The sequence below is a fragment of the Candidatus Cloacimonadaceae bacterium genome, from assembly GCA_030693415.1.
Lineage (GTDB): Bacteria > Cloacimonadota > Cloacimonadia > Cloacimonadales > Cloacimonadaceae > JAUYAR01.
In genome coordinates, this window is record JAUYAR010000052.1 from 1 (window position 1) to 50204 (window position 50204).

General features: G+C 50.5%; 44 protein-coding genes. 18 read left to right on the top strand and 26 right to left on the bottom strand.

All coding sequences use genetic code 11. From position 1 onward, the window contains the following. Positions 1 to 286: 286 nt before the first annotated feature. From Q8M98_03230 to Q8M98_03245, 4 genes are read right to left on the bottom strand one after another with little or no spacing between them, the layout of a single operon-like run. Positions 287 to 727: a hypothetical protein gene (locus Q8M98_03230; protein MDP3113768.1), complete on the bottom strand. Its 441-nt coding sequence runs from the start codon at positions 725 to 727 to the stop codon at positions 287 to 289. Beyond that, complete coding sequence (gene rlmD, locus Q8M98_03235; protein ID MDP3113769.1) at positions 727 to 2082, bottom strand: 23S rRNA (uracil(1939)-C(5))-methyltransferase RlmD; 1356 nt, start codon at positions 2080 to 2082, stop codon at positions 727 to 729. Before rlmD ends, Q8M98_03230 begins: the two co-directional genes overlap by 1 nt. Further along, a complete protein-coding gene (htpX, locus tag Q8M98_03240) occupies positions 2079 to 2951 on the bottom strand; it encodes a protease HtpX (protein MDP3113770.1) in 873 nt (290 codons plus the stop codon). The genes rlmD and htpX overlap by 4 nt, the downstream gene beginning before the upstream one ends. 11 nt (positions 2952 to 2962) lie before the next feature. Next, positions 2963 to 5749, bottom strand: coding sequence for a chitobiase/beta-hexosaminidase C-terminal domain-containing protein (locus Q8M98_03245; GenBank protein MDP3113771.1), 2787 nt, complete (start codon positions 5747 to 5749; stop codon positions 2963 to 2965). Positions 5750 to 5973: 224 nt separating this feature from the next. Between Q8M98_03245 and Q8M98_03250 the strand changes: the two genes are divergently transcribed. The 5 genes from Q8M98_03250 (at position 5974) to rsmD (ending at position 9522) form a co-directional block, all read left to right on the top strand. Continuing rightward, entirely contained in the window at positions 5974 to 7455 is a 1482-nt protein-coding gene (locus Q8M98_03250) for a TlpA disulfide reductase family protein (protein ID MDP3113772.1), read from the top strand. Positions 7456 to 7467: 12 nt separating this feature from the next. Then, positions 7468 to 8121: a helix-hairpin-helix domain-containing protein gene (locus Q8M98_03255; GenBank protein MDP3113773.1), complete on the top strand. Its 654-nt coding sequence runs from the start codon at positions 7468 to 7470 to the stop codon at positions 8119 to 8121. Between the two features lie 88 nt (positions 8122 to 8209). Next, positions 8210 to 8782 carry a hypothetical protein gene (locus Q8M98_03260; GenBank protein MDP3113774.1) on the top strand — a complete coding sequence of 191 codons (573 nt, stop codon included), beginning with the start codon at positions 8210 to 8212 and terminating at the stop codon, positions 8780 to 8782. Further along, positions 8782 to 8949 carry a hypothetical protein gene (locus Q8M98_03265; protein MDP3113775.1) on the top strand — a complete coding sequence of 56 codons (168 nt, stop codon included), beginning with the start codon at positions 8782 to 8784 and terminating at the stop codon, positions 8947 to 8949. Before Q8M98_03260 ends, Q8M98_03265 begins: the two co-directional genes overlap by 1 nt. Positions 8950 to 8964: 15 nt before the next feature. Further along, on the top strand, positions 8965 to 9522 hold the full coding sequence (rsmD, locus tag Q8M98_03270; protein ID MDP3113776.1) for a 16S rRNA (guanine(966)-N(2))-methyltransferase RsmD: 558 nt from the start codon (positions 8965 to 8967) through the stop codon (positions 9520 to 9522). A 53-nt stretch (positions 9523 to 9575) separates the two neighbouring features. Here rsmD and Q8M98_03275 read toward each other — a convergent pair whose 3' ends face one another. Both Q8M98_03275 and Q8M98_03280 read right to left on the bottom strand, forming a co-directional pair. Continuing rightward, the gene (locus Q8M98_03275) at positions 9576 to 10832 is read right to left on the bottom strand and encodes a T9SS type A sorting domain-containing protein (GenBank protein ID MDP3113777.1); all 1257 of its coding nucleotides are present in this window, start codon (positions 10830 to 10832) and stop codon (positions 9576 to 9578) included. A 148-nt stretch (positions 10833 to 10980) separates the two neighbouring features. After that, on the bottom strand, positions 10981 to 12486 hold the full coding sequence (locus Q8M98_03280) for a T9SS type A sorting domain-containing protein (protein MDP3113778.1): 1506 nt from the start codon (positions 12484 to 12486) through the stop codon (positions 10981 to 10983). 1001 nt (positions 12487 to 13487) lie between these two features. Between Q8M98_03280 and Q8M98_03285 the strand changes: the two genes are divergently transcribed. Beyond that, a complete protein-coding gene (locus tag Q8M98_03285) occupies positions 13488 to 14366 on the top strand; it encodes a pyridoxamine kinase (protein MDP3113779.1) in 879 nt (292 codons plus the stop codon). Between the two features lie 75 nt (positions 14367 to 14441). On the opposite strand, the gene Q8M98_03290 is transcribed toward Q8M98_03285, so the two are convergent. The 10 genes from Q8M98_03290 to Q8M98_03335 are packed head-to-tail and all read right to left on the bottom strand — an operon-like array spanning position 14442 to position 26280. After that, positions 14442 to 15542: an iron-containing alcohol dehydrogenase gene (locus Q8M98_03290; protein MDP3113780.1), complete on the bottom strand. Its 1101-nt coding sequence runs from the start codon at positions 15540 to 15542 to the stop codon at positions 14442 to 14444. A gap of 4 nt (positions 15543 to 15546) precedes the next feature. Then, positions 15547 to 16788, bottom strand: a complete 1242-nt coding sequence (locus Q8M98_03295; protein ID MDP3113781.1) for an amidase — start codon at positions 16786 to 16788, stop codon at positions 15547 to 15549. Next, a complete protein-coding gene (locus Q8M98_03300) occupies positions 16789 to 17979 on the bottom strand; it encodes a CaiB/BaiF CoA-transferase family protein (protein MDP3113782.1) in 1191 nt (396 codons plus the stop codon). It abuts the gene before it with no gap. Next, positions 17972 to 20323 (bottom strand): xanthine dehydrogenase family protein molybdopterin-binding subunit, encoded by a 2352-nt coding sequence (locus Q8M98_03305; GenBank protein ID MDP3113783.1) that lies wholly within the window; start codon positions 20321 to 20323, stop codon positions 17972 to 17974. Before Q8M98_03305 ends, Q8M98_03300 begins: the two co-directional genes overlap by 8 nt. Then, complete coding sequence (locus Q8M98_03310; protein ID MDP3113784.1) at positions 20324 to 20785, bottom strand: (2Fe-2S)-binding protein; 462 nt, start codon at positions 20783 to 20785, stop codon at positions 20324 to 20326. It lies immediately after the preceding gene. A 2-nt stretch (positions 20786 to 20787) separates the two neighbouring features. Further along, positions 20788 to 21681, bottom strand: a complete 894-nt coding sequence (locus Q8M98_03315; GenBank protein MDP3113785.1) for an FAD binding domain-containing protein — start codon at positions 21679 to 21681, stop codon at positions 20788 to 20790. 1 nt (position 21682) lies between these two features. Further along, positions 21683 to 22495, bottom strand: a complete 813-nt coding sequence (locus tag Q8M98_03320) for a cyclase family protein (GenBank protein ID MDP3113786.1) — start codon at positions 22493 to 22495, stop codon at positions 21683 to 21685. Then, positions 22492 to 23892 carry a DUF1116 domain-containing protein gene (locus tag Q8M98_03325; GenBank protein ID MDP3113787.1) on the bottom strand — a complete coding sequence of 467 codons (1401 nt, stop codon included), beginning with the start codon at positions 23890 to 23892 and terminating at the stop codon, positions 22492 to 22494. Before Q8M98_03325 ends, Q8M98_03320 begins: the two co-directional genes overlap by 4 nt. Next, entirely contained in the window at positions 23889 to 25427 is a 1539-nt protein-coding gene (fdrA, locus tag Q8M98_03330; protein MDP3113788.1) for an acyl-CoA synthetase FdrA, read from the bottom strand. The genes Q8M98_03325 and fdrA overlap by 4 nt, the downstream gene beginning before the upstream one ends. 10 nt (positions 25428 to 25437) lie before the next feature. Continuing rightward, on the bottom strand, positions 25438 to 26280 hold the full coding sequence (locus tag Q8M98_03335) for a DUF2877 domain-containing protein (protein ID MDP3113789.1): 843 nt from the start codon (positions 26278 to 26280) through the stop codon (positions 25438 to 25440). A gap of 132 nt (positions 26281 to 26412) precedes the next feature. Here Q8M98_03335 and mtnA point away from each other — a divergent pair, with 132 nt between their 5' ends. From mtnA to Q8M98_03365, 6 genes are all read left to right on the top strand, one after another. Then, positions 26413 to 27447 (top strand): S-methyl-5-thioribose-1-phosphate isomerase, encoded by a 1035-nt coding sequence (gene mtnA, locus Q8M98_03340; GenBank protein MDP3113790.1) that lies wholly within the window; start codon positions 26413 to 26415, stop codon positions 27445 to 27447. Positions 27448 to 27450: 3 nt separating this feature from the next. Then, entirely contained in the window at positions 27451 to 28776 is a 1326-nt protein-coding gene (locus Q8M98_03345) for an amidohydrolase family protein (protein MDP3113791.1), read from the top strand. Beyond that, a complete protein-coding gene (smpB, locus tag Q8M98_03350; GenBank protein ID MDP3113792.1) occupies positions 28773 to 29207 on the top strand; it encodes an SsrA-binding protein SmpB in 435 nt (144 codons plus the stop codon). The genes Q8M98_03345 and smpB overlap by 4 nt, the downstream gene beginning before the upstream one ends. A gap of 526 nt (positions 29208 to 29733) precedes the next feature. Next, positions 29734 to 31233: an FAD binding domain-containing protein gene (locus Q8M98_03355; GenBank protein MDP3113793.1), complete on the top strand. Its 1500-nt coding sequence runs from the start codon at positions 29734 to 29736 to the stop codon at positions 31231 to 31233. Continuing rightward, entirely contained in the window at positions 31230 to 33509 is a 2280-nt protein-coding gene (locus Q8M98_03360) for a molybdopterin-dependent oxidoreductase (protein ID MDP3113794.1), read from the top strand. Before Q8M98_03355 ends, Q8M98_03360 begins: the two co-directional genes overlap by 4 nt. Then, on the top strand, positions 33506 to 34420 hold the full coding sequence (locus Q8M98_03365) for a Ppx/GppA phosphatase family protein (GenBank protein MDP3113795.1): 915 nt from the start codon (positions 33506 to 33508) through the stop codon (positions 34418 to 34420). The genes Q8M98_03360 and Q8M98_03365 overlap by 4 nt, the downstream gene beginning before the upstream one ends. A gap of 12 nt (positions 34421 to 34432) precedes the next feature. Here the strand turns inward: Q8M98_03365 and Q8M98_03370 are convergent, their stop codons facing one another. The 10 genes from Q8M98_03370 to Q8M98_03415 all read right to left on the bottom strand — a co-directional run bounded on the left by Q8M98_03370 (position 34433) and on the right by Q8M98_03415 (position 45382). Beyond that, positions 34433 to 34951, bottom strand: a complete 519-nt coding sequence (locus Q8M98_03370; protein ID MDP3113796.1) for a chromate transporter — start codon at positions 34949 to 34951, stop codon at positions 34433 to 34435. After that, entirely contained in the window at positions 34948 to 35487 is a 540-nt protein-coding gene (locus Q8M98_03375) for a chromate transporter (GenBank protein ID MDP3113797.1), read from the bottom strand. Before Q8M98_03375 ends, Q8M98_03370 begins: the two co-directional genes overlap by 4 nt. Positions 35488 to 35489: 2 nt before the next feature. Then, entirely contained in the window at positions 35490 to 36557 is a 1068-nt protein-coding gene (gene ispG, locus Q8M98_03380; GenBank protein MDP3113798.1) for a flavodoxin-dependent (E)-4-hydroxy-3-methylbut-2-enyl-diphosphate synthase, read from the bottom strand. Positions 36558 to 36950: 393 nt separating this feature from the next. After that, positions 36951 to 38105 carry an MFS transporter gene (locus tag Q8M98_03385; protein MDP3113799.1) on the bottom strand — a complete coding sequence of 385 codons (1155 nt, stop codon included), beginning with the start codon at positions 38103 to 38105 and terminating at the stop codon, positions 36951 to 36953. A 53-nt stretch (positions 38106 to 38158) separates the two neighbouring features. Continuing rightward, complete coding sequence (gene purE / locus Q8M98_03390) at positions 38159 to 38815, bottom strand: 5-(carboxyamino)imidazole ribonucleotide mutase (GenBank protein ID MDP3113800.1); 657 nt, start codon at positions 38813 to 38815, stop codon at positions 38159 to 38161. Further along, on the bottom strand, positions 38812 to 39954 hold the full coding sequence (locus tag Q8M98_03395; GenBank protein MDP3113801.1) for a 5-(carboxyamino)imidazole ribonucleotide synthase: 1143 nt from the start codon (positions 39952 to 39954) through the stop codon (positions 38812 to 38814). The genes purE and Q8M98_03395 overlap by 4 nt, the downstream gene beginning before the upstream one ends. A gap of 179 nt (positions 39955 to 40133) precedes the next feature. Continuing rightward, complete coding sequence (locus tag Q8M98_03400) at positions 40134 to 40889, bottom strand: carbon-nitrogen hydrolase family protein (GenBank protein MDP3113802.1); 756 nt, start codon at positions 40887 to 40889, stop codon at positions 40134 to 40136. A 265-nt stretch (positions 40890 to 41154) separates the two neighbouring features. After that, a complete protein-coding gene (locus Q8M98_03405; GenBank protein MDP3113803.1) occupies positions 41155 to 42282 on the bottom strand; it encodes a Fic family protein in 1128 nt (375 codons plus the stop codon). A gap of 10 nt (positions 42283 to 42292) precedes the next feature. Then, the gene (locus tag Q8M98_03410; protein MDP3113804.1) at positions 42293 to 43834 is read right to left on the bottom strand and encodes a YifB family Mg chelatase-like AAA ATPase; all 1542 of its coding nucleotides are present in this window, start codon (positions 43832 to 43834) and stop codon (positions 42293 to 42295) included. A 342-nt stretch (positions 43835 to 44176) separates the two neighbouring features. After that, positions 44177 to 45382 (bottom strand): ribonuclease H-like domain-containing protein, encoded by a 1206-nt coding sequence (locus Q8M98_03415; protein MDP3113805.1) that lies wholly within the window; start codon positions 45380 to 45382, stop codon positions 44177 to 44179. Positions 45383 to 45534: 152 nt separating this feature from the next. Between Q8M98_03415 and Q8M98_03420 the strand changes: the two genes are divergently transcribed. The 6 genes from Q8M98_03420 to Q8M98_03445 are packed head-to-tail and all read left to right on the top strand — an operon-like array spanning position 45535 to position 49864. Continuing rightward, complete coding sequence (locus Q8M98_03420; GenBank protein MDP3113806.1) at positions 45535 to 45834, top strand: metal-sensitive transcriptional regulator; 300 nt, start codon at positions 45535 to 45537, stop codon at positions 45832 to 45834. 17 nt (positions 45835 to 45851) lie between these two features. After that, positions 45852 to 46319, top strand: a complete 468-nt coding sequence (locus Q8M98_03425; protein MDP3113807.1) for a FixH family protein — start codon at positions 45852 to 45854, stop codon at positions 46317 to 46319. A gap of 13 nt (positions 46320 to 46332) precedes the next feature. Next, a complete protein-coding gene (locus Q8M98_03430; GenBank protein MDP3113808.1) occupies positions 46333 to 47361 on the top strand; it encodes a hypothetical protein in 1029 nt (342 codons plus the stop codon). Positions 47362 to 47372: 11 nt separating this feature from the next. Next, entirely contained in the window at positions 47373 to 47981 is a 609-nt protein-coding gene (locus Q8M98_03435; GenBank protein MDP3113809.1) for a hypothetical protein, read from the top strand. Positions 47982 to 47993: 12 nt separating this feature from the next. Next, entirely contained in the window at positions 47994 to 49190 is a 1197-nt protein-coding gene (locus Q8M98_03440; GenBank protein ID MDP3113810.1) for an ABC transporter permease, read from the top strand. Then, positions 49187 to 49864 carry an ABC transporter ATP-binding protein gene (locus tag Q8M98_03445; GenBank protein MDP3113811.1) on the top strand — a complete coding sequence of 226 codons (678 nt, stop codon included), beginning with the start codon at positions 49187 to 49189 and terminating at the stop codon, positions 49862 to 49864. The genes Q8M98_03440 and Q8M98_03445 overlap by 4 nt, the downstream gene beginning before the upstream one ends. Positions 49865 to 50204 lie beyond the last annotated feature (340 nt).

A 50204-nucleotide genomic window follows, 5' to 3' on the forward strand; every position in this document is an offset into this window, starting at 1 on the left:
TATCCTACGGACTGGTCATTCGCTTCCAGTTGCTCTCCACCCCACCTCACGGTGACGCAGTTACCTTCGGCTACAGAGTTTTAACGGTGCTCTGAACAGGACTTTCACCTGTCTGATATGTATCGCTCACAGGCGCACGAACGCCGACGTCCTCGTCGGCGACACGAAGGGACTCTATCCCGTTTACGACAGTAGCGATGATACTCTCACATCCGACAAAGAAATTGACTTTTCGTGCAAAATCCCTTTACGGCTATGGGAGATAATGGTGCGCAAACTCCAAGTCTTAGAAATAGCTCTGATTTCCATAGAGCCGCCATTTATTTCCGTCGTAATAGAAATAGGAGGCATCGCCGCTAATGTTTGGTTCATCCAGAATGAGTGTATCGGAGGCGGATTGAAAGCGCATTAGCATGGTCGCGGTGGCGCGCTCTCCATTCACAGAAATGAGAATGTTTTCCATATTGAGCATGGAATAAAGTGCCATGCGGTCGAGCCAGAGTTCACGTAGCTGATAGTCCCGCATGCCTTTGTGCAAATAGTCCGGATGGGCATGACGCATGATTCCGGTAATGTTGCCGAAATTGAAACTGACCGAGATGTCATAGAGGATATCCCGGATCTCGGAAATGGCGGTGTCGTCGGGATCGTTCCAACCGCAAGAACCTATCATAAGTGCTATGATCAGCAATATAATAAGCCGGATGAGCAGAACCCGTGAGGGCATTATTTATTCCTGGTCAGCAGTGCCAGGCACTCAATGTGCCAGGTTTGGGGAAACATGTCGAAGGGTTGGATGAATTCGACGCGGTAGGCGTCTTTGGCGATGAAGAGTTTCATGTCCCGCGCCATGGTCATGGGCGAGCAGCTTAAATATATGATCCTGGGGATCTTGGCGCTTAAAACAGCTTCAATGACCGAAGCTTCCAAACCCCCGCGAGGTGGATCGAAAACGATGGTGCTGAATCTGCCTTGTTCCTTGTCCGCCAATAGTTTCGGAAGCTGATCCTCCACCCGCGCGCGGATGAAGGAAAGATTGGTCAATCCGCTCAGATCGGCATTGAATTCTCCATCCATGCAAGCGAACTCGTTTTCCTCGATACAGACTACTGTTTCAGCATGCTGGGCAAGGGGAATACCGATCGCGCCAATGCCGCTAAAGGCATCTATCACTCTATCCCGCTTGGAGATAAGCCCCGCGATCTGGTTCACGATCAGGTCCGCTGAATAGGGATTGACCTGCCAAAAACTGCGATAGTGAACTCTGAAGCGGCTGCCGCCAAGCTCGTCGATCATTGAAGGTTCGCCCCAAAGGAGCTTTTCCTCGGTGCCGAGAATAATGTTTCCGCGCTCGCGGTTGATGTTTTGCACGATGCCGCAAAGCGTTGGAAATTCTGCGGTTAGCTGTTTCACTAATAATCCTGAAAAAGGCAGTTTGGCGCTGAGGGTGACGAGCACGAGCAGTATCTGGCTGCCGTCTTTGTTCATCCGGAGACCGAGATGCCTCAGGTTACCTTTGTGGCGCAATTCGTCATAGTCATCAATTCCGGAATTGAGGCAGATATCGGTCACGCGTTTGGCGATGGCGTCAAAGACCGGCGGGTGTATCTGGCATTCATTGTGGGAAACGATGTGGTGGGAGAATCTGGCAAAAATGCCGTATTCCATGCCTCCGGCACTTTTGCCGACGGGCATGAAGACCTTGTTGCGATAGTGCTTTTCCTTTGGAGAAGGGATGATGTCGGCGATTTTGTCCGCAGCGATGAAGGGCTCAAAGACTTCGCGGAGCAGCGAGTTTTTCCACTTCAATTGATGGGTATAATCCGCCATCAGCCAATCGCAGCCTCCGCAGGCAGGGTCTTTGGTGAAGGCATCACAGGGTGGGGGAAGATATCCTTCTCCACGTGAGATATAGCGCAACACTCTGGCAAAGACGATCTCCTTACGCTCATGGCTGACGTTGGCGTCAATGACATCTCCGGGAAGGGTTTGGGAGACAAAAACGGCTTTGGAATTGGCAAATCCGATGCCATAACCGTTCATCGTCATTCTTTCGATCTTGAGCTGATAGATCTGTTTCATATCATCTTCCTAAGCCGCTCAATGCGGTCTTTCATGGCTGGGTGTGTGGCATAGAGCGATGCCTTGCGAGTATTGTTGATCTTTGCCGTGGCATAGGCGTCCGTCTTCTTTTCCGGAACGTGGAGACGTCCGATCTTTTCCAGCGCGTTGATCATGTTTGCGGCACCGGTGAGCCTTGCTGCTCCACCGTCCGCGCGGTATTCGCGAAAGCGTGAATAACTGCAGATGGGGATGTATGCAAGCAGGAAAAGCACGTTTTGCAAAAGCATTACCACAATGAAATAGCCGAAAAAGCCAAGTCCGCCTCTGCCGTTTTTGTCGCGCATGGCGACATCCAGCGCGAAGGCAAGAACTCTTGCCAAAAACATCACGAAGGTATTGACCAAGCCCATCAGCAGAGTCATCGTAACCATGTCTCCCTGTGTGATATGCGTCATTTCGTGTCCGGCTACGGCGGCGATCTCCTCTTCGGAAAGATTGTCTAAAAGACCACTGGAAAAGGCGATCAGGGAGCTGTTTCGCGTGGCACCGGTGGCGAAGGCGTTTGCATCCTGTGATGGATAGATCCCCACTTCCGGCATTTTGATCTTCTCAAAGGCTGCCATCTTTTCGATCGTATCATAGAGAAAGCGGGCTTTCCCACTCGCCTCTTCGGGTTTGACGAGCTTGACCTTGTATGCCAGCTTGACGGCGAACTTGCTCGTCCACAAGGAGATAAAGGATCCGGCAAAGCCGAAAATGGCACAGATGGCAAGCAGTCCCCACAATTGATCCATGGGGATATTGATCAGGGACAGAATGACGGAGATCACCATCATCACCAAAAGGTTCGTAATGATGAAGATCCCGAAGCGTTTTAAACCGGTCATTAATACTCCAATTATTTCAGCATCAACATCTTGCGTGTGCTGCCATAGCTTCCGCTCTGCATACGGTAGTAGTAGATCCCGCTGCTTACAGGCTTGCCGTTGTTGTCATTTCCGTTCCAGACCGCACTATGGACACCGGCGTTTTTGCTTTCGTCGAGAAGGTTCTTGACCAATTGACCCTTTTGATTATAGATATCAATGTGCACGATTCCCGCTTCCTTGAGGGAGAAGGAGATGCTCGTGCTGGGATTGAAGGGATTGGGATGGTTTCCGATCAACGCAGTTAACAGATTTGGTGTTCCGGGGTCGTCATTGGAGGATCCGGTAATCACGCTGGCGGTTTGGGATGGTGGAGACGCGTATTCTCCGAAATAGATTGCTTTCACGAAGAAGGTGTAAGTTCCTGGGGGCGGGACATCTACGAGATTAGTGAGGTTGGGATCATTTTCCGTAGCGATAAGTTGGTTGTTGCGAAAGATCTGGAATCCGCTCAAGCCCCAAGGCAGACCGCCTGTGAAACCCCATGTGAGCAGAACATGCGTTCCGGCAAAGACTTCCGCAGTGAGAAATGAAGGTGCCAGGAATTCTGCCAGGAAGAAGTCATTCGCATTTCGGGGTGTGAGATAGTTTCCGTCCGTGCGGGAATTGGGGATTCCGGTGAGCCGGACGGGGACGTTTGGCATCTGCGTTCCGATGTAGTTCACGTCATAGAAAGTGGTGCGAAGATTGATCGTCTGGCTGCCGTCGAGATTGGCGATCGGATAGACGGTGCCGTTGGCAAAGTTCTCTCCGGTATCGGGGAAAAGCACTCCGTCGAAGGTTACCAGCTCGGATTCATAGTCCTCGAAATTATTGATAAAGCTCTGGAAAGTGATCACTTGGGGGACGACTACGTTGCCGGTGGAGCTGGGTGCGCCGGGATTGATCGTGGGAACTAATTGCAGCATTCCTCCATAGACGGATAGGGTGCCCACAAGGTTGCTAAAGGCGTCGCCGACAAAGTAGGGACTGGCGATCACGCCATTCAGATCGTCGATCAGGATTCCGGCACTGCCGTCCTGGATGAATTTCTGGTTACGATATGCTTGGGCAAAAGTCACCACCGCTTCACCGGTTAGGCGATAGATCGTTGTCCCTGTGGGAGATAGACGCAAAGCGGCGATGGTGGATACATTTACCGGGAAGGTATAGGTAGCCGAGCTAATGGAGGAAGGAGGGAATCCGGTGAGAAATGCAATCGCTTTCAATGTGGTGGTGGCGGAGATATTGATCGGGGTTGAATACAACGCCGATGAGGTGGTCGGGTTGCTGCCGTCCAAGGTATAATAAATCGCCGCGCCGGTAGTTGTCGTGCTGATGGAAACAGTTATGGGAGAATAGTATGAGCCGGCGGGGACGCTGAAGGTGGGAGCTGCGACGTTGCCTGTAGTGGTTTCAAAATCGGAAAGCCACCGTGGTGTGAAATATGCTCCGTCCGTGCGGGAAGTGGGAATGCCGGTGATGTGCCTCGGCGATGTGGGCAGAGGGGTTCCGATATAATCCACGTCATAGAAGGTAGTGCGGATGTTATAGTCCGAATCCTGATCATAGCTGGGATAGACGATGCCGTTGGCAAAATTGCCCGTGGGGGTGGTGAAGGATACTTCCGTCACCTTGATCAGCCTGGATTCATAGGTTTCAAAGCTGCTGATAAGCTGTTCATAACTGACGGTGAGAGGGGTCACGGTATTATTCGTCGAGCTTGCCGCGGGGGCATTCAAAGTGGGCACAAATTGCAGCATTCCACCAAACTCGCTGAGCTTTCCGGTGAACCCGGTAATCCCGTCATAGACGTTGTATATTGTGGTGATTATCCCGTTTACGTCATCGATGAGCAATCCCGCGCCGGTATCCTGCACATATTTCTGGTTGCGGAAAGTCTGTTTGAAGGTCAAAATCACTTGGCTAACAATTACATAGACGGTGACTCCATCCACAGGCATGGTTCTGAGCTGAGCGAGCGAATTGACCGTCACCGGGAAGCTGTAGGTGCCCGTGGCGATGTTTGAATTGTTGTGCCCGGGGGCGGTGGCGATGGCTTTCACCGTGGTGGTTTGCGAGATCGTGAAAGGAGCGGTGTAGGGTGTGGAAGCCGGTGTGGGCGTCGTGCCATTAGTGGTATAGAAGATGCTTGAGCCCGCTGTGGAACAGGATATCGAGACCGAAACCGGCGCCGCGAAAAATCCGGGCAGGGGCGCAAAAATGGGTGTCGCGGTCGTGGGTGTTCCGCCTCCGAAGGCAGTCCATTGGAGGTTGTCGATAGTGAGCTGCCGGTTCACGGCTCCACCGGTGATATGCCTGATCTCAATCACAACGTTGCCGGAGACATTGATGCCATTCACTGCAAAGGTATGAACCGTCGGATCTCCACCGGTAGGTTCGCCAAATTCCTGCGAGTTGGCGATGAATACGTTGTTCACATAGAGCGCTACCTGACGCACTCCAGAGGAAGTATATGCCTTGCGCATCTGCACGCTGAAATCACCGATTCCGTTTGGAATCGGATCGGAGATGGTCCTGCTGGGGGCGTCGGAGCGGCGTAAAAGCATGCCGTTGCCCTCAATCTGGTTGACGTTCGTTCCGGCGGTGGAACCGGTAACATGCCAGTAATTCCAGGTCACACCGTTGTCTCCGACGAAGTTTCCGTCGATATATGCGGTGCCGGTATAGGTAAAATTGGTAAAGGTCTCCAGACCTTGGGCGTTCAGGATCCCGATCAATGCGATCAGGATCAGGGCGAATAGTACTAGCTTTTTCATCTTCAACTCCTTGAAGGGGTATTTATTTATCTCATTTATTCTTTGCTCACTATCTATACAATAAGCGAAAGGACAGATTTGAGGAATGTGGATTATCGGCAAGGAAAATCTTTTTCAGGGATCAAAAATCCGTTTCACAAGCCTTGCCCGCAGTTCTTGCTTGACAGATTTTGCCACTCCTGATGATTTACCATAGAATGAAAATGGAGATTAGGAACATAACAATGAATAAACTGTTTGTTAGTATCCTGCTGAGCGCGATAATGCTAAGTGTGGCTTTTGCACAAAGCCCCGCGGCGGAATTTAAACAAAAGATGATGGCTGCCGATACCGAAGCCAAAGCGCTGGCTTTGATCCATGAATATCTGCCCAAGCTGAGCGATCTGGAAGACTTGCGTGCTTTGCAAAACTACTGGATGCGTCTGGATGCCAATGCCTGCCGTGCTTTTTTTGCACGGAAGCATCGTGAAGAACCAGAATCCCCCGCCTATAATTATCTCTATTTGCGCAACCATGAGGAAAACTCCGTGCAGCTTTCCGGTTCGCGCTCCTTGATCGCCCAAGCGCCTGAGTTTTATTGGGCATACCGGCTTTTCTATTCCACCTATGCCCAAATTATGATCAATGAAGATGAAAAAGCCGCCTTGACAGAAGATCTGAATCGGCATCGTTCCACCGATCTTGCACTTATGCAGGACGGACTGGGACGTTTTCCGGCAGACGACTATGCGCTGCTCGCCCTGTTTCACTACTTCAATCACGCCAAGGATCATAGCCGGGCGGAATCCTATCTCATTCAGTTGCGGGACATCGGCGCCCTCGAAACGAATTTTAACCTCATGCTCCAATTTATCAAGGAATCCAAGCGCATCCGTGCCTTCGAAATCCTCTTTCCGCGCATGCTTTCCTCCGCGGTCGCGAACCGCAAGATTCCCGCGGCGGACAGCATCCGGGTCTATAACAACTACCTGATGTTCGTCTATCAATCCGCCAGCCTCTGGGATGAGCTGGAAAGCTGGCTGAACGCCAACCCGGAGTATCTAAACAGCGATTCCACCATCCTGATCCGCATCGAACTGGCGATCGTCCGCAAACAATATGATGCCGCAATGAATCTGATCGATCTGGCGTTGGCAACAAATAGCGTCACCGTGGACGACCTCGTCGATCACGAACGCTATGCACCCTTGAGAGAACGCCCCAATTGGGATATCTATGTCAAAACGGCGCGCGCCAACGAGGACATAGCCAAAGCCCAACGCCGCGTGGAAACCATTGCCAAAAGGATATCCAAGCCCTCGCCGGATTGGGAACTGCCCGACGAAAAGGGAAACATCGTCAAACTGAACGATCTCAAAGGCACGCCGATACTGCTCTATTTTTGGGCTACCTGGTGTACGCCATGCCGCACGGACATGCCTCTGATCGAGAGTTGGATGAAGACTTTTACCATGGATAGAATCAAGGTCTTTGCCGTCAATACCTGGGAAAACGATTCCCCAAAAGCAGTAGCCTACATGAAAGAAAATCGGCTCAGCATGCCCTTGCTCTTTGGTAATAACGATCTGATGACCGCTTTCAACATTTCAGGCATCCCTTATATCTGCGCTATCGACAAGGATGGAAAGATCGCCTTCGAGGAAAGAGGGTTCGGTGATTTCATGCCGGAAAAGCTCACGGTTTGGATGGAAGAACTTCTGAAATAAGGAGATATCGCAATGCGCAACCCGATCAACAATCTCCTCACGCCTCAAGAGCAGAAAGTGCTGCTCTATCTGGCATGCTTTTTCATGCTGGGAGGGGCTTTGAACCTGATGGGATGGACTCCTTTGGCGGCTTCGAAACGCCCCGTCTCGACCTCCGAGATCAAGGAAACCGTCAAGACCGACGCCGAGATCAAAATCGACATTCGCACTGCCACGAAAGAGGAATTGATCCTACTGCCCGGCATCGGTGAAAAACGCGCCGCGGACATCATCGCCCGCCGCAAGGAAAAGCCTTTTCAAAATGTGAGCGAGATCATGGATATCAAAGGCATCGGGCAGGGCACCTACGAAAAGATGAAACCGATGCTGATTATCTTCGGCGATAGCGAGATCGTCGCCCCCGTTGCCAAAAGCCCATCCACAAAGGAAAACGGCGGCACAAAAAAGTCAACACTCAGCAAAGCGGACGATGACTCCATCGTCAATATCAACTCCGGTGGCATATCCGAACTCACCAAACTCAGCGGCATCGGCGAAGTCAAAGCAAGAGCGATCATTGATTACCGCAAGGAAAACGGCGCCTTCGGCAGCATCGAGGACCTCGTCAAGGTCAAAGGCATCGGCGCTAAGACGCTGGAAAAGATCCGTCACCGCCTTGCGATTTGATGTTTTGAAACGGATTATACGTTTTTAATTGACATAAAATGGCATTGTGTCAGCATGGTTTCATTAAATAAGGTTATTGGGAGAAATGATGAAAAATACAGGACGCAGTTGGGTGCCGACCGTCACGCTGGCAAAGCTCTTCGAGGAACAAAACCAGTTCTTCGACGCTATTGCCGCCTATGAATTGATCAGCCAAAACGATGCCTCGCCCGCAGTGCGGGAGCGCATCGAAGCTCTGCACATCCGCATATTAAACGATCCCAGCAACCGTTATGATCCCCGCATTGAAAAGCTCTTTACGCCTGAGGAGCTGGCATATCTCAAAATCTTGAACCACAACGGTTTTGAGAATATGGCACAAGCCGCGCAAAAGATCAGTGAAGGCGCCCTCGATGCCGATATCTTTTTCGATGATGATGAGGATTTTGGCTTCGAAGAACCCGAACAGCGCGACCTGCTCACCCAGATGCTGATGGAGATCGAACAGCAAGCCCAGATGAACATCTTAGACACCGCCACCGAATATTCCGAATACACCGTTCGGGATCTCATGATCGCCCTTTTGGGCAAATTCGATCCCAAACAAAAGCTCAACGACATCAAATTTAGCGAACTTATCTCAATCTTTGTGGAGATGCAGAGCTTCAAACCCAGAGATTGATGAACAACAAGGACTTGAGCAAATACAACAAGCTTTGCGCGCGCTGCCGCAAGAAGTGTAAGCAGGAAAAACGCATCATCGTGATCTCCTGTCCGCGTTTCGTTGCCGAGCCCGTGCAACTGATGGTCAAGCTGAAGTTTCCCCCCGGCAGACCCAAAAAGCTCTGATTTTCCGGAGCCCCGATGCGCATCATCACCGGCAATTTCAAGGGCAGAAATCTCTTTATGGTACCGGGTGCGACTACGCGTCCCACCTCCGCTTTCAACCGTGAAATGATCTTTTCCGTGCACCAGGATTATCAAGGCGCGCGCGTGCTCGATCTCTTTGCCGGAACGGGTTCGTTGGGTTTGGAAGCTCTTTCCCGCGGAGCTGCTTGGGTGGACTTTGTGGAGTTTTCCTCAAACGCGATCTCAGTTCTGCTCAAAAACATCAAATTGCTCGGTTGTGCCGATCAATGCCACGTTTTTCGCAAACGCGCGGAAGTCTTTTTGACCGATCCGCGCGAGCGCTATGACATCATTTTCCTCGATCCCCCCTACGATAAAAGCCTGCTCAACCCCATCCTGAAAACCATTTTTGCCCACGATCTGTTGCTCATTGGCGGCATCGTCATTGCGGAACATAGCCCCAAGGAGCCCGTCGCGGAAGAGCTTAGCTCCTTTGTCTATAAGGATAAATGCACCAAAACCTCCAGTTTCAGCTTTCTGAGCAGAGCTGAAAACGAGTCAACGGCAAGATAGATATTGGCGTTTCGGAAGCAGGGAGCCCAAGCTCCAGATTCCACGACCCCAAATCAATGCAGCAGGATCAATCTCTTTGTGAGCGTGGTTTTCCCGGCGTGGACGCGGTAGAAGTAGATTCCCGAAGGACAGGTTTTCCCCGCTGAATCCCTGGTATCCCATTGCAGCAGATGGACTTTGGCTTGATTGTCACTATGCAGGCTGCGCACTTTCTGCCCCCTCAGATTGAATATATCCACCCGTGCCGGCATCGGTTTTACCAACCTTAACTCTATGCTACACATACCATATACTGGATTTGGGTGATGGTTTACACTCAGCGGGTCTGGCAGCAGGTTCTCATTACTGTTTCCCGAAGTATAGGGAATGAGGTAGAAGGTTGTTTTGGGCATGAAACCAATATGTTGATTGGGGTTGGCGGCAGGATTGTTCATGGGATTCAGATTTAGGTGGTCGCTAAAGAGTTTTCGGGAGCGCAGGGGATCGGCAGCCTGTGCCTGAAATGGCTCCACCCCTGTCTGATAGGAACTTGGGATGGGGCGAAACACCACCAGTCCGAGGTTGTGGATTCCATTGTAATAAATGGCGGAAGACAGTGGGATATTGATTTCGTTTGATCCAATGGGAAAATCCACCAAGCCGTTAAATACCGGAATCAGGATACCGCTCTCGATCAATCCAGCGGCAAGATCGTCCTGAACCACGTGTGCCAGATAGACATGGATCAATTGGTTTAGGAAACTCTGCAGGGGAAAATTGTTGTAGAACGAGATTGAAGTGATCCATCCGGAAGTGTGGTTCATCTCTTCTGCGGTGAAAACGCACTCATAGAGGGTGGATCGCCAGTAAAAATCTATCGGGATGCGGGAAAGCTGATCCCCGGCTCCGATAGTGATGGGAATAGCATCTCCGATGATTACCGTTTGGGGGTCTCCAATCGGCATGGGATTGCCCTGTTCATCGATGATAGCCAGGTAGCCTTGAATCACATACACACCCGGATCAAGCGGATGGTTGTGCGTCATATTAAAGATGAAACTGGCTCCGGGGTCAAGTGTAAACGGAATCACCACTGGTAATACCATTTCGTGGACAGCCTCTCCATTGATGCTGTAATAGCTCATCTCGGAATCCGGGAATTCATAGCTAAAGGTCTGATCTCCGATGTTTTCCACGATCAGCCGCATCTGGATTATGTAGCCGCTCACGGAATCAATCACCAGCTCGCCGACAAGCTGCGCCTGCGCGCTCAGTGGGATCGCCCCAAAAAGCAGCGCAACAATCACAAGAGACAACGCAAGATATTTCATGATCAGCTCCTTATTATTCTGTTTATAATAAAGCAATTTTTGTTCCGTATCGGCATTCCACCTCATAGTATCTGTTCTTGGCGTGCCTTACAAAAAAGCCTCGCCATGATGACGAGGCTTCTTCATTTATCCCATAGTCATTATGATACTATTTCAGCAAGATGATTTTCCTTGTAGCAGAATGCTGCCCGGTAATCATCTTCACAAGGTAAACCCCGGATGTACACAAGCGGTTATCCTCATCCATGCCATTCCATCTCACCCGGTAATTGCCGGCGTTCATCGTACCGGATATCAACGTGCTGATGCGCTGACCCCGGATATTGTATATCTCGATTTTAACGTCTCCCGCTTTGTCCAAACCGTAGGCGATGGTTGTAACAGGATTAAACGGATTGGGATAGATACTTTGGATGCTGGTAATGAGCGGTATTTCAGGAGTGACCGGTACGTCAATGCCGCCGGTCAAAGTGGCGCTCACAGGTCCGTGATAATTGAACTCTCCGTTCATATCCATGTTTTGCAACCAATAATACCAGGTACCGAGCTGAACTTCTCGATCCGTAAATCGATAGCTTTGCTCCTGAGATGTGTTCGTTGCCGCAATTAAAGGACTGACCATCTCAGCGCTTTCCAGATTGCTAATGGTGTTGCGATAGATATAGAAACCCAAAACTTCTGTTTCTGATTGTGTTATCCAATCTAACTGAACAAAGTTCTGTTGAGTGGCAAGCGCAGTAAAGGATGACAATTCGACGGGACATGTGTCAGGCACATTTATCCAGTATAATGCAAGAGCAATTGGAGGAATTGTCCATGGATAAAATTCTGGAGGAGGCTGTGTTAGATTAGCTGGAAGGACTATGATATCCCACGCTTCGAAGTAGCCAGCACTCCACAAATTAGAATCGTATATTGAGCCCCAGTTAGAAGACCACCAATTAGCAATATCAAGCAAACTCACATCACCTTCGTTTCCAATGCTCGGAGGCCAGATTCCCACGTGTACGGTTCTTGGGCATTCTATATCTGTTAAATTGATATCACCACCACCTCCAGGAATAATCTCGAAAACAAGACCATCGGGATTATAGAAAGCTGTGCTAGTGGTAAATACACTTCTATCCAAAGCCAAAGCATCAACCCCATTAGTTAACCCAGGTGGTAAAGTAGATTCCTCAAAAGTGAATGCTTCATTTTGCCATCCACCACCGCTAAAGTTTACAGCTGTGATAAACGTGGGATTATTAATCGAACCTTGGTAGCAAATTATTTGATCACCGGCAAGCAAAGTTGATGTTCCGAATATTCCTAAAACCCTAATCCAGTCACTTACAATTGGGGCATAAATGACGAATGGTAAATATGCAGGATAGAATTCCGGCACAGTCAATTTAATGTGCCCTTCATCAGATGAGTTTGCTGGCAAGAAAGTACCGTTACTCCTAACTCCACAGTCAGTAAAATATAGTTCCGTTCCTGGTTCCAGAGCTACTCGACATTTGAAATAGAAGGGGTCACATATTGCTTCTCCCTCGTACCCGATTTTGAGAATCTTAATGTCCCCCGGCAATAATACAGTTTGTGCGTATAGCGTTGTTAGGCTCGTAAGTGCAGCGAGAATAACCACAAAGGCCACAATGGTAGTTTTCATCTTTCCTCCTTATAAAACTTTTCATTGATGACATTGCCCTTTTTATTTAGAACCATACAGGCTGTCGAGTATTATTTTATATAATTCACATCTTTATTGGAGTGGTTGTTGAAATTCATCCACAAAACTACGCGGCAGTTATTGTATTCCTGCATAGATAGTGGTCTTGAGTGCCATTAATCAGCGATAAACCCTCCCGCGATTTTGGATTTATCCTTTCCTGTTCCAACTATGTCCCAATCATGGACTGTCAGGTATCTTTCTGAATGAGGTAGTTTTCAGGCTAACTCATTGCAGGATAAGTCATAGCATGTTTCTCCGCAGCATCGGCATGCTGCGCTACTCCTTAGCATTACGGAGTCAATACGGACTTAGTCCGTAATGAGTCCGTATTGATTCCGTAATGCGAAGGGGGAAGAACCGGAATTTTTGGGTGCGAGTGAACGGGTGAACCAGTCATACCAGCGTGTCATTCCAGCGAAGGCTGGAACTGGAATCCAGTCTTGACTTAAAACTCAGCCTGACAAGGTTTTAGTGCAGCAATCAGATGTCAACGGCGGAGTTTTGGTTCAAAGCGAAGTTTCAGCTAAATTGAGGCGTGAATATGGAATTACCGACGTCCCCGTCGGTTCGTGCGCGGCAGCTTGAAAATTAAGGGTGTGAAGCTTACACGCCAGCTTTTCCAGATCCGTAAATCTGGTTATAACTCAATATAAGCCCTTTATCATCAGCGGGGTACGCCATATCTTACGTAGGGCTATTATTAAGTCTCAACTGAAAAGGAAAGCGTAAAACTGCAGGCGAAAAGCCATAGCAGAAAGCGAAAGCTTAAGACTGAAATGAACCAAATGTCAACTAGTGTCAACTATATTAGGACTTGAGGTTGAATCTCATTGGAGAAAATACTTGACCTGAGGAGAATGCCTGAGAAAGAGTGATCGGATCAAGGCGCAGGCTTTGAAACGCAAATACTCTTTACATACCAGTAAAAAAGGGATCGTATGACACACTCGGACTCAAGACCGGACAAACGCATCCTCGCGGTGCACGATCTTTCGGGATTCGGACACACTTCGCTGATGGCGATCATGCCGATCATGTATCGCATGGGGCTGCAAACAGCGGTTTTACCCAGCGCGCTGCTTTCTGCAAATACGGATTTTCCGGGATTCCGGATGGTGGATTTCGGTGATAGCATGATGGATTTCATCGGGCACTGGAAAAAACTCGGTTTGCGCTTTGACGCCATCTACACAGGCTTTTTGGGCAATCCGGCTCAGGCGGAGATGTTGGTTTCCGCATTTGGTGATCTTGTGGCAAAGGATGGGATCATCCTCGTCGATCCGGTCTTGGGAGATGCGGGAAAGCTTTATTCCTGCTATGATGAATCCATGATCGACGCGATGAAAATGCTCGTAAAGTATGCCGATATCATCAGTCCAAACGTCTTTGAAGCGGCGATGCTTGTGGGAGCCGATCCCAATGCTTCAATAGATTCCGAGGCTTGCGGTTGCTGGGCAAAGCAGCTTTGTATGGACAGAACAAAGCATTGCATCATCACCAGCGTGCCTTCCGCGGATCCGCGCTACACCCACGTCGGACATTATGACCGGGAGATGGATGTCTATTGTGAATACAGTTGTGAATACGTGCCGGTCTGGTTTCCGGGGACTGGAGATTGCTTTTCGGCATTTCTGATAGCGGGGATAATGAACGGGTTCCCGATCGGGATTTCGATCCAGGCGACGATGGTTTTGCTCAGGGATGCGATCCGGCTCAGCATACCTTTGGTGAAGGATCCCAGAACTGGAATCGCGCTTCAGCGGGTAATGGATCTGGATATTATGGGATATTTTACCGGAGTTTCATCTGGTAGATAAGATGTGTCGCCCCCGCGAGACTCACTTGTTCACTTGCTCACCTATTCACCCGTTCATCAGTGAAGTGTCTGCTATTCATAGCGTATCCCGTAGAGTTTTGCGATAAAGCGTTTTGACCTGATCGGCATCCACGACAAAGGGGTTGCTTGCCATGTTGCGGCTTGCCATCACTTCGGTGGTGCAGCACTCGATCTCCTCTTCCGTCAATGGGATATAGGTATCGGGGAGAAGCTTTTCCAGCCAGGCAAAGAAATCGGCTTTGCTCATGCCAAGATGAGCGAACATTGCGTTCAGTTCCGTCTCGACCGCGGGAAAATAGAGCTCCATCATGTCTTTCATCACGATGCCGTTGGCAAGCCCGTGCGGAACGCCAAATAGCGAGGTCAGCGGATAACCGATGGAGTGCTGAAGCGTGGTTCCGGCATGGGCGATGGTCATTCCGCCATAGAGCGATGCGCGCATCAGTTCCTCGCGCACTTTCAGGTTCCCGGGTTCGTTTAAGGCGATGGGAAGGTTTAGGATGATTGATTTGACGCCGCTTTGGATCAAGGGATAGAGTAAAGGATTGCGCTTTACCGAATAGATGCCTTCCAATAGGTGGCTTAGGGCGTCGATGCCGGTATTGAGAGTCACATTTTGCGGCAAAGAGAGAGTGTATCTGGGAACGCAGATCGCCAGACTGGGGAAAACCAGTTCGCTGCCGAAACCAGCTTTCTTTTGTTTGGCGTTATCGGTCAAAACTGAATACTGGGTTGTTTCGGTGCCCGTTCCGGAGGTGGTGGGAATGGCGATGATCGGATAGGCTTTTTTGAAACGACTCACGTCATAGACATCATCAATGCCCAGATCGTTTGCCGCTGCCAAAGAGATCGCTTTGGCAGCGTCGATTGGGCTGCCTCCTCCGATGCCGATGAGAAAATCGCAGTCCTCCTGCAGGAATCGCTTTTTGCCGGAGATAACTTGTTCAAGGACGGGATTTTCCGTGATCTCGTCAAAGTGAGACCATTTGGAGCCGAGATCGTCTAACAGAGCACATGTTTCGTCCAGAGCGCCGCATTGTTTTGCGCCGGCTTTTCCGGTGACGATCAAGGCTTTGCGTCCCAATGGCTGGATGTGATCTCTGCTCTGTTCCAGAGCATCGGCTCCGAAAAATATCCTTGTGGGAAGGTAAAACATGTTTTTATCCTGTAAATAGTTTATTTGTAATGTGTTTGGCAGCGTTGAGCAGATAGTGATCCTTCAAGAATTCTGCGGAAATCTGGATACCAAATGGAAGCCCGTGAGCGCTTTTTCCATGGGGTATAGTGATTGACGGCAAACCGCAAAAAGTGAAGGGCAGACTCATCAAGGGACTGCCGGTGGATTCGAGTCCGCGGGGCGCGGCGGAGGTCGTTGAGGGGCTGATCCACAGTTTGATGCCGGTGTCGCGCATCGTTTCACTCACCTGTTGTCTGATGCGCTTTTGCTCTGTTCTCGCTTGATCGGCTCTATAATCCGGAATCGCCTTTCCTTTGTGGAACAGGTCTTTTGACGGTTGAGAATACAATGATCCATAGCTTGAGTAAAGCTGCTCGTGATTGAGGTAAAACTCTCTTGCGATCAGATCCTGATGCAACTTGTTGATGCTTTCAATGTCTTCAAACACCGTGGTTTCGATTTCTCTGCATCCGCTTGAGACAAGCTTATTCCTTGATTCTTGGAATGCGGCGCGGGCTTCCTCGTTCGCTTGCCCCAGAAAGTATTCGGAAGGAATACCGAGGGTCGGTTCATCGGTTTCCTCATCTTTCCAACCCGGCAACAGGGCTTTCATGATCCGGATCATGGCATCGATGCTTAAGGAAAAAAAGCCGGGATGATCGGCGGACTGGGAGAAAGGGAGGACTCCGTCCAACGGGAAGATGCCATAGCTTGGTTTGAACCCCACGATCCCGCAATATGCCGCAGGACGGATCACGGAAGCGATAGTTTGGGTACCGATGGAAAAATCGCAAAAACCTGCCGCCACCGCAGCAGCCGAACCGCTGGATGAACCACCGGGGCTATGGTTGGGATCAATGGGGTTGCGCGTCTCTCCGGGTTGAAAATAGGCAAACTCCGTGCTGACCGTCTTTCCCACGATGAGTACTCCGAGAGCTTTGAGCATGGTGACCAAGGATGATTCTTCGCCAATAAATGCCTCTTCCGGAAGCTGTGAACCGGCACGGGTGGGCATGCCTTCCACGTTGTAGATATCCTTGATGCCGGCTAACAATCCATAGAGCAGTGGTTTCTGAGCGGGATAGCGGTCGATCAGTTGTTGTGCTTGTTTTTTCAAGCGTTCGCGGCGCCCCGTTTCAGGCAGGAAAGCATTGATGAGAGAATCGCGCTGCTCCAAGAGCCTGCAGATTTCTTCAACGCGCTGCAGCAGGATATCAGGAGGCATTCAGATCACGCCCTCGCTGCGTAGATGATTGATTTCGTCAACGCTCATAAGAAGCAACTCACTGAGCACTTGATGGTTATGTTCGCCGATCTCGGGTATCTTCTCTCGTGTGGGGGATTCCGGGATGCTGTCCATCTTGATCGGATTACCGGCGATTTTGATCTTTCCGGCGATGCCGTCCTCCACCTCGACGAGCATGTTGCGGGCTCTGATTTGATCGTCCTGCATGATCTGATCAATCTTGTTGATCGGAGCAGAGGGTATCTGATGCGTTTCAAACAGGCAGAGCCACTCGCCGGCGGGTTTGCTTTCAAACATCGGTTCCAGGATTTGGTTCAGCGTCTCCAGATTCTCAGCGCGGGCTTTGTTTGTAGCAAAAAGCTCGTGCGTGATCAGCTCTTCATGTTCGATTGCCTGGCAGAAAGCCTTCCACAGGCTGTCGTTGCCGATGGCGATCACGAAATATTCGTCCCTTGCCTGATATGCCTGGAAGGGAGCAATGGTGGGATGCCGGTTGCCGATCGGTTGCGGGTTCTTTCCCTCAGCCTGAAAGCGAACCAATGCGTTTTCGAGGATCGCAATCTGGCAATCGAGCATGGCGATGTCGATTTTTTGTCCCAAACCGGTCTTCTCTCTCTGGAAAAGAGCCGCGTTGATGCCGATGGCGGTGAAAAGAGATGCCGTGATATCCCCAAGGGACATGCCCACCCGCGTGGGCGCCATGCCCTGCCACCCGGTGATGCTCATGATCCCGCCCATGGCTTGGGCGAGGATATCGTATGCCGGTTTTTCAGAATAGGGACCGCTATGGCCGAATCCCGAGGACGCGGCATAGATCAGACGCGGATTGATGGTTTTGAGAGTTTCGTATCCGAGTCCGAGGCGTTCCATCGTTCCGGGGCGGAAGTTTTCCACTAACACGTCGCAGTGTTTTGCCAATTCCTTTAGAATCTCTTTACCTTTTGGCGTTTTTAGGTTGAGTGAAACGCTCTTCTTGCCGCGGTTGATGCTGATGAAATAGAGGCTTCTCCCATTTATAAATGGTCCATAGCCACGTGAATCGTCACCCCCTGCGGGATTTTCCACCTTGATGATCTCAGCTCCGAGATCGCTCAGGATCAATGTGCAGTAAGGTCCTGCCAGCACTCTGGTCAGATCGAGGACGCGGATTCCGGATAGGGGTTTATCCATCTGTTTTTCCGCCTTTGTCGAGGATCGCCAGGGCAACCTTTTCGGCAGTGATCGGCATCTGTCTGATCCTGATGCCGAGCGCGTCAAAGACAGCGTTGGCGATCATCGGAGCCGCCGGCAGCATGGTATGTTCGCCGATTCCGCGGGCGCCGAAAGGTCCGTCCGGTTGAGGCACTTCCACGATGATGGGTATGATCTCGTCCGGCACGTCCATCGAAGTGGGAATCTTGTAATCGGTGAAATTGGGATTGAGCAGCCTGCCGTGCTTGTCATAGCGCATGTCTTCATAGAGCACGGTCGCCAAGCCCTGCAGTAAGCCGCCGGTGATCTGTCCTTTGATTAGATCGGGGTTAATCGCCTTTCCGGCATCGATTGCCTCCGCTACCTTGAGGACTTTCATCTTGCCGGTCTCTTTGTCGATTTCGAGGATGAGTGCTCCGGCGCCGACGGTGTAATGCACGTTTGGATGCCCCCCCTGACTGGTTTCCGGATCTCCCGCGGCGGATGAATATTCCGGCATGAACATCCCGCGTCCGTTGATCGGCCCGCCTTTGTAAGTGCCGTCTTTAGTTGCTATTCCTTCCACTATGAAGGAGCGCAAAGGTAGGTTGAAGCTCTTGTCGGTATTGCATTTGACCGCTTCGTCCTCAAGAAAAAGCTCATCGATGGGCAGGTTGAAAACGCGGTGTACGAGGGCAAAAATCTGCTCGCGCGCATCGATGGCGGCTTTCTTGACCGCGTTGCCGCTGCTCCACGTGATGTGCGATGCAACCGTCTGCCATTCATAGGGGTTGCGATCCGTGTCGGGAGTCTCCACCCTGATCTTGTCAGGCGGCACGCTCAAAATCTCAGCGGCGATCTGTGCCATCACTGTTTGGTAGCCCTGACCGATATCCATGCCCGAGATGATGAGATTGATGCTGGCATCCTCGTTGAACTTCAAAAACGCGGAGGAAGAAGCGTTGGGCGGCATCGCCGGAGCTTTCCAGAAAAGGGAAAAGCCCTTTCCCAAAGCCTTGGTCGGGTCTTTGGAAACCAGCTTTTTATCCCAATCGATCGCCTTTTTGACCTTGTCGATCGCTTCCAAAAGACCGTTGGGATTCATCTTTACGCCATAGGCTGTCGTATCTCCTTCGAGGATGGCGTTGTGGCGGCGGAAAGCGATCTCGTCCATGCCGATCTTGTTGGCGACTGTCGTGATCAGGGATTCCAGACCGAAGAGCATCTCCGAATAGCCAAAACCGCGATATGCTCCTCCCGGAGGCAGATTTGTGTAAACGCATACGGAATCTATCGATACATTCGGGATGCGGTAAGGTCCGATGGCGGAAAGACCAACGGCGTTCACTACGTTCGCGCCGTATTCCACATAAGCTCCCGCGTCCCAATAAATCTTGTGATCGAGGGCGGTGATGGTGCCATCATTTTTGACCCCGATCTTGAGCTTTGCCACGACTCCGAGACGCTGATATGTATTCACAAATTCTTGTTCCCGTGTCCAACGCAGTTTCACGGCATAGCCTTTGAGCTTGGTTGCCAGCGCCGCGGGAATGATTTCCATGGTGACTCCCGCCTTGCCGCCAAAACCTCCTCCCACGTGCGGAGCGATCACTCTCACGTCCTTGTGGGTGAGTCCTAAGGGTGCCAACGCTTCGGCAAAAAGATGTCTCTGCGTGTGCGGGGATTGGGATGAACTCCAAACCGTCAGTCTGCCGGAGAGGTCATATTTGCCGATCGCCACGTGGGTCTCGATGGCGCAGTGGGCATAGCGCGGAACCTCATAAGTCTCCTCAAGTATCACGTCCGCATCCGCGAACCCCTTTTCCAGATCGCCTTTGCGGGTCTTGCGCCAGTGGGCGATATTGGTTTTTTCTTTGGGGAAAAACCACGGAACGTGAGGATAATCCGCCAAGTCCGGATGCAATAGAACAGCGCCGTCCTTGAGAGCGTCCATTTGATCCAGCACGACGGGTAGGGCTTCATATTCGATCTCTATCAATAGTGCCGCTCTTTTGGCGATCTGCGGAGTGCGGGCAACCACTGCGGCAACTTGTTCTCCGACGAAGCGAACCCGATCCTGGGCAAAGACATAGCGGTCTTTCATATAAAGCCCGAACTTGAAAGGAAAGTCCTTGCCGGTGAAGACCTTGACCACGCCTTCGAGTTTTTCCGCCCGGGATGTGTCTATGGATTTGATGAGCGCGTGTGCCTTGGTGCTGGATATTATCTCCGCGTAGAGTAGGTTGGCGCCAAAATCGATGTCATCGCCAAAGATGGCGGCTCCGGAGACCTTTTCCTTCCCGTCGATGCGGGGAACCGATTTGCCGATGTATTTGTAGTCCATCTATTTCTCCTTCTTGGTAGCTGCGAGAATGGCATCGAAAATGGGAGTGTAACCCGTGCAGCGACAAAGATTTCCGGATAAAGCTTCCTTGATTTCGTCCAGCGAAGGATGAGGATTTGCCTTGAGCAATTCGGTGGCGCTGATGATCACCCCCGGAGCGCAATATCCGCATTGGAAGGAACTGAATTCGATGAAGGCTTCCTGCAATTTGTTCATTCCATCCTGCGAGATACCTTCCAAAGTAGTGATCTCCACGCCGTCGCATTCGATTGCCAGGATGAGGCAGGAGCGAACGCTCTTGCCACTAAGCAGCACGGCGCAGGAGCCGCAATCTCCGCGGTCGCACCCGCATTTGGGACTTTTCATGCCCAGTTTATCCCGCAGAACTTCCAATAATGTCTCGTTCGTTTCCACGTCCAAGCGGCGTTTTTCTTTGTTCAAAGTGATTCTGATCTTTGCCATCATCAACCTCCCAAAATCCCTGTATTATCGATTTCGACGCCATTGAGACGATCGACAGCCGCGGGTAATCCTCTCTGCATCATCACTTTGCAGATGTGGGTGCGGTATCGCGCGCTGGAGCGGATATCATTGATCGGAGCGATCTCGGTCGGAATCAGATTCTGCACCTGGAGAATCAGTTCCGGATTGAGTTTCTTGCCAAAGAGCAAGCCCTCGATGGAACTCGCCCTTGCCGGAATCGGTGCCACGGCGCAAAAAGCCAAACGATATTCCCATTTTTCCGTCACGAGGATACCCAAACCCGCCTGGGCAAGGTCTTCACCCTTGTAGCGTCCGAGCTTGAGATAGATCCCGGCATGTTTGTCCGCAGGTTTTTTCAAAGATATCCCAGCCACGATCTCATCCGGTTTCCGCAAAGTCTTTCGGGGAGCGACAAACCACTGCTGGATCGGAACTTCGCGTTCGCTGCCGAGAGAGATCAGATGCACCACCGCATCATAGCAAAGCAGTGCGGGAGCGGCATCCATCGATGGAATCGCGCTGCAGATGTTTCCCACGACCGTGGCGCGGTTGCGGATCCCCACGGAAGCTACGCTGTGCGCGGATTCCCAAAGCAGACGATATTCGCGCTTGATGATCTGTGAATTCACCAGATCGCTGAATGTCGTATTCGCTCCGAGAAAAAGCCCCTCCGCCTTGATTTCCAGAGCCTTCAGATCCTTGACACGTTTGAGGTCGATCACCGCCGCGGGCGTGATCATACCTTCTTTGATAAAGACGATCAGATCGGTTCCACCGGCAAGCGGAGCCGCTTTTTTGCCAAACTGTGAAAGAATCTGAGTGGCTTCAAACAAGCTTGCCGGAGCGAAATATTCATATTCGTGCGCGATTGCCATTTCAGGGCTCCAAAGCGATGACGCGGCACATGGAGGATTCCAGTTCGATCCCTCTCAGGGGAAAGAGCCCGATCCAGAGCCTTTTGTTGCTGACCTTATCTATCTCTCCGCCAAGGTTTTCGGCATGCACGAGTTTCTTTGGAAAGAGTTTCAGATGCATCACCTGATAATATTCTTCGGGGTCAAAAAGCTCGTCCCAGGCTTTGCCATGTTTCTCGATCAGTTTCTTTTCCGCGTCGATGAAGGATTTGGGATGCCAGGTGCGGATGATCGTATTCATCGGATGATCCGCCGAACCGCAATCGACTCCGATCCATTTCAGTTTCATCTCCAAAGCCCATTTATGGAAGGAAGGATCGGGTCCCGGGTGTTTCACGAAATAGCGCAGCTCGTCGGATTCCGGTTGATCCCAGCTATATTTGTGGTAGCCGGTATTGATGATGAGGATGTCCCCTTTGCGGATATCGGCTTTCTGCATCAGCAGTTCGGGGGAATAGAGATCATAATCTCCCACGGAATCGGAGATATCGACGACCACTCCGTCGCCCACCCATTCGTGCATTGGCACCTCGCCGATGGTTCTGCCGCTGGCGTGGAAATGAATCTCGCCATCGATGTGGGTGCCCACGTGATTGCTGGTTTGGATGATCTGTCCGTTTGCGCCCTGACCCATGTGTGCGCCCGCGATACGTTTGAAATACTGGATCCCGAGCGGCATATAGCTTGGCCATGGCGGCGTGTGGATGCTCAGCCTCTGGGTGAGGTCATACATCTTCACTTGGCTCATCAATGTCAAAAAGTCTTGCGTATTCATTCTTTTCCTCCTGATAGGGATTCGGCTAAGGTCAGATATGCCGAGACGAATGGTTCGATCGGTGCTTGAAGGACTCCCGCGCCGATCTGTCCGATGCCCGGCTCTTTATGTGCCACGCCGGTATCGAGAAATGGCGTGGTATTGAGTTCGACCACTTTTCTGATGTCGATTCCCAGCGGTGTTCCGCGAAAGTCCAATGCCGGAATCTGATAGCTTCCGCTTTCGCCAAAGCAGATATCATACATCTTCAAGGTATAATCTAACGCATCTGAAGCGTTTCCGCCAACAAATTGCACGATTGCGGGAGCCGCGGCGATGGCAAATCCTCCAAGTCCTCCGGTCTCGGTGATGGTGCTGTCTCCGATATCCGGATTGGCGTCGGCAATCGTATATCCCGGAAAGAACAGCGCCTCCGGCACCAAGGCTTTGCCAACGAACCAATCGTTTCTACCGGCGAGTTTGATGCCAAAATCCGTGCCGTTTCGTGCCATGGCGATGGCTATACTGCTATTGGGGATGTCTTTAGCCGCGTCCAAAATCGCCTTGCAAGCCGGCATGGATAGATTGAGAAAAAAATGGTCGTTGCCGTTGATAAATTCCAGCGCGGCGGCAGAATCTTCTCTCTCGACGGAGCTGCGAAGCACCGCGGGAGCGAACTGACGGATCAGAAGCGAGGTGGCGGCACGGTTTCGGTTGTGAACTTCGTCCCCCATGTGCAAAGCTTGGGAAATGATAGAGCTCAAGTCGATCTTGCCCAATAGCTTGAGCGCGTTCTTCAATACCGGATAGAGCACTTTTTCCATCCATTTCAGGCGCGCGATCACCTCTTCTGAAAAAGCTCCATAGCGCAGCACTTTCCCAAGTCCTTCGTTCAAGGTGCAATATGCCTGATTGCCAAAGCTTTCGTTGCGAACGATATAGACCGGCATCGAGGGGGAAATGATCCCCGCCATGGGACCTACGGACGAGTGGTCGTGACAGGGCGCAAACTCGATCTCTCCCGATGCGGCAAGCTTTTCCGCTTTGGCATAATCCTCTGCCTTGCCTTCATAGATCAGCGCTCCGATCACAGCTCCGCGCATCGGACCGCACATTCGATCCCAAGTGATGGGCGGGCCTGCATGCAGGATCAGCTTTTCGTGCATTCCGGGAATCACGTTTCCCGCGATATCCAACCCGACCAGAGACGCTTTTCCTTTCTGAATGATCTCCATTGTTTCCCGGTTGGCGGCATCGATCAACTCGCTGCGGGCTTCCAAGGACTCAAAAGCCCAAAAAGGCGTTTGGGCGGGAGGATGCCAATTTATCTGCGACACCTGATATCCCTGGCGCTCCAGGTCGTCCTTGAAGCCCTCAATTCCGATGTTGATGATCGAAAGCGTTTTATCCAGTTTCATTGCTGCCTCCCGATCTCGAGGATCAGCTTTGCCGCCAGCGCGCAAGCTTCTGAATTTGAGGTCGTTACGATCGCTCCGGCATCGCGCAGACCATCAATGACAGCTTGCATGTTTTGCGGATCATTCTCGGTGCCGATCACGCTGCAAATAGTGACAATGCAGGTGTCCTTTTTGATCTGTTTCAGCATGGGAATGAGCTCTTCATGCGGCTTTGGATGGGCGCCGAAACCCAAAACGACGTCCAGGAGGATGACGGCACATTCGATATCCGTCTTTTCCTCCGCCATCTTCTTGAGCCGCAGGGCATAATCTATCATCGGATGCGGTCTGCCCACGGTAAACTCATCCGCGCCCAGGTCGATGATCGTATGCTCAAAGCTCTGCCACGCGCTGGTTAGCTGATGTTCAGATGCCAGCGGGGCGTTGCTGAACGCGTGCATGCCGGTGGCTTGATGAAAGATCAGTTGCGCTTCATAGCAGAGGGTTCCGCCGCTGAAAAGACCGCGCAGATACTTTCGGGTGGCTCTTTGAGGAAGCTGAACCAGCGAGCGGTTGTTAAATTGGTGGGCATCGAAAGCGGAATCATTTTCATGCTCCACCAGGCGGCAGGCTCTTTGTGCTGTATCGCTCAAGGTATTGGTATAATAGATATTGGGAATATCTTGCCCTGGCGGGGCGCCAAGGAAATTGACCACCCAAGGTTTGGGTGAAGTCTTCAGTTTTGCCATGATCTTTTCTATCACTTCCCCGTCCGGCAACTTGCAGATCAAGATTATCACCTCTGTGGCGGGATCATCGATGAGGAAATCAAGGCACTGCAGGATCATCAATCCGCCGATCTCCTTTTTGCCGTCGCGTCCGCCAGTACCAAAAGCCTGGGAAATTCCTTCTCCGCGTCTGTGGATATCGCAGCAGACTGCTTGCAAACCGGTTCCGGCAGCGGAAACGATGCCTATCCTACCGCCACGCACCTTGTTGGCAAAGGCGAGCGGAACTCCGTTGATGATGGCGGTGCCGCAATCTGGCCCCATCATCAGCAATTGTTTCGAGACGGCGAGTTGTTTGAGTTTCAGCTCATCTTCAAGGCTCACGTTATCCGAAAACAGCATCACGTGCAAACCGAGCCTCAAAGCTCTGAAAGCCTCGCGGGCAGCGTGTTTTCCCGCCACCGAGATCAATGCCATGTTCGCTTCCGGCATGGTTTTCATGCTGCTTTCGATGCTGGAGGGGAGTAGCTTGGCTTGCCCGGCGCGCGCTTCCGGTTTGCGGGACAAAATCTCTTTGGCGTCGGCGATCGCAGCTTTGCAGAGTTCCATGCTATCCGCCAAAATTGCGATCAGGATGGAACTCTCCGGCGCTTTCGCAAACTCCGGCAGCAGCATGTTCGTCGCTGCCAGGATCGCCTTGTTTTCCGTGCTCGCGCTGATCGCCACAGCTTCCGTGACGCCTTCTTTTGCCTTGAGCTCTTTGGAAATCGTCATCAATTTCACCGAGTCCAGATATTTGCCCTCGACGATCGTTCCGATCAGCGGCATAATACCTCCATTAAGTGTTAATATACCATGCGCTTATGAATCCTGTCAAAGTATCCGCGCCGGAGCTGGCACCGTGCTTGATCACATCCATACCGGCAGTTTCCAACTCTCCCGATCCGCCGATGGCATAGATCAATCTGCGCCAATTTTCATCCGGTCTCATCTGCATTGATTGATGCAGCAACGTATTGACCAATAGATTCTTAGCCAAGGATTCTTTGTATATCAAGCTACGGATTTTGCGCAAGTCTTTTTTTTCGGAGATTTCCCGAACTCCCAAACCCAGCAGCAAACCGATCAGAAAATCGTCTCCAGAGGGGGTCAGTCCAATGCCGCAACCGCGAAATCCATTCACCGCGGACTGAATATCCCCACTGCACAGATGCTCAAACGCGAAACACAAGTTCGTATTTACCACCACATTAAAAGGCGAGCCTCCGGGAGCGGATGCACAATCCCTCATGAGCCATGCGAGGCTTTCGGGAGCGGAGTTTTCATCCACAAGGTCTCTCAATATGGGGATATTTTCCCAAATTATCTTCGGTATCAGAAAACTCAAATCGACCCCGGATTCAAAACGACGAGCCGGATCGACGGGAATCTTTATCCGGTCATTGACAGTGATTTCATTCTCTGAGACCAGAACCCGCTCAATCGATGCTATCCCAATATCCTTCAGACAGATACGAAATGGTCCAGGACAAATGCTCCCATCCCCGACGCTGAGCACTCTCTCCTGAAAAGCGAAATTGACAACTCTGGCATGCCGAGACCAGACGCTATGAAAATCTCCGGGCGGAACCATGTCTCCGAACGAGAGCAAATTATCAACGGACTGTGCTTGAAAACTCATTTGCACAAGCGAATCCAGCCCTCGATCTTTGTCAAGCAAAGCCTTGTCCGCTATCGAAAGCAAGAAAGCTATTGACGAAAACAGCCCCGCCGCAACATGGTTCTCAGACCCGATAACTTCAATGGAGACATAATGTTAATAAATGGACAACAATATCGCAGCGTGTGGTGGGAACACATGCGGCTCAAGATGATCGACCAGAATCTGCTGCCCTTCGAATTTGGCATCATCGAATATGTGAACTATATCGAAGTGGCAAACGCGATCCGCACCATGACCGTGCGCGGAGCTCCTGCAATCGGAGCTGCAGGCGCTTTTGGCATCGCGCTGGCGGCTCAAAACGCCCCGGAGGAAAAGTTCCGCGCCTATATGCGCAGTGCCAGAGAAGAACTCATTTCCACGCGTCCGACGGCGATCGATCTCCTCAACGGCGTCAGCTACGTCTATGAAAGCACGATCAAATTCATTCCGGATATTCCGCATGCCCGTCAAGTGGCGATCCTTGCTGCAAACGAATTTGCCAACAAAAGTGCCGAAGATTGCAGAATGATCGGCGTGATCGGAAACGACATCGTTCCCCATGGCGCCAGGATTTTGACCCACTGCAACGCCGGGGCTCTGGCAACCGTGGATTGGGGGACTGCACTGTCCGTGATCCGCATGGCGCATCGCAAAGACAAGAACATCTTCGTCTATGTGGACGAAACCCGTCCGCGCTTTCAGGGAGCGAGACTCACCGCCTTCGAACTCGAGCAGGAAGGCATTCCCCACGCTATTATTTCGGATGCAGCAGCAGGTTTCTATTTCTACAAAAACGAGATCGACCTCGTCATCACCGGAGCCGACCGCATCTGCATCAACGGCGATATTGCGAATAAAATAGGCACCTATGAAAAAGCCATCCTCGCCCATGAACACAAGATCCCGTTTTATGTCGCCGCGCCGCTCACCACCTTCGATTTTTCCTGCAACCGCGGCTCCCAGATCCCGATCGAGATTCGCGACGAAGATGAGATCAAGCGTTTCAACGGCTGTCTGTTGGCAAATCCGGGTTCGCCCGCTCTGAATCCCGCTTTTGACATCACGCCCGCCAAGTATATCACCGGAATCATCACTCACAAAGGCATATACAAACCGAAAGACGCCGCCCAACTTGTGCAGGGATAGACAATGGAATCAATCACTTACGACATCCTGATCCGCGGCGGCACCATCCTCACTATGGATGATGCGATGCAGGTATTGGAAGGTTTTGAGATCGCTATTCTGAATGGAAAGATCGTCGCCCTCCAAACTGAGGGGAACTCACAAACTTCTGCGGCGCAGATCATTGACGCGCGAGGGTGCATCGTCATCCCCGGTTTGATCAATGCCCATTCCCATCTCCCGATGACCTATTTTCGAGGGTTGGCAGACGATCTCCCCCTCAATATCTGGCTGAACGAATACATCTGGCCTCTGGAAGCGAAACTGCTCAAACGGGACTTTATCTTTGACGCAGCCTTGCACGGTGCATCCGAGATGATCAAAAACGGTATCACCATGACGCACGACATGTATTTTGACATGCCAGCCATCGCCGACGCCTGTTCTAAAGCAGGTTTGCGTGCCCTGATCGGCGAAGCGATCATCGAACTTGGCGATGTTTCTGATGATTCGCTCAATTTCATCGGCAGCAAGATGATAGAACAAAAAGCTGCATATTCATCCAATCCTTTGATCGATTTCAACCTCTCCCCACACGCGATTTATACCTGTTCGCGCAAAACTCTCGAGCGCTGCGCGGAAGTAGCTCTTCAAAACGATATTCTGCTGCACATGCACCTTTCGGAATCTGATACGGAAGTGGATAACTGCATCAAGCAGAATGGTTTGAGACCGGTTCATTATTTGAAAGAGATCGGCTTTTTGGACTGCCGAAACATCTTTGCCCATGGCATCTTGATCAATGAAGAGGAGATGGAAATCCTCGCGCAGAGCCATTCCTCGATCGCCATTTGCACCGAAAGCAATCTCAAGCTCTGTTCCGGCATCGCGCCGCTCAAAGCTTATCATGACCACGGCATCAACACTTGTTTCGCGACAGACGGAGTCGCCAGCAACAACAATCTCGACCTGTTAGCGGAAATGGATATCACGGCAAAACTACACAAAACCGTCAACAACGACCCCGCTTTTCTCCCCGCCGCCGAAACGCTCAAAATGGCTACCAGAAACGCCGCCAGGGCTTTGGGAGTCTTTGACAAGCGCGGCTCGATCGAAATTGGCAAAGATGCCGATATCACAATCCTCGCCCTCGACGAACTCAATTCCCAACCGATCTACAATCCCTATTCGCATGTGGTCTATGCACTTGGCGCGCGCGCCGTGCGGGACGTCATCATCAATGGCAAAGCGGTACTCCGCGACCGCAAACTTGTGAACGTGGACGAAAGCGAACTGATCGCCACCGCCAAGCGTTACAAATCCATAGTCAGCAAGGAGTTGGCACGATGAGACCGATCAAAAACCGCAAAGCCTCCCATGACTATTTCTTCGAGCAGAAGTTTGAAGCCGGGATCGTCCTCAAGGGTACCGAGATCAAATCCATCCGCGCCGGCAAGATCAACTTCAAGGACAGCCATGCCCGCATCGTCGATGGCGAATGCTGGCTGCACAATTTTCACATCAGCCCCTGGGAAAATGCCGCTTTCTTTAACCATCAGCCGGAGCGTAAACGTAAGCTGCTCCTGCACAAACACGAGATTCGCCGCCTGTGCACCAAGGTCGAGGAACAAGGCATGACCATCATCCCCCTGGATATCTTCATCAACGAAAATGGCTTCTGCAAACTCACTATCGCCCTCGCCAAAGGCAAGAAATCCTACGACAAACGCGAAACTCTGCACAAGAAGGACTTGCAACGGGAAAAAGAACGCAGCGAGTGAACGGGGGAGCAGGTGAACAGGTGTACAGATGAGTAGGTGAGCAAGTGAACAAGTGAACAGGTGAACAGGTGAGGCTGCGCCCCCTCACCTGTTCATTGGACTGCAATGCTGTAAATTAATCTATCGAGGTCAATAACATGATCAATTATCGAGAAATCCGGCGCTTGCAGGGAATCGGACGGGACAATGTAGCGCAGCATGCCGATGCTGCGGAGGAAAAACCCCCGGCATGAGTTAGCTTATGACTTTGTTAAGTCCTTTCATTTCTTTAGACTATGATAGTGACATGTCACGCTTGGGGTGGGGAATTCCGATTCCCCACAGTTTATCAAACCATAGCCGAATCGGAGTTCGGCATTCTCAAAAAGCCCCTCCATGAAAAGGTTGAAGGGACGCAGCCTCACCTGTTCACCTGCTCACTCGTTCACCAGTTCGCTCACAAACATCTCTCATCTCTGAATAAATATCTTTACAAATTATCAGCCTCACCGGAACTATGCCCAAAAGAGAGAATTGAGAGACGATCATGAATGAAAGCAAGATGGATATCGAGGTTTTGAACGCCAATCCGAGGCGCTGCCAATTTAACCGCATCGAGTTTTGGCTGAATGGAAAACGGGTGCGGGAAGAGATTCCGCCAGCGATGACCACCCTGGAGTTTTTGCACCGGCAGCGGCATCTTTATGGTACCAAATGCAGTTGCAACGAAGGTGATTGCGGTGCCTGCACAGTCGTTTTGGCATATCCACGCGAAGGCGGGATCGTCTATGAATCGGTGAATTCATGTCTGTTCAACGCCGCCAAGCTGCATGGCAAGCATCTGATCACGGTTGAGGCATTGGGCACACCTGAGGCTTTGCATCCCATCCAAAGCGCGATGTTGGCATTTCACGGAATCCAGTGCGGCTATTGCACACCGGGGTTTGTGATGAGCATGTTCGCCCTTTTTGCCTCGGTGACAAACCCTTCCGCGGAAGGCATTCTCGCAAATCTGGAAGGAAATCTTTGCCGTTGCACCGGCTACGATTCGATCCTCAAGGCAGCACGTTTCATCGCCGACAATTATCGCTCCTCGGACATCGTTCCAGCTTGGTGCAGAGCTATCGAGGCGGAACTTCTCGCCTTTGATCTGCCGATGGAATACATTGAAAGAGAAACAGATAGGCTCTACCCCTGTCAGGCATACCATGTTCCGGCAAGCCTCAGAGAATTGTTTCTGGTCACATCTCAAAACGAGGTGCATACACTGATTAACGGCGGGACGGACATCATGGTGCAGATGAGTATCCAAAGGCGGCATTATCCCATTTTGATCGATCTTTCGCAGATCGAAGGCTTGGACATTATCTATCCACGGGAAGAAGGAATCTATATCGGTGCGAATGTAACTTATTCGCAGATAATGCGTTCTGAAGTCATCAAGACCGGTCTGCCCATCCTGATTGAGATGACCAGAAAGATCGCCTCCGAACAGATCCGCAATTTTGGCACGCTGACGGGGAACATCGCCAACGCCTCTCCGGTCGGGGACATGCTGCCTCTTTTGTTGGTTCTCAATGCCGAATTGGTTCTGGAATCCAAAGACGCAATGCGCAAGCTTCCACTCGCGGAGTATTTCCTCGAATATCGCAAGACCGCTCTGGAGGAGGGAGAAATCATCGTTGGGGTTTTGATACCGTCTTTGCCGCCCAACGTCTTCGTGCGTTGTCAAAAAGCAGCGAAACGCAAGGCAGTGGATATTTCGGCAGTCGCCTCCGCCATCTATATCAATACGGTCGATGGAATCGTCCAAGCTGCGCGGCTTGCCTATGGCGGCGTGGCGGAAGTGCCGATTCTATCCAAACAGTTCCATAAAGCAATGATAAATATGGAGTTGCAAGGTCTGCACGTGGACGCGATCGCGGATTTTGTGGCAAATGAATTCAATCCGATATCGGATGTGCGCGGTAGCGAAGAATATCGCAGGAAAGCGGTGCGCAACCAGCTTTTCGTCTATCTGAAAGAGTTTTTGGGGGTTGCACGATGAAGAAAGCTCCTTTTCACATCAGCGGAAAACTCCTGCTCACCGGAAACGCGAGATTTGTCGGCGACGAAGCTCCGCTGCCCGAAATGCTGCACGCGAAGTTTCTCTTTTCCCCCGTCGCCCATGCTTTGATCACCAAACTCGATGTCTCCAAAGCCGCAAATATCAAGGGCATCGCGCGAATCATCACTGCTGATGATGTTCCGGGTGAAAATCAGATCGGGCACGTGATCAAGGACGAGCCGCTCTTTCCCATAAGTAAGATCATGTTCTATGGACAGCCTTTGGCAATAGTGCTTTCAGAGGACGAGCGCTTGGCGGAGGCGGCGGCAAAAGAGATCGAGCTTGAGTATCAAGAATTGCCTCCACTGCTGGAAATCGATGATGCGGAAGCAGCATGCGAGTGGTATATTCCCGAACGCAAAATCGAATGCGGAGAGGTCGATAAAGCATTGATGGAAGCTGAATTCACTATTTCAGGAGAGACCAAATCCGGCGCGCAGGAACATTTTTATATGGAGACCCAGCGTTGCCGCGCGGTTCCCGGAGAGGGGAATCAGCTAACTATTCACACCGCCACGCAAAGCACTATGGAAGTGCAGGAAGTGCTTTCCCACGTGCTTGGCATCCCCGCGCACAATGTCATCGTCGAGGTTCTCCGCTTGGGTGGAGCCTTTGGCGGAAAAGAGCGCAATGCAACGATCTGGGCTTGTATGGCTGGCTTGGCGGCTTTTCTATGCAAGCGTCCGGTGCAGGTATTGTTGACAAGAGACGAGGATATGTCGGTCACCGGCAAACGCCATCCCTTCAAAAGCAGATGGAAGGCCGGATATGACTCAAGGGGAAGGATTTGTGCCTATGACCTCGAACTGATGTGCAACGGCGGTGCCTATGCCGATCTCTCCATCGCCATCCTCGAACGCGCCATGTTCCATGCCGAAAACTGCTATCACATTCCCAATGCCCGCATCCGAGGACGCGCCTGCCGGACAAATCTTCCGCCCAACACGGCTTTCAGGGGTTTCGGCGCGCCGCAGGGCATCTTTGTGATCGAATCCGTGATCGAAGAAATCGCTGATTTGCTCAAACTGGATCCGATCGAGGTCAGAAAAGTAAATCTCTATCAAAACAAAGACTTCACTCCGTATGGTCAACAAGTCTTTGAAATCAGAAGTAATGAACTGTTTGACAAGCTCTTGGCTAATGCGGATTACACGAGGCTGAAGAGCAAAACAGAGCTTTTCAACAAACAAAACCAATACCTGAAACAAGGCATCGGCTTCGTGCCGGTCAAGTTTGGCATCTCGTTCACCACCGCGCTGCTCAATCAGGGCTCTGCTTTGATTTGGGTCTATATCGATGGCAGCGTGTCGGTTAGCACTGGCGGTATTGAAATGGGGCAGGAACTTTCCACCAAAGTCGCCATCGTCGTTTCGCGCGTGCTGGGCATTTCCATTTCCCTGATCAGGATCGAAAGCGCCAATTCCCAGAGAGTGGGAAACGCTTCTCCCACAGCAGCATCCACAGGCAGCGACATCAATGCAAACGCTGCGCGCATTGCTGCTGAAAAGATCAAAACCAGCTTAACCCCGGCAGCGCGTAAGCTACTGCAGCAGAAGTATCAACAAGAATTTGAGCTGAAAGAAATCGTCTTTGATGATTCTCTCATCCACAGCGCGGAGGAGCCGGACAAATCCATCACCTTCGTGGAACTGATCCGCTTTGCTTACAACGAGCGTGTGCCTTTGGCGGCTTATGGATATTATGCCACGCCGGGCTTGTACTTCGACCGCGAAAAAGGCAGGGGAAACCCTTTCCACTATTATGTTTCCGGTTGCGCGCTTTCGAGGGTTCAGATCGATCTGCTCAGCGGCGAACATCGCGTAAGGGATACCTATATCGTGCATGAAAACGGATCGGCTTTGAGCATGGAAATCGATCGTGGACAGATCATCGGCGCCTTTGTGCAAGGCTATGGATGGTGCACGATGGAAGAGCTTCTCTTCAATACCGACGGACGCTATCTGGCTGTGAATCCATCTACATACAAAATCCCCACGGTGCGCGATATCCCCGAAAACCTGCAGGTGGAGATCTTGGCATCGCAGGATGAACACGCCAGCGTCATGGGCAGCAAAGCAACCGGAGAACCGCCATTCATCTATGGACTCTCGGTGTATTTTGCCATCCGGAACGCTTTGCGAAGTATCAATGCCGACGCGGTGCTTGGCTTTCCCGCAACTCCGGAAGCGGTTTTGAAGGCGCTTGACCGACAGTGAGAAAAGCGGTCATCGACATCGGCACCAATTCGATCAAGTGCCTGATCGCGGATCTTAATGCGGGACATATAATTCCCGTGTTGGACATAATCAGAACCACGCGCCTGGGCGCTGATCTCCACAAATCCGCAATCATCAGTCCGTCATCGATGCAGCGCAGCTTCGAGGCAATTCGTGAACTGAAGGAGCTATGCAATCTATACCAAGCTGAAAAGATCATTTGCGTGGGCGCCATGACTTTGCGGCTGGCATCAAACGCGGAGGAATTCATCCATCGGGTAAAAACGGAAATGGGCTTGGATATCATTGTCCTTTCAGGAGATAAAGAAGCGGAGCTATCTTTTCTGGCGGCGGCGGAGCTTGCTGAATATGACTCCGATGAGATCATGGTGATCGATATTGGCGGAGGCAGCACGGAGATCGCAATCGGTACCAAAAAGCAGGTCACCCGCGTCAAAAGCCTATGCTTGGGAGCGGTTTCTCTCACAACGAAGCTCCTGCACAGCGATCCACCATCTCCACAAGAGCTTGGCTCGCTGCAAAAGCAGATTCAAGAAACGCTGGAAAAGCACTATCCCGATCCGAAATCATATCCCGGCATCGGTTGCGGCGGCACGCTCACGTCTTTGGCAGCGGTCTTTCACAGCCTGAACAGCTATAATGCCCAGATCGTTCACGGGACAATGCTTTCAAGGGAAGAAATCCGCCGACAGATAGATATCTACATGAGCCGGAATCTGGAAGAAAGAAAACATATCCAGGGCTTGGATCCCCAACGAGCAGATATCATTATCGCTGGAACGGCAATCATATACGGCATCATGGAGCACTTTTCGCGCTCAGATATCACAGTCTCGGATCGTGGTCTGCGCCACGGCGCTCTGATCAAATCCGCTCTTGGTCAGCTCTAAACCAGAACAAGCTCAACCAAAGAAGAATCCGACCACTCCCGCACCCAGCAACATATAGAAAGGATTGATCTTGAAACGCATGTAGATCGTAAAACACAGCAAAAACACTCCCACCGAAAAGACATCGCCAAAGCTGCTTTGTCCGATCAGGATCATCGCCGCGCCGATCAATCCCAGGCTCAGCCAGCGCAGTTTCTGCATCACGTTCTTGAACCAGGGCTGATGTTTCAACTTCATGTAGGTCAAGGTGATAGCCAGCATGATCACCAGCGAGGGCAAGATCAGCGAAAAGGTGCAAACAACACTGCCGAGGATTCCGCCTTTTTGAAAACCGATGAAGGTGGCGGCATTGATCGCGATCGGTCCCGGAGTCATTTGCGAGATCGCGACGATGTCTGTGAATTCCGCTTGTGTGAGCCAGCCGTGCTTGATCACTGTTTCCTGTTGGATCATCGCCAAAATCGCGTAGCCCCCGCCGAAGCTGAACAATCCTATCTTCATGAAACTGAATATCATAGCCAACGGGATCATGCTTTTCTCCGCTGCCTGCGCAAGCTTTGCAGCACCGCAAAGAGGATCGTTAAAGCGATCAGATAGACGGGGCTGATAAAAAATATCGCCACCAACGCGGCAGAGAGCAGCGGAAACCAGAAATTGCCGGCATTGATCCCCGCCTTTTTCGTCATTTGGATCAGAGGAACGGCGATCAAAGCCACCACAGCAGGTCTCAAGGCATGAAACACCCGCTGTATCGCATCCAAATGCGCATAACGCGTAAATACGGAAGCGATTAGAATAATGCTGATCGTCGAGGGCAATAAAGTTCCCAAGACCGCCATCGCCATTCCGTTTCTGCCCCGGATCTGAATACCGAGATAGACTGCCAGGTTGACCGCGAGCGGACCGGGACAGGATTGCGCTGCCGCAAGACCGTCCAGAAATTCATCGTCACTAATCCACCGGCGCTTGAAACAGACTTCGTCGCGGATCAGAGGGATCATCGCATAGGCTCCGCCGATTGTGAGTGCCCCGATTTTGAAGAAGGTTTTGAATATCTGCCAGAGCATGCCTAATCCGCTATGACGTCAGATTCGATCAATGCCATCAGTTCCTCTACCAGTCTGTCCTCCGGCACTTTTTTGACGATCTTGCCGTGCGCAAAAAGCAAGCCTTCTCCATCTCCACCGGCGATGCCATAATCCGCTTCGCGCGCCTCTCCGGGTCCGTTCACTGCGCAGCCCATAACCGCAACGGTGATAGGCAGATCGGCATATTTCTGCAATGCTGTTTCCACCTTTTCGGTTAAAGCGATCAGATCGATGCGGGTGCGTCCGCAAGTGGGACAGGAGATGATATTGAGTCCTTTGCGAAGCTCCAACGCCTTCAGAATCTCTTTTGCCACAATCACTTCCTGCACCGGATCGGAGGTCAGGGACACGCGGATCGTATCCCCGATCCCTTCGGCAAGCAGGATTCCCAACGCGAGGGAGGATTTGACGCTGCCGGAAAGCAAAGTGCCGGATTCAGTGATGCCAAGATGCAGCGGATAATCGCACTTGGCGCTCAAAAGACGGTAGCTTTCCAGCATCAAGGGCACGTGTGAAGCCTTGACGGAGATCTTGATGCGGTCATAATTCAGGTCTTCAAGGATGCGAACGTGCCGCAGCGCCGCCTCAACCATCGCATTCGCAGTAAGTCCATATTTATCAAGTAGATCGCGAGGTAAAGAACCACTGTTGACGCCAATGCGGATTGGAACGCCGCGATCCTTGGCTGCCGCCACAAGAGTTTCCACGTGATTGCGCTTTTCAATGTTTCCAGGGTTGATGCGCAAGCCGTCGATGCCGCCATCCATTGCCGCCAAAGCCAAACGGTGGTCAAAATGGATATCCGCCACCATCGGCATGGAACTGATCCTCTTCAATATCGGAATCGCGGCAGCATCGTCAAGATCAACCACACTGAACCGTATGATATCGCAACCCGCTGTCTGAAGACGAATTAGTTGCTGCCGAGCTTCGCCGATATCGGATGTTCGCACCGAAAGCATACTCTGAATGCTGATCGGAGCGTCTCCTCCGATGAGAATGCCGCCAAGGCTGATCTGACGTGTTTTTCTACGCTTTATATCACTCATGTTCCAAGCGGATAGAATTGTCAAAATCTGTCAATTCTTTTCAATCGATGTTTTCGCTGTAGCGCAGGATGCCGATCCTGCGAAGGAAAACCCCTATCAACATACCATCAAATTCGCAGCATGCGGACAGCATTTACCGGTTCGCAGCATCGGCATGCTGCGCTACATTTTGCACCCCAAAAATTCGTTTCTTCCCCCTTTGCATTACGGAATCAATACGGACTCATTACGGACTAAGTCCGTATTGACTCCGTAATGCTCACGAGGAAGGATATGAATCGAACGGCTAAGAATTTGAAATTAATAGCAGTTGGATGATAATGGCAGGTTTCCGGAATTGATCCAGCTTCTGATCAATATTTTCAAGCTTGGTCAATCTTGCTTTGGCTTAAGTTAATTCACCATTTGTTTGCGTGAAAACACAAAAATGGCTGCCCCTGCCATACTTGCGAAAGCAGCCAGATAAATGGCAGCGTCGAAGTTACCATACATATCATACAGATAACCGCCGGTCGCGGGACCAAATATTCCACCGATGGCGTATCCCACAAACACGTATGGATATACGGCTAACAGATTGTCCATGCCAAATACCTTGGCTGTTTTTTTGGCAAAAAGCACGAAGTTTCCACCAAACCCAAAACCAACCAATAAAGAAAGCATTAGATAGGTTTCGGAAGTTATCGCCACATAATTGAGCAAATAAATCGCTATTCCCTGGAGAGCAAGTGAGAAAAATATGGTTAGATTTGCCCCAAGATGATCGCTAATGCCTCCCCATGAAATCCTGCCAAGAAAATTGGCTATTGCCAGGATGGATACTCCCATAATCAAAGTATTGTTGGGGACATTGTGGACTGCACCAATCGATCTGAGATTTCCGATGATCAGCAAACCTGCAAAAGTGCCTAAGAAAATCCCGATCAAGAGCTTGTAGAAAGCTTTGTTATTGATTAGATTCCGAAATTTGACTTTGTCGGATAGCGAGATGGAATCAGGAGATTTTACCATAAAAGACATTGTCAGCAGCAGCAATCCATACACCACCCCGAGTACTTTAAAAATCTCAAGGACATGATAGCCTTGCAGGAGCAATTTATTGGCAAAATAAGATAGAATTAGGGCGGCGAAACCAAACCCCGCGGTAACAATACCGGTTATCGATCCGCTTTTTTCAGGGAACCACCTTGCCGGAGTCGTGATTGATACCAGATAGCCAAAACCGGTTCCAATGCCACCCAAAACTCCAATCCCCATCAGCACCAATAAAAAGCTACCCTGCGAAAAACCGGCTATAATGTATCCGCAGCTATAGAACAGCGCGGAAATTGTGATGAGTTGGCGGGGAGACAGCTTTTCCGCCAGCTTGGCGACAAATATCATACTGACCGGAAATACGCAGATAAGAGTGCCAAATATAAGCTGCGCTTGGGCATTGGTAAATCCCACGCTGATACGAAGCTCATGGGCAAAAACGCTCCATGCGTAAACGCCGCCAAGACATAGCATAACCACAAAGCAAGCGCATGTTGAGATGTATTTATTCATCGGTGATTTCATCATTTCAGCTCAAATGCAGTTCATTGGTGACAATAATCGCGCTACCTTGGATTTTCTAGTGTCTTTTGTCCGGATACTACAATAGAATCTTCAGCCACGATGCACCGAACCCCAGGCTCCCTTTCGCAAAGCGGTGCAATGATAGTTTCTTTGCTGTGTCTGGAAGCTATTACAAGTGTTCCACCATTGAAAAATCCGTCTTTGCCTGATCTGTCAATCGCACTTGCTGCATCAATAACTTGTTTTTCAAGGTATTTCTTGTAATTGATTATTTTCTCTCTGATTTCAGGATTACCTACAGAAACTATTTGTGCCGCTAAAATTCCAGCATTCTTGCTTCCGTTTAAGGCTACCGTCGCCACCGGCACTCCATTCGGCATCTGGAGAATGGATAGCACTGAATCCCAGCCGTCTATGGAGTTTGAGGACTTGATGGGTACTCCGATCACCGGTAAAGGAGAAATCGCAGCCACCATGCCCGGTAAATGAGCTGCACCGCCGGCGCCGGCAATAATAACCTGGATATCGCGTTTGTGAGCATTTGCGGCATAATGAAACAGCTTTTGAGGAGTTCGATGCGCAGACACGATGTCTATTTCATAGCCTATATCGAAAAAATCCAATATTTCTGCAGCCTGCTTCATTATGGGCATATCCGAGTTTGATCCCATGATAATACTTACGCATAGTTTTTTCATGATTGCACCTTGATGAGTTTTTTGACTGTCAGGGCTTTTTGCAGGGCATCCTCCAAGCTTGTTGACAGTATCGTTACATGCCCCATTTTACGATTGTAGCTCGTAATTTGTTTTCCGTAGAGGTGGATTTTTACACCCTCTATCGCCAAGCTTTCGGCTATTCCCCGATACACTACAGGTCCTGTAAATCCTTTTTCTCCCAATAAGTTTAGCATCACAGAGGGCATAATTACACTTGTGCTGCCAAGCGGAAGATTGAATATCGCCCTGAGGTGTTGCTCAAATTGAGATGTAGCCACACTTTCAATGGTATGGTGTCCGCTGTTGTGGGGACGGGGAGATACTTCGTTCACATAGATATCGTCATGCTGGTCGATAAATAGCTCGACCGCCAATAACCCTTCCATATTCAATTTCTTGATCACTTCCAAAGCTATCGATTCTGCCTTTTTTGCTAAGGTTGGACTGAATCTCGCCGGGCAGAGTAATTTCTCCACAAGATTTGCCTCTTGCTCTATAATCAATTCCACAGCGGGGAAACAACGGATTTCTCCTTGTCTATTTCTGGCGGCTATCACCGATATTTCTTTGGAGACGTCGATTTTGCTTTCGATTACGGAATCACAATCCATAATATCTTTCAGCTCATTTTCCGCATTGATAATCACTACTCCCCGTCCGTCATAACCCCCTTTCCGAGCTTTCTGTACAAAAGGATAGCGGATTCGATTACAAGCTATGGCTTCAATGATCTCCGCCTTGGATTTGCACAATTGAAACGGAGATGTGATGATCTCATGATCAGCAAAAAACTGCTTTTGAGTGCCTTTATCTTGGATAATTTCGAGAACCGATGGGTCTGGGACTATCTGAACGCCTTCCGATTTCAGTTTTAACAAGGCACCAATGTTTACGCTCTCAATCTCGAATGTCAACAAATCAACCTGTTTCCCAAAATCATACACTGCTGCATAGTCACGATGGTCGCCTTGAATAAAAACCGAGGCAACACCGCTTGCCGGACAATTCTGCTCATTATCGAGGACAAAAGTGACTATATCCCATTTACTGGCTTCTTGAACCAGCATTTTTGCCAGTTGTCCACCGGCTATAATTCCTAACTTTAAACTATTTAACATGGGCAATCCTTTAACTTCTCTGATTTTGAATGCGCACCCCCCCGACTACCAAAAATCTGTATCCTATTATATTGTCAATGCATTTTGTGGCCTGCATACCCCGATTTCTGCAGGTAAGCTCCGCCAAATGCAGGCAGAAAAACCAACTCAACGTGCTTTTACATCGATCCGGCGCGGAATCATACCTCATGGATAAAGAGGCTATCGTCCAGAAGTGAATGCGATGCAAGCAATCCGGCTTCCCTTGAGAAAACCCAGGCTCCGCCACAATAGGCATCGTGCCCGTCTCTGAACATCGCTTGGATGGCGTTGACGGAGAGCACCAAACCGCCAAGCTTTGTCCATTCATCTGTGTAATAGGGTAGCTCCCAGGCATCCCACTTTGGTTGAGTTTCATCTGAGACGGGATAGCTGCGAGCCATGATGTGAAGGGACAAATCCGGTTTTTCAGCGTTGACCTGATCCGTAATCGAAGCATCGAAAAGGTCTCCACAGACGATCAGGGTCGTCTTGCCAAACTTCGTGTCCGCATACTCGACAGTGTCTCCACATGGATTGAATTCTTCGCTCATCCCGGGCAGGAGCCATCCGGGACTGATTCTGCGATAATGAATGACGATATCGCCTTTGTCGTCAATCAAAACCGCGCTGTCATAGACCTTCCCATCCGTAAGCTCCAGGAAACCAAAACAAATATGGATGCTTAGTTTTTGTGCCATATTCCGTAATGATTGGATTTCACGGGAATTGATAGCGAGGCTGAGTTTGGTATCTTTTTCCGGCACACCGGTGATGTCCAGACCGCTCAAACAGGCTTCGGGGAATACGATCAGCTCGCACCCCAGACTCACAGCCTGGACGATCTTTTCCTGCATCACCCCAAGCGCTTTGCGGATTGTCGAGTAAATAGGAAACACGCACAGAGCGACTTTCATGCCCGATCCCTATGGATGATCAGCTCCAGTATTTCCGATCCAGGGTGCGGTATTGGATCGCTTCGGAGATGTGTTGGCAATAACCATATTTAAACTTATTGACCTGAGGGTTAATTTAAGAATATCCATATATACCTTTGGGGTGCGTAAGATACAATTTGGGAATCTATATGTCGAGTTGTGGCTAATTTTTCGAAATAAGGGAATCTATATGTTGACTTCATGCGCCTATCTCATAATATGGGAAACTATGTTATGACTTTCATCAGAAAACGCTTACATACTTTTCAAATATAAACACACGATTTCTGGCATAACCGGTAATCTCACGAAGAATTCCAATTTCAACCAATCTGCTAATCAGATGATTTACAGATGCATAGTTCAGGTTCAGCAACAACTTGGCATTTTTTACGGTGATGATAGGAGACTGATACATGTGGATAATCAGTTTTCTGGCATGAGAAGCTTGTCTCCCAAGTGTCACAATCTCATTTTCCGTGTTTCTATGAAGCTCGAGGATTCTGTTAAAAGTGGTCTTCCCTTTTTCTGCCGTAACGATCACAGACTGTAAAAAGAACCTAACCCAGTGCCCCAGATCATGAGATTCCCTGACCCTTGTTAGCGCATCGTAATATGCTCCTCTATGACTGTCAAAATAATCCGAGATATATAATGTAGGTTTATTCAAAAGCCTGTTGCGAACCAGATAAAGAGTAATGAGCAGCCTGCCGATGCGGCCATTCCCGTCCAAAAACGGGTGTATGGTCTCAAACTGATAATGCATAATCGCGCATTTGATCAAGTGAGGAGTATTTATGTTTACATTATGCAGAAAACTCTCAAAATCGCCCAACATATCTGGCATATCTTCGATATGCGGTGGTATGAAAGCTGCGTCAGAAAGCGATGAACCACCAATCCAGTTCTGGCTTCTACGAAACTCGCCTGGTGTTTTATTCTCTCCCCGAACACTGTGCATTAATATCGAGTGAGTTTCCCTGATCAATCTTAGAGATAAAGGTAGTGTGTCCAATTTCTCAATAGCGAAATTAATTGCATTAACATAATTTTGAACCTCAATCCAGTCGTCCCTTTTTTCCGGCAACACCAAATCCTCATCCAAGATAACGTCTTCAATTTCCGTATTTGTCCCCTCAATGCGGCTGGATGTGTTTGCCTCTTTCAGAATATGCATCTGTATAAATAGATTAACATTGGGCACGATCAGCGAGAAAGCGTTCAATTCTCCCAAAGATTGGGTTGCTTGTTCCAGCAACACGTTGACGCGTGGATCCTCCCAAGTCCATACTTGATTGATCTTGGCAGGCAGGAAACTACTGTATTGATACTGTTTCTTGTAAACTCCCGATTTGAATTCTTCAAACTTCATGATCCCTCCCTCAGCTCCAATATTTCCGATCCAGGGTGCGGTATTGGATCGCTTCGGAGATGTGTTCGCTGCGGATATCGGCACATCCTTCGAGATCGGCGATGGTGCGCGAAACCTTGAGGATGCGGTCAAAGACCCTCGCGGAATAGCCCATTTTGTCGATGGCGTTTTGCATGAGGCGGTGGCTTTCCTCGTCCAATTTGCAGTATTTGCGCAGCAACTTTGACCCCATCTGGGAATTACAGTAGATGCCATCCGCTTGATAGCGTTGCATTTGGATGCCCCTTGCCTTGTTCACGCGGCTGCGGATCTCATTGGATTTGTCACCAGAGGGAAGGGAAGTGAGGTCTGAATAGCTGACGGTGGGGACTTCCACGTGGATATCGATGCGATCCAGAAGGGGTCCTGATATTCTGTTGCGATAGCGTTGGATGACGCCAAATTCGCAATTGCAGGAATGGTTGGGGATGTTTGATCCATAATAGCCGCAGGGACATGGATTCATCGATGCAATGAGCATAAACTCCGCGGGAAAGGTCAAACTGGAAGCGGCGCGGGAAATGGTGACCACTCCGTCTTCGAGGGGTTGACGCAACACTTCCAGCACTGCGCGTTTAAATTCCGGCAATTCGTCCAAAAAGAGAACGCCGCGGTGGGAAAGAGACACTTCTCCCGGACGGGGAAAGGCGCCGCCGCCGATTAACGCAATATCTGAAATAGTATGATGCGGGGAACGAAAGGGTCGAGTAGTCAGAATCCCATTGCGGAAAAGCTTGGCATTGCCGGCAACGGAGTGGATCTTGGTGGCTTCCAAAGCCTCGTCCAGAGAGAGTTCCGGCAGGATGGTAGGCACACGGCGCGCCAGCATGGTTTTGCCGCTGCCGGGAGGACCGATCATCAGCAGGTTGTGACCTCCGGCTGCCGCCACTTCGAGAGAGCGTTTGACCTGAAACTGTCCTTTGACATCGTGCATATCCAGCGGAAAATCGTTGAGAACCTGAAATATCTTGTCGCGATCGACGGTTGCTTCCGGAATCGTGATCTTACCCAGGATAAAATCCGCCGCCTCTCTCAATGATGTGACCGGGATCACCCTCAAACCTTCGATGATGGCGGCTTCCTCGGCATTTTCAAAAGGCAGGATCAAAGCATCGAGATTATCCCGTTTCGCGCCAATGGCGATGGGCAATACTCCTTTGACGGGGCGCACGTTTCCATCCAGAGAAAGCTCGCCGATGATGCCATATTTTTTCAAGTATTCCACCGGAAGCTGCTTGATGCTTTGCAATACGGAGATGGCGATGGGAAGATCGAGCGCGGCGCTGTCTTTTTTGATGTCCGCAGGAGCGAGATTGATGGTGAATCTGCGGATCGCAGCATCCCAGCCGGAGTTTTTGAGCGCGGCAAAGATGCGGTCTTTGCTTTCCTTGACCGCGTTTGACGCCATGCCGACGATGTTTACGTAATAGACGTTTCCGCTGCCGTCGCATTCCACAGTGAGCTGTTGCGCGTCGATGCCCACGGTGGTGTATGTGGTTACGATTCCTACCATTAGGATTTCTCCTGACTACTCAATTTTTTGCACTTTCGAGCTGCCGCTCAATCGAGCTGAGCTTATTTTACACAGGACAAAATATCTCCGAATGTGTCAATATCTTTTTCCATGAACCGTCGTTTTGACCGTGCAATGTTGACGGGATTTTTCATCTTGCACTTAAAAAATCTCACCTATAAAATCCGGCTCTTCCCCCTTTGCATTACGGAATCAATACGGACTCATTACGGACTAAGTCCGTATTGACTCCGTAATGCTAAGGAGGAAGCGCAAGATGCCGATCCTGCGGAGAAGCACGCAATGAGTCGATTTACGGCTCTGAAACGATGTTTATAGATATTAGACGGCAGGGGCGGTGCCCGCTTTGATGATCTTGTTCGTCAGCCGCGCGAGCCTTTGATTCAGTTCCGTGATGATCTTCGCCTCTTCTCCCACGCGGCTGCTGTGCCAAAGCAACAGTTTTTCCGTCCAGGCTTTCGCGGCACTGAATTCCTTTTTCTTTTCCAGCAACTTTGTGAGTTCCAGCACCGAAGGCGGATGAAAGAGCGCTGCGCTCATGGCAAAGCAGCTTTCAGCGCTTTGAAGGTCTTTTTCCTTTTTATAGATACGTCCCAGTTCAAAAGCGGTTTCCGGGCAAAGCAGGTCTTTCGCGATTAGATCAATGAGGATGTTTTTACCGATGTCCGCGTGTCCCTGGCTCAGATAAAGCTTTGCCAGAGCGTGATAATCGATGCGATGGTCGCTGCCGACCTTGACGGGAGTGTCGATGCAGTCGCAGATCAGGGCAAAAAGCGCGGCAGTGTGCAGGATGTCAAACTGGTTATGGACAAAGATTCTGCGAATCAGTTCCGGATCGCCGTTGATCAGGAATTGGAAATAGGTCTGTGGGATGTCGCCGCCTTCAATATCCAGCTCTTTGTCGCGGATATGACCCATGATATAGTATTCGATGGATTCCAGCGCGCAGGACGGAAGCTTGTTTTTCCACAGCCTGCGGGCGATGTGCAATAGGTCGAGATGCTGTTTTTCACGCAGATTCAACCACAGGCGATGATAGAGGATGCGGGATTCCAGCACGGGGATATCGAAAGTCTTGCCGTTGAAGGTGATGAGCAGGCTTTTCTTTTCCAGCAGTTCGATCAGGCGGTCAAAGGAATTGCATTCCGCCTCCGGCTCCGGCAGAAAGATCTGCTCCACGATGTATTGACCGTCGTCATAATAGCCGAGTCCGATCATAAACGCAATCGTGCCTCCGCGTCCCAAGCCGGTTGTTTCCAGATCCAGAACGAGGATGTCCTCTTTCTGCCAGGCAACCGAAGCGTCCAGCTTCGCCCAATCGAGCAAGACCCGCGGAAGTGTTTTGGGATAAAGCGGCAGCCCCTCCACCTCGGTGAACATGTCATAAGCCCTGCGCGTGGAGAAAAAGGGATGGTCATTATGGGCGGAAAAATCTCCCTCGATGGCGGCGGAAAGCGCTTCCCTGATGAGAAGGCACAGTTCCACGCCATATAAATCGCGATCGTCGTTCATATCTCTGATATCCATATAGTTTCATGTTTTCAAAGCTGCCTTGGCTGGCAATAAAAATCGTTAATACAGACCGGACATCCTGCTCTACCAAAAAAACAATTTGCGCGGCGCGAAACTTGCATTACTCTATAAATACCCCCCAGGGGTATCATAAAGGAGCGATAGATATGGAACATTGCCCTGCCGACACACGCAAGGCGCATCATCAAGATGCCTTCAAAAAGAAGCTGCTGAACCGCCTCAAACGGATCGAGGGACAGGTGCGCGGCATCCAGAAAATGCTCTCCGACAACGTTTATTGCGACGACATCATCACCCAGATCACTGCTACGCGCAGCGCCCTGGCATCAGTCGCCAAGGAGCTTTTTGAAGCGCATCTCAATTCTTGCATTCTCGAACAAATCCAATCCGGCTCTCCGGACATTCTGGACGAGCTGAAAAAGACCATAGACCGAATGACAAAATAAAAATACTGGAGCTTAAAATGAAGAAATTCATCGTAATCATTCTCGCTGCCTGGATCCTAATGCCTTTATTGGCACAACATTGCGGATACTGTGCCAAAGGCTTGGAAGCCAAATCCGCCACCGTCAGCCAGACGGACGCCAAACAAGTCATCCCCGCCGCCAAGAAAGCGCACTGGATCGATAAAGACCACTACGTCACCTACGAATGGAACAAAAGCCCCAAGATTGGAAGCTTTCTCCTGCTCGTGAACGTCTTTGACAAAAACAAAAACCGCATAACTCACCTGAACCTGACCGCGAATGCCTATATGCCTTCGATGAAAGGCTCTCACGATACCGGTGACAAGCCCATGAAATTGAACAAAAAGAACCAATATGCTATCCCCGTCTATTTCATGATGCTTGGTGATTGGGAGATCGAGCTCAAATTTAACAAAGACAAACGCCAGATTGGCAACGCCTTCGTCCAGCTCGACATCAAGTAGCAGGGAGCACACCATGACACACCATGTAATCAATTCCGGCAAAAACCGGAAGGGGGTTTTCATCGCCTTCTTTTTGATCGCAATCTTCACTCTGCTGCCTATGATCTCCGCCGCCCAAAACAACATGCTTTTCTTTGAAGCACAGGGAGTTGCCGGCTATGGAACCGCCACCGAGGAGTGGCAGTTCTATTCTCATCATCCTCACGAAGCCATGCAGAAACCATCCCTCGGCTTCGATTACGTCGGCAGAATCGGAGGCAGATCAAAAGACCTTGGATACTTCGCCGTGCAGGCTCGCCTTGCCTATGATGAAAACGAATCCAAGAGTATCCAGCCACAGCTCTATAACGCCTTTTTCAACTGGAAGGCACCCATCGTGGATATCTGGGTGGGACACAACAAAACCGCCATCGGTCTCTCCTCATATCTGGATAACCACGCTTTGCTACTTAAAGACAACTCCATGAGCGGCTTGAATTTCGATCGTGATTGGGGTGCCGGAATCAATTATGACGGGGATCATTTCAATCTCTCCACTTCCGCCACCACTGGTTCCGGGATGCCATTATACGTCGGTGAAAACCGCCTTTTTGCCATCCGTGGCGGCTTTGGCGATCTGGTTAGAGACAATTTCACCATCGGAATATCCGGTGCGGAAGGAAAGATCCTGAAAAGCATGGGCTATGAAGTGATGCACAACAACAAAAAGCACGATCTGCTCTTCGGCGGCCTCGATACCGGTTTCAGATACCTGAACCTGGAGCTCAAATCCGATCTTCTCTATGGAGAATATGACGGCGAGAGAGCATACGCTGTTTTGAAACGGCTCAGCTTGTTTCTGCTGCCGGAAGAACGCGCCGCTTTGGAAGTTCAGAGTCAATTCACGGAGCTTAAAAACGACGCAAACCAATACTTTTCTGCGGGGCTCAGCTATAGGATCACTCCCGATCTCACGCTCCGCTCCACCTATACCTATCACTATCCCGGTGAGCACCACACCGTCGTGCTTCAGGCATATTTCTATAAAGGAATAGTCTTTTAGGGGGATAAACCATGAAAAAGCTATATTTGCTCCTGCTCGCAGCACTTCTATTGATTCCGCTGAATGCTGCAGTAGGCTGCGATCTGAACGATCCCGATAAAGACGTGAAGCGCCTTTTCCCCGGTTCCACAGGCTACAAAACCTTTTACCGATCCGTCTCCAAAGAAGGCGGAAAGCCGCTGTTGGACAAAGTGGAAAAGCGCCTCGGAGACAAATTCACCGGACTCTTTGAAACGATGGACGTTCCCTATACCCTCTATGAAATCTATCGTGGAAAAACCAGTATCGGCTATATCCACGGCGTCAATCAAAAGGGGCGTTTTGGCGGATTGCAGGTCTTTCTGGTCTTCGATACCAAAGGCACTATCACAAACATGTATATGCAAAAACTCAGCAGCAAAAACAGCAAGAACTTCAAAGCCGCCGCCTTCACCAATCAGTTCAATGGTCTGTCCATCAAGGACTTTGATGCCTATGACGTCGTGAAACAAAAAGGAAGCGGCAAAGCCGCCAACATCAAAAACCCCGTCGCCAACGATGCCGATTTTCACTTCATCATGCGCGGCGTGAAAAAGAACCTGGTCCTGATGGAACTTTTCGGTTCCTGGGGCTCGCTCTAATGGAGAATTGCCATGCCAACAATAAATAAAATCGCCTATAAGAATCTGCGCCGCAAGCGCTTTCGCAGCATCCTGACCCTCTTTGGGATCACGCTTTCCACTTGGGTGCTGATCAGTCTTTTGGGCTTCAATCAGGGCTATGAAAAGTCCCTGGATAGCGACATCGACAACCTCGGATTCCAGGTCTTGCTCACCGCCAAGGGCTGTCCTTACGAAGCGGCGACCTTGATGATGCAGGGCGGAGCGGGCTTGCGTTATCTTCCTGAAACCACGTTGGACGGTCTATCACAGCATCCCGAGGTCGTGGGTCTCACGCCAATGCTCATGCAGGCGGTCTTTGATCCCATGATCGGTGAAAGCGGAGGCATCGCTGCCTACACGGGAGTCGATCCACTCACGTTTCCCGGCATGAAAACCTATCTGGAATTTGCCCAGGGCGGTTGGTTCACCGATCCCAACAAACTGGAAGCCGTAATCGGCTATGAAGCCGCGGAGCTTGAGCAGCGCGAAGTGGGCGACATCCTGTTGATCCCGGAAAAAGAAGTCGAACTCACGGTTGTGGGTGTCCTCAAACGCAGCGGCACTCAGGACGACGGCACTATCTTCGTTCCCTACAAGGCTTTGCAGACCGTTTTCGGAGTGGAGGGAAAGCTCACCTCCATCGGAATCAAGGTAGATAAGAACACGGACGTGAACGCCTTTGAAGAAAGGCTCTATAAACTTCCGGACGTCCAGGTCGTCTCCATGGCGCAGGTCAAAAGCACTATCTCCAATCTTGTGGGCACTGCGCGCATCATGGTGATGTCCATTGCCCTGATCGCCATCTTGATCGCGATGATCGGAGTGATGAATACGATCCTGATGTCCGTTTTGGAACGCTATCAGGAGATCGGCATCATGAAATCCATGGGCGCCTCGGCATGGCATATCTTCAGATTGATCTGGACGGAAACCGTGATCATTTGTCTTGCCGGAGGCATCCTCGGAGCCCTGCTTTCAGTGGGTCTCGCCGCCGTCACGGAAGGTCTGATTCGCCATATTTTGCCCTTCTCGCCCAAGGGTTCATTGGTTCTGATCGATCTGCCTCTGGTTTTGCGCTCCATCGGTATCATCGTCGGCATCGGTCTTATCAGCGGAATCTATCCGGCATACAGAGCTTCAAAGATCAAACCCATTGAAGCAATCCGCAGCAGCGAGGGGGAAATATGAACATCATCAACGCGCTTGACCTCAGCAAGGTGTATCTTCGCGGAGCCGAAGAAATCCGTGCGGTGAACAAAATCAGCATCGACATCGAGGAAGGAGATTTTGTCTCCTTCGTGGGTGCCTCTGGTTCAGGAAAAACTACTCTGCTCCACCTGCTTGGCTGTCTGGACGACCCCAGCGGCGGATATCTGAATATCGCCGGTCAGGTCGTCTTCGAAAACGGCAAAGCCATGCCGGAAAGCAAACTCACCAAAGTCCGTCGAAACTTTTTCGGCTATATCTTCCAAAAATTCTACCTGATTCCCACCCTCACCGTCAAGGAAAACATCATGGTGCCCTTCGCCTTTCACCGCAATCCCGATATCCGCATCAACGTGAACGACGTAGCCAAATTGTTAGGGCTGGAAAAACGCCTCAACCACCTGCCCAAAGAGATCTCCGGAGGGGAAATGCAGCGCGTCGCCATCGCCCGTGCCCTGATCAACAACCCCAAGGTGATCCTTGCCGACGAACCCACCGGAAACCTGGACAGCAAACGCAGCGAAGAAATCGCGGATATCCTCACCGGTTTGAACCGCGACCGCGGCATCACCATCATCCTCGTTACCCACAATCACGAGTTGGCAAAAAGAGCCGGCAGGATTATGGAACTCATCGATGGCAACCTGATAACGTAGATTGGACACCTCCTTAAACTTCACTCCATAAGGGAGAACCCGGACGGGGCTTTGGAACTTTGTATCCGAAGCCCCGTTTGCATAGCTAACGAGTGTGTCAATATGTAGCGCAGCATGCCGATGCTGCGGAAACGATGGGAACAGTTTCGCAGGATCGGCATCCTGCGCTTTCTCCTTAGCATTACGGAGTCAATACGGACTTATACTAATTCGCTTGCATAAATCCAAATTATGATTATAGTATCTCCAGAACAACAATAGCTGGAGGTACAGATGAACCGTATCCATGTTAACGACACATTGCCTGCTGAAGAGCTAAGGCATAGAATGCTTGCCAGTA

What these genes read in the sequence shown, in the direction of transcription:
- Q8M98_03425 (MDP3113807.1), top strand. Translation starts at nt 45,852, where the DNA reads ATGAAGAAATTCATCGTAATCATTCTCGCTGCCTGGATCCTAATGCCT.
- mtnA (MDP3113790.1), top strand. Translation starts at nt 26,413, where the DNA reads ATGTTAATAAATGGACAACAATATCGCAGCGTGTGGTGGGAACACATG.
- Q8M98_03325 (MDP3113787.1), bottom strand. Translation starts at nt 23,892, where the DNA reads ATGAAACTGGATAAAACGCTTTCGATCATCAACATCGGAATTGAGGGC.
- Q8M98_03305 (MDP3113783.1), bottom strand. Translation starts at nt 20,323, where the DNA reads ATGGACTACAAATACATCGGCAAATCGGTTCCCCGCATCGACGGGAAG.
- Q8M98_03335 (MDP3113789.1), bottom strand. Translation starts at nt 26,280, where the DNA reads ATGAGTTTTCAAGCACAGTCCGTTGATAATTTGCTCTCGTTCGGAGAC.
- Q8M98_03370 (MDP3113796.1), bottom strand. Translation starts at nt 34,951, where the DNA reads ATGATCCCGTTGGCTATGATATTCAGTTTCATGAAGATAGGATTGTTC.
- Q8M98_03275 (MDP3113777.1), bottom strand. Translation starts at nt 10,832, where the DNA reads ATGAAATATCTTGCGTTGTCTCTTGTGATTGTTGCGCTGCTTTTTGGG.
- Q8M98_03320 (MDP3113786.1), bottom strand. Translation starts at nt 22,495, where the DNA reads ATGAATACGCAAGACTTTTTGACATTGATGAGCCAAGTGAAGATGTAT.
- Q8M98_03290 (MDP3113780.1), bottom strand. Translation starts at nt 15,542, where the DNA reads ATGTTTTACCTTCCCACAAGGATATTTTTCGGAGCCGATGCTCTGGAA.
- Q8M98_03295 (MDP3113781.1), bottom strand. Translation starts at nt 16,788, where the DNA reads ATGCCTCCTGATATCCTGCTGCAGCGCGTTGAAGAAATCTGCAGGCTC.
- fdrA (MDP3113788.1), bottom strand. Translation starts at nt 25,427, where the DNA reads ATGCCGCTGATCGGAACGATCGTCGAGGGCAAATATCTGGACTCGGTG.
- Q8M98_03245 (MDP3113771.1), bottom strand. Translation starts at nt 5,749, where the DNA reads ATGAAAAAGCTAGTACTATTCGCCCTGATCCTGATCGCATTGATCGGG.
- Q8M98_03385 (MDP3113799.1), bottom strand. Translation starts at nt 38,105, where the DNA reads ATGAATAAATACATCTCAACATGCGCTTGCTTTGTGGTTATGCTATGT.
- purE (MDP3113800.1), bottom strand. Translation starts at nt 38,815, where the DNA reads ATGAAAAAACTATGCGTAAGTATTATCATGGGATCAAACTCGGATATG.
- Q8M98_03420 (MDP3113806.1), top strand. Translation starts at nt 45,535, where the DNA reads ATGGAACATTGCCCTGCCGACACACGCAAGGCGCATCATCAAGATGCC.
- Q8M98_03250 (MDP3113772.1), top strand. Translation starts at nt 5,974, where the DNA reads ATGAATAAACTGTTTGTTAGTATCCTGCTGAGCGCGATAATGCTAAGT.
- Q8M98_03445 (MDP3113811.1), top strand. Translation starts at nt 49,187, where the DNA reads ATGAACATCATCAACGCGCTTGACCTCAGCAAGGTGTATCTTCGCGGA.
- Q8M98_03435 (MDP3113809.1), top strand. Translation starts at nt 47,373, where the DNA reads ATGAAAAAGCTATATTTGCTCCTGCTCGCAGCACTTCTATTGATTCCG.
- Q8M98_03430 (MDP3113808.1), top strand. Translation starts at nt 46,333, where the DNA reads ATGACACACCATGTAATCAATTCCGGCAAAAACCGGAAGGGGGTTTTC.
- Q8M98_03255 (MDP3113773.1), top strand. Translation starts at nt 7,468, where the DNA reads ATGCGCAACCCGATCAACAATCTCCTCACGCCTCAAGAGCAGAAAGTG.
- Q8M98_03300 (MDP3113782.1), bottom strand. Translation starts at nt 17,979, where the DNA reads ATGGATAAACCCCTATCCGGAATCCGCGTCCTCGATCTGACCAGAGTG.
- Q8M98_03395 (MDP3113801.1), bottom strand. Translation starts at nt 39,954, where the DNA reads ATGTTAAATAGTTTAAAGTTAGGAATTATAGCCGGTGGACAACTGGCA.
- Q8M98_03230 (MDP3113768.1), bottom strand. Translation starts at nt 727, where the DNA reads ATGCCCTCACGGGTTCTGCTCATCCGGCTTATTATATTGCTGATCATA.
- Q8M98_03280 (MDP3113778.1), bottom strand. Translation starts at nt 12,486, where the DNA reads ATGAAAACTACCATTGTGGCCTTTGTGGTTATTCTCGCTGCACTTACG.
- Q8M98_03345 (MDP3113791.1), top strand. Translation starts at nt 27,451, where the DNA reads ATGGAATCAATCACTTACGACATCCTGATCCGCGGCGGCACCATCCTC.
- htpX (MDP3113770.1), bottom strand. Translation starts at nt 2,951, where the DNA reads ATGACCGGTTTAAAACGCTTCGGGATCTTCATCATTACGAACCTTTTG.
- Q8M98_03360 (MDP3113794.1), top strand. Translation starts at nt 31,230, where the DNA reads ATGAAGAAAGCTCCTTTTCACATCAGCGGAAAACTCCTGCTCACCGGA.
- rsmD (MDP3113776.1), top strand. Translation starts at nt 8,965, where the DNA reads ATGCGCATCATCACCGGCAATTTCAAGGGCAGAAATCTCTTTATGGTA.
- Q8M98_03355 (MDP3113793.1), top strand. Translation starts at nt 29,734, where the DNA reads ATGAATGAAAGCAAGATGGATATCGAGGTTTTGAACGCCAATCCGAGG.
- rlmD (MDP3113769.1), bottom strand. Translation starts at nt 2,082, where the DNA reads ATGAAACAGATCTATCAGCTCAAGATCGAAAGAATGACGATGAACGGT.
- Q8M98_03265 (MDP3113775.1), top strand. Translation starts at nt 8,782, where the DNA reads ATGAACAACAAGGACTTGAGCAAATACAACAAGCTTTGCGCGCGCTGC.
- Q8M98_03415 (MDP3113805.1), bottom strand. Translation starts at nt 45,382, where the DNA reads ATGGATATCAGAGATATGAACGACGATCGCGATTTATATGGCGTGGAA.
- Q8M98_03440 (MDP3113810.1), top strand. Translation starts at nt 47,994, where the DNA reads ATGCCAACAATAAATAAAATCGCCTATAAGAATCTGCGCCGCAAGCGC.
- Q8M98_03315 (MDP3113785.1), bottom strand. Translation starts at nt 21,681, where the DNA reads ATGGCAATCGCGCACGAATATGAATATTTCGCTCCGGCAAGCTTGTTT.
- smpB (MDP3113792.1), top strand. Translation starts at nt 28,773, where the DNA reads ATGAGACCGATCAAAAACCGCAAAGCCTCCCATGACTATTTCTTCGAG.
- ispG (MDP3113798.1), bottom strand. Translation starts at nt 36,557, where the DNA reads ATGAGTGATATAAAGCGTAGAAAAACACGTCAGATCAGCCTTGGCGGC.
- Q8M98_03405 (MDP3113803.1), bottom strand. Translation starts at nt 42,282, where the DNA reads ATGAAGTTTGAAGAATTCAAATCGGGAGTTTACAAGAAACAGTATCAA.
- Q8M98_03260 (MDP3113774.1), top strand. Translation starts at nt 8,210, where the DNA reads ATGAAAAATACAGGACGCAGTTGGGTGCCGACCGTCACGCTGGCAAAG.
- Q8M98_03410 (MDP3113804.1), bottom strand. Translation starts at nt 43,834, where the DNA reads ATGGTAGGAATCGTAACCACATACACCACCGTGGGCATCGACGCGCAA.
- Q8M98_03310 (MDP3113784.1), bottom strand. Translation starts at nt 20,785, where the DNA reads ATGGCAAAGATCAGAATCACTTTGAACAAAGAAAAACGCCGCTTGGAC.
- Q8M98_03285 (MDP3113779.1), top strand. Translation starts at nt 13,488, where the DNA reads ATGACACACTCGGACTCAAGACCGGACAAACGCATCCTCGCGGTGCAC.
- Q8M98_03400 (MDP3113802.1), bottom strand. Translation starts at nt 40,889, where the DNA reads ATGAAAGTCGCTCTGTGCGTGTTTCCTATTTACTCGACAATCCGCAAA.
- Q8M98_03375 (MDP3113797.1), bottom strand. Translation starts at nt 35,487, where the DNA reads ATGCTCTGGCAGATATTCAAAACCTTCTTCAAAATCGGGGCACTCACA.